The sequence below is a fragment of the Chitinophaga sp. sic0106 genome (genome assembly GCF_019219075.1).
Lineage (GTDB): Bacteria > Bacteroidota > Bacteroidia > Chitinophagales > Chitinophagaceae > Chitinophaga.
The window spans coordinates 1-57,671 of record NZ_JAHUWJ010000017.1 but is presented as its reverse complement, the minus strand read 5'-3'; the positions used below and the strand labels follow the sequence as shown (position 1 = coordinate 57,671).

The window sequence follows — 57,671 nt, the reverse complement described above, 5'->3', positions numbered from 1 at the left end:
TTCCGTTTCGGATACGTTGAAGTAAGCATATACTTCGCGGTTATCAGATACGGTGGTGAGCAGGGCGCCTTCGGTGATGAGGCTGCCACTCTTCAGCGGTATACGGTCAATGATACCGTCGAAAGGTGCGCGGATGCTGGTGAAGGAGAGGCGCATTTCAGCGTTGGAAACGGCGGATTGTGCTTCTTCAATTCTGGCTTTGGCGGCTGCTACTTTAGCGGTGGCTACTTCCAGTTCGGAGGCGGCGATTACTTTTTTATCTGTCAGTAATTTCACCCGTTCCAGTTCCAGGGCGGCGGATTTGGATTCGGCGGTGAGACTACTCAATGCGGCTTTAGCCCTGGAGAGTTCTGCTCTGTATTCTGCATCGTTGATACCAAATAATAGCTGACCTTTCTTTACTTCCTGGCCTTCATCTACATAAATTTTATCGAGGAACCCATTTACGCGGGCACGTATTTCCACGTTCTGAACTGCCTGGATATCGGCTACATAAGCGCGATGCAATACAGTGTCTTTGGCAATGAGCTTAGCTACCGGTAATGTTTTAAGATCTTCTTTCTTCTCAGCTTTAGTGGCGCAACCAGCCATAAAGAGTGCGATCAGCGATGTATAAATCCCTGTGTATTGACGCATAACAATAAAGTATTGTACCGCTGTGTGGCGGTAAAAGTTTTTAAATACAGCAAATAATAGTGCAGTACCGTTCATCACGGCGTGCAGATGTGGAAAATATAAAGGTTAAACGAGGAGTGTTGCTGTACTCAAAATGGAGTAAATCTGAAAAGAAAGGAGTAGTATGCTGGCCTGAAAGGCTTGCCTAGTAGGTATCTGCCGGTTTTTACCGGGGAGATGTAAATGCTTTCCTGCTCACCTGCCGTGTCAATATAAGTGATGCGGTTAGCAACACTGAATTGCTGGGAAGTAGCCGTGAGGTAATACTTTGTTCTGCGCCTGTTTTTGGTGGCTTGTATGGATTCAGGCACATCTTCAGCCAGATCTGTATGCAGCTGCATGTTGGCAAACAGGTCCTCGAAATATTCTTCGCGGGCTTCTGCCAGGTCAATTTTCTGAAACAGTGTTAGCTGGTGGTGTTTCTGGCTGGCATAGCTGCGCATACCAATACACACCTGCATGCTCAGCAGGAGTATGGTAAACAGTATATAGCGAACCTTCAACATGGTTGTAAAAATAATAAGTTATGCTTAATTTTTTGGTGCTAATGTGGTGAGCGGCAAGTGGATGTATAATTATTAGTACCCTAAGACGCTGAGCTGTGGCAGTTTTTGAATTAAAATATAAATTATTATAAACGATAAATTAACATCTCCCTAAAAACACAAAAACCGCTTCATACGATGTATGAAACGGTTTTACCCACTCTGCACAGGATTGAATTGTTAACTATTTAATCGCCTGCATGGCTGACTTAGCGGCTGCAATGGTAGCATCCAGGTCTTCGGTGGTCAATGCATTACACATAAACCAGCTTTCGAAGGCGCTAGGAGGCAGGTATACACCGCGTTCCAGCATGGCGTGGAAGAATCGTTTAAAGAGTTCATTATTGGCAGCAGAAGCGGATGCAAAATCAACAATTGGATACTCGGCAAAATGTGCGCTGAGCATAGACCCGATCTGATTAATATGATGCACTACACCGGCACCGCCAAATGCTTCGCGTAAACCATTTACCAGGTAAGCAGCTTTTTCAGCCAGCTGCTGGTAAATAACCGGATTATCATTGAGTGTTTTAAGAAGGGTGTAACCCGCGATCATAGCGATAGGGTTACCACTCAGGGTACCTGCCTGGTATACTTTACCGGCTGGTGCCAGATTTTCCATGATTTCCTTTGGTCCTGCTACAGCACCTACCGGCATACCGCCGCCGATAATTTTACCAAAGGTAACAAGATCTGCCCGGATTCCCAGTAATTCCTGCGCGCCACCACGTGCAAGGCGGAAGCCTGTCATCACCTCATCAAATATCAGCAGGATGTTATGCTGGTCGCAAAGCTGGCGTAAGCCTTCCAGGAAGCCCGCCTGTGGCAGGATACAGCCCATGTTACCTGCAATAGGTTCTACAATGATGGCTGCGATTTCGTCCGGATTTTCTGCAATCAGCTGTTCAACAGCAGGCAGGTTGTTGTAAGGTACCGTGAGCGTATCCTGCGCCACTGTGGCCGTTACACCAGGAATAGACTGGATACCTAATGTAGCCACGCCGCTACCTGCACTTACAAGAAATGCATCTGCGTGACCATGATAGCAGCCTTCAAATTTGATGAATTTGTTTTTGCCGGTATAGCCTCTGGCAAGGCGTATAGCCGTCATACAGGCTTCTGTACCCGAGTTCACCATGCGCACCATATCAATATTAGGCACCATGCCTGTGATCAGCTCTGCAATGGTTATTTCCAGTTCCGTAGGCGCACCAAAGGAAGTGGAGCGGGTAGCATAGTCCTGAATGGCCTTTATAACCGGTTCGTATGCATGACCCAGGATCATCGGACCCCAGGAGTTGATATAATCAATGTATTTGTTACCGTCTACATCGTACATATAAGCGCCCTGTGCACGCTCCATAAAGATAGGAGTGCCACCTACGCTCTTAAACGCCCGCACGGGAGAGTTTACTCCACCAGGGATCACTTTTTTCGCCTGCTCAAAAAGATTTTCGCTTCTGCTATACATGCGGTGAATATTTTGATATGGAAAATTAAAATGCAAGTTAATTAAAAATAATATGTCTGCCTTATCGTTGCAGCAGTTTAACGGCATCTTTTGCAAAGTAGGTAGCGATTAAGTCTGCACCGGCGCGTTTGAGGCTGGTTAAACTTTCGATGATTGCTTTTTCTTCGTTGATCCAGCCATTCTGTGCAGCAGCCTTAATCATGGCGTATTCCCCGCTTACGTGGTAAGCACTCACCGGAACGGTAGAGCGGTCTTTAATAAGGCGGATAATGTCCATATAAGCCATGGCTGGTTTTACCATCACGATATCGGCGCCCTCTTCGATATCCATGAGCGTTTCACGGATGGCTTCGCGGGAGTTGGCGTAATCCATCTGGTAGGTTTTTTTATCGCCAAAGCCTGGTGCTGAGTCCAGCGCATCACGGAACGGACCGTAAAAGCAGGACGCATATTTAGCACTGTAGGCCATAATACCTACTTTATCGAAACCATTTGCTTCTAGGATGTTGCGGATCGCGAGGATGCGACCGTCCATCATATCGCTGGGTGCTACGAAGTCGGCACCGGCTTGCGCATGGCTGAGACTCATACGTGCCAGCACCTCTACGGTAGCATCATTTACAATTTCCGTACCTTCTACAATGCCATCATGGCCGTAGGAGGAGTAAGGGTCGAGTGCTACGTCGGTCATCACCACCATTTCAGGGATGGCATTTTTGATGCCGCGGATAGCACGTTGCATTAATCCATTTGGATTAACGGCTTCTGTGCCTTTATTATCTTTTACGCTGTCGTCAGCTTTTACAAACAGCAATACGCTTTTTATACCTAAGCTCCAGAGTTCTTTTGCTTCGTTGATGGTGAGGTCGAGGGAATAGCGGAAATAACCTGGCATTGAACTGATCTCTTCCTTCACATTTTCTCCTTCGGTTACAAATAACGGAGCGATGAAGTCGCTCGGTGTCAGGATTGTTTCCGCAACCATTGCGCGAATGGCGGGAGAAGTTCTCAAAATTCTGTTTCTACGGATCATCTTATAATATTTTAAAATTGTCCAAAGTTATTTTACCCACTCTCTCGGCTTCAGGTACTCTACCAGCTGGGCTTCCGGGCTTCCTGGCTGCGGGTGGAAATCATATTCCCAACGCGCTACCGGCGGCAGGCTCATCAGGATAGATTCGGTGCGGCCATTTGTTTTCAACCCAAAGAGAGTACCTCTGTCGTGTATAAGGTTGAATTCCACATAACGGCCACGCCTATACGCCTGCCAGCTGCGGTGCGCATCTGTATACGGCAGGTGCATGGTTTTTTCCACGATAGGCAGGTAGGCTTTCAGGAAGGCTTCACCGTTAGCTTTGGAGAAAGCGAACAGTGCTTCAGCGGATTTCTCTGCGTTAGGGCGGAGATAATCGTAGAAGATACCGCCGATACCGCGAGCTTCGTTATTGCGATGTTTGTTGATAAAGTATTCGTCGCAATGCTTTTTATATTTAGGATAAAGCTCGGTGCCAAAAGGATCACAGGCATTTTTGAATGCCTGGTGAAAATGTGCGCCGTCTTTTTCTTCGAGGTAGTAGGGAGTGAGGTCGGCACCACCGCCAAACCAGCTGTCTTTCAGGGTTCCGTCCTGGTCATACAGTTCAAAATACCTGAAGTTAGCGTGTACGGTAGGTACAAACGGGTTGGTGGGATGGATTACGAGGGAGATACCGCAGGCCATGAAATTGCTGTTGGTAACGCCGAACTGTTGTGCCATTGCTTCCGGTAATTCGCCATGCACGATGGAGGTACTTACACCGCCTTTTTCAAACACGTTACCATCGGCAATCACGCGTGATTTGCCGCCGCCGCCGCCGGGGCGTTCCCAGCGGTCTTCGCGGAACTTCGCTTTGCCATCGATTTGTTCGAAGGCCTGGCAGATATCGTCCTGCAGCTGGTGTATGAAGGTGATGAAATCGTTTTTGATGCTCATGATGAATTAGCCGTGTGCTTTTACTGTTTCAACAAATGCTTTTGCGTGATCTACGGGCACGTTCGGAAGAATGCCATGGCCGAGGTTAGCGATGTAACGTTGTCTGCCAAAGCCTTTGAGCATTTCCTTCACTGCCTTTTCGATTTCAGGAATCGGCGACAGCAGTTTTGCCGGATCAAAGTTACCCTGGAGTGTTACGTTGTCTCCTGCAAACCGGCGTGCCAGTTCCGGCTTGATGGCCCAGTCAATTCCGAGGCCATGAGCACCGGTGGCCGCCATGTCTTCCAAAGCAAACCAGGCACCTTTTGCAAACACGATGGTAGGACATACGTCTTTCATGGCAGCCACGATCTGACGGATGTAGGTGAGGGAGAATGCTTCGAAATCGGCAGGGCTGAGCAGTCCGCCCCATGAGTCGAATACCTGTACCAGGTCGGCGCCGGCAGCTACCTGTGCTTTGAGGTAGGCGATGGTAGTATCGGTGATCATTTGCAGCAGCTGGTGGGCTACGGCAGGTTGTTGGTAGCAGAAGGCTTTAGCTTCGTCAAAAGTTTTGGAGCCTTTACCCTGCACCATATAGCAGAGGAGTGTCCATGGTGCACCGGCGAAACCGATGAGTGGCACACGTCCTGCGAGTGTTTGTTTGGTAAGTTTGAGCGCATCCATCACGTAATGGAGTCTTTCGTGTACATCAGGCACTACGAGGCGGGAGAGGTCAGCAGCAGTTTTGATGGGCTGTGGTAACAGCGGGCCAACTTTTTCTACCAGCTGTACTTCCATACCCATGGCTTGTGGTACTACGAGGATGTCGGAGAAGATGATAGCTGCATCAACGCCTACCTGGTCCACAGGCATTACAGTGATTTCGGTGGCCAGCTCCGGGTTTTCGCAGCGTTCAAAAAAGGAATATTTATCACGCAGCTTGATATAATCAGGCAGGTAACGGCCGGCCTGACGCATCATCCATACCGGGGTGCGGGAAACGGTTTCACCTTTGAGGGCTTTCAGCAGTAAGTCATTCTTCAATGCGCTCATTCTAAGAATTATTGTTGTTAAAGTAAGTTATAGATGCTTGCACCATACTGTTGGCGTCAACGTTGGTGCTGATGATAATTTTGTTGTTGGTTGCTATTTTCAGGGCAGCGGCGGTAGTGGTACCGATGGCGAAGCATACGGTGTCTGCGGCAATGCTGTTGGCTGAAAAGTAGCTGCTTACAGCGCTGGGGCTGAAGAAAAAGATACCGTGATAATGGCCGGTAACTTTTTCGGGCAGGGGATCATTGCGGTAAATTACGAATTCATTCACACGGATGCCGGCGCTGGTTAGGGCTTCCGGCAGTTCTTTGCGGTGTATGTTGCCGCAAAAGAAATTCACTGCTTTGATGTCACCACGCTGGATGATGGCATGTGCCAGTTCGATACCATATGGTGCGGCGGCGATGATGTTCGACAGAGGAAATGCTTGTTCCGCGGCTGTTCTGGTGTTTCCTGAAATGCTGCAAATGGGAAAATTAATGATCGTGGTGCCCATCATTTCTTTGAGAATATTCACTGCATGTGCGCTGGTAAACACCATCGGTATGTTTTCGCTGATCACGTGCTGCTGTAATTCCGGAATGTGGATGGGAGAAATCTGAATGAATTCCTTTACCTGTATATCAATACCATGGCCTGCTGCATCAGTGATGAGTGATGCAGGGATTGGTCTGGTGCATAATATGCGGTAATGATCATTTGGCATTTCTTATCTGTGCTACAATTTCGGCGCCTCCTTTGGCCAGGATTTCCTCAGCTGCATCTTTGCCTATGCCGGTGGCATTGCCAATGGCTGACTGGCGGGAGGTGCTGTAGCAACTGGTTCCATCGAGACTACAAATTTCGCCTTCGAAGAAAACGGTATCGTTTTGTATATAAGCGTAGGCACTGATAGGGGTAGTACAACCGCCCATGAGTGTACGTAAAAATTCTCTTTCTATTTGTGTGGAGATGGCGGTGTGCGCGTGATTAAAGGCAGCACATGCCTGGAGGCAGTAATCATCTTCTTCACGGCAAACGGTCACTACGGCGCCTTGTGCGGGAGCGGGCAGCATCCAGTCCAGCTCTGTGGAAGTAGCAGGACGTACGTTGATGCGTTCCAGTCCGGCGGCGGCGAAGATGGCACCATCCCAGCTTTCAGCGGCCAGCTTCTGGAGGCGGGTATTTACATTGCCACGCAAGTTGTGGAGCTGATGATTAGGATATTTGCGCAGCCATTGTGCTTTGCGGCGTACGCTGCTGGTAGCAATACTGGCGATATATTCCGGCTGATTCAAAAAATCAGTATTGGTTTTATATACCAGCAAATCCTTTACAGGTCCTCTTTCGAGGATAGCGGCGGTAACGATGCCTTGTGGTAATTGGGTGGGTACATCTTTGAAAGAGTGTACCGCGATGTCGATGCGACCATTGAGGAGCGCGATGTCGAGGCTTTTGGTGAAGATGCCCTGTACACCAATTTCGTACAGGGGTGTAACCAGGTCAATATCGCCTTCACTCTTAATGGGCACCAGCTCAGTTCTGTATCCCTGTGCGGTCAGCAGATCATTTACCTGGTGCGCCTGCCATAGTGCCAGCTGGCTTTCTCTTGTGCCTATCCTGATAACTTTTTCCATTGTGTTATTCCTGGTTAACTCCTGTCTCGAAAATATCATTGATCATGGAGATGTAAAGGTCGCTCTTGTCAGTTTCCTTGCGCACTTTACCTGCCATGAGGTTGATCATTTTTTGAATGATGCGGCCTGATACCTGTTCAATATCTTCCAGGTTATAGGCGGCACCGTTTTTCTGTTGCTGGATTTCGCGCATATGTATTTCATGCAGTTTTTCTTTTACTGCTTTGAGTACAACGGCGTGCTTACGCATTTTGTACCAGTAGAGAAACTCTTCCATGTACTCCGCGATGATGGCGATCGCCTTTGGTACTTCCGTCAGCCTGTTTTGCAGGGTTTCGTCCTGTACCTTGGAGAGTTCATCAACGTTTACCAGCGAAATATGCTTTAATGCTGCTACTGCAGGGTCTACGTTAAATGGTATAGAGAGATCTACCACCAGCTTTGGCGTAGTGTTTTGTAAATGCTCAGCCAGCAGTGTGGGATGTGGAGCGTTGGACGCCACCAGAATCACATCTGCCTCCTGGATTACCGGCAGCATATTTTCGTATGGTGCGTATTTGAGTCCGTGTTGACTGGCAAATTCTTCGGCCACAAGGAGTGTACGGTTGATGAGTGTTACTTCTTTCACTCCCAGGTACTCGATCATATTTTTGGTGGTGTTGCGGCCTATTTTGCCTACGCCCAGCAATACGATCTTTTTATCCTTGATATCAGGAACCATGCGTTCCAGCATGCGTACGGTTGCAAAGGCAACGGACACGGTGCCGGCGCTGAGGCCTGTTTCTGTTTTAATAAGTTTGGAAACCTGCAATACACTGTTTACTAATCGTTCTAGAAAACCTCCCAGTGCTTTTTCATTTTTTGCAAATTTCGCTGCATTCCTTATCTGGCCAATGATTTCATAGTCGCCAAGGATCTGGCTGTCCAGCCCTGTTCCTACCTGGTACAAGTGTTTGATCGCTTCTTCACCGGATTTGGTATAGGCCATTTCCAGTAGCTGATCCCTGTCGCCGTTGGTTTGTGAACACAGCAAGTCTATGAATTGCCCCGGGCTTGCGGCAAAACCGTAAATTTCCGTTCTATTACAAGTGGAGAGTACAAAGAGATCGTCTAATTGCACAGTCCTGGCATGCTCCAGGAGTTGTTGGTACTGGGCCGGATTGATGGCGTATAGTCCCCTGATAGCAGCGTCTGTTTTCTTATAGTTGATCCCAACGATATGAAAATTTGCTATTTCTTTTGAATGACTGACCTGCATGTTCGTGTATAAGCTTCCGGCTGCAAAAATACTGGCATACGCTGCAAACAATTGGTTTAGGCTGTCATTAGTGTGTCATTTCTACTACTGGTAATCAATACGATGAAAAAATGATTTTTATCAGGTTTTGCTCAGGCGCCATATGCCAGGGTGTTAGAAAACGACTGCCTTTGGAAATATTTAGATTTCGGTGATATAATCATTACAAACAGATGACATTACCTAGTCCTATCAGTTTCCTCTATACAAAGGTCAGTACTTTCTATCAAAGTGCCTGGACTGTTTATGCCGGAAACAAGCTAAATTTGCCGCAATCTTAAAGAATAGCATGGTCAATAAATCTGAAGTAGGAATAGTTTTGATGAATCTGGGCTCTCCGGATTCAACGGCAGTACCTGATGTGAAGAGGTATTTGATGGAGTTCCTGATGGACAAGCGTGTGATCGATTATCCCTGGTTGTTCCGCAAACTGCTGGTAGGCGGAGTAATAGTACCAAATCGTGCGCCGAAGTCAGCCGAGGCTTACCAGTCCATCTGGTGGGAAGAAGGCTCCCCGTTGATTGTGCTCACTAAACAGTTACAAAAGGCGGTGCAAAACGATATGGAGATCCCTGTGGAGATCATGATGCGTTACGGCAATCCTTCGCCTGAAGCGGCTTACAACAAGTTACTGGCAGATAATCCTTCGCTGAAAGAAGTGATCCTGCTGCCTTTATATCCGCATTACGCCATGTCCTCTTACGAAACCGCGGCGGAATATGCCAAGGAAATCTACCGTAAGCAGAAATATAAATTCAAACTGAGTGTAATTCCTCCGTTTTACGATGAACCCGATTATATCAATGCGGTAGCGGAAAGTATGCGTCCGTATCTGCAGGAGGACTACGACTATGTGCTGTTCAGCTATCATGGTGTGCCGGTAAGGCATATCCATAAGGGCGACATCACAGGCAAACATTGCATGAAGGTGGGAGATTGCTGTCATGTAAAATCCCCTGCCCATGAGTTTTGCTACAGGCACCAGGTAACTATTACCTCAGAGCTGGTGGCGGAAAAATTAGGGTTGTCTAAAGAGAAGTGGGGGATGTCGTTTCAATCGCGCCTCGGCAGGGAAGAGTGGTTACAGCCATACACCGCAGCACGTTTTGAAGAACTGCCTAAGGAAGGAAAAAAGAAGATATTGGTCGTATGTCCGGCCTTTGTATCTGATTGTCTGGAAACACTGGAGGAGATTGCCGTTGAAGGAAAACATTCTTTTATGAGCAATGGTGGTGACAGTTTCACCATGATTCCATGCCTGAACGTACATCCGTTATGGGTGAACGCAATCGTAAAGTATTGCACACAGCTGATTGAAAATAATTAATTCCGATCCTCATGCCACAGCAACCCGTTTTAATTGTTGGCGCCGGTATTTCCGGGCTGAGTATTGCCTATGAGCTGCAACAGCTGCAAGTGCCGTATGTGATTATGGAGGCTGCTGACCGTAGTGGCGGTGTGCTGAAATCGTTACATATTGATGGCTTTGAGCTGGACGCCGGTCCTAACTCCATTGCTGCCTCTCCCGAGATGTTGCAATACCTGGAGCAGTTAGGTTTAGGTGATAAAATACTGGTGGCATCGGCAGCCAGTAAAAACAGGTTCCTGGTGAGGAACAAACAACTGCATGCGGTATCTCCCCATCCATTTAAAATCATCGGATCAAAATATTTAAGCGGCGCCAGCAAGTGGAAGCTCTTTACAGAGCGTTTCCGCAAGTCTGTTCCGCTGAAAGAGGAAGAAAGTGTAAGCGAATTTATCGGTCGCCGCTTTAACCAGGAAATTGCCGAGTATGTATTTGATCCGGTGCTTTCCGGTATTTACGCTGGCAATCCTGATAAGCTGAGTATAGCGGAAGTGTTGCCTATGCTGCCTAAATGGGAGCGTACCTATGGTAGTATTACGAAAGGATTGATGAAAGAGAAGGCTGCGCTCGGAGGCCGGAAGATAGTGAGTCTCGCCGGAGGCAATGCCACGCTCACCAGTGCGCTAGCTGCCCGTTTAGCCGTTCCCGTGCGACTCAATTGTGCCGTGCGCAGTATTACATCTGCCGAAGGCCGGTATAAAATTACTTACATCGAAAACGGCCAGCAGGGCGAAATGGAGGCGGCACAGGTGATACTTACCACCCCTTCCTATGCCACCGCCTCTATGCTGAAAGGCCTGGATAATAAGCTGGCAGAGCGTTTACAACAACTTGAATATCCGGAGATGGGCGTGCTGCATGTGGGTTATAATGCCGCTGCCGTGGCTAATCCTGTGGATGGCTTTGGCTTCCTGGTGCCTAATGCAGAACATTTACATTTCCTGGGCGCTATCTGTAACGCGGCCATTTTCCCTACCAAAGCGCCACAAGGTAAGTTGCTGCTGACGGTGTTTACCGGCGGCGCGCGCCTGCAGCACCTCCTGCGTGATACCAGTCATGCCGTGTTGCAACAAAATATCCTGGGAGAGCTCAGTACCATACTGGGTATCAGCGAGGCTCCTGTGATGCAGCATTTTGAGGTATGGCAGCAGGCTATTCCCCAGCTGAATGTAGGTCATGCGGGGCTACGCGAGCTGGTAAAACAGTTTGAAGCTACCCATGCCGGCCTTCATATTGCCGGTAATTATCTCCATGGGGTGGCGGTACCTGCGCTGGTGCAGTATGCGGCTACGTTGGCGGGTACTATTGCAAAAAATTAATCATAGAAAATTTATTGAGTTGTAGCTTTTTTTCTTTAAATTTCCTTATAAACTTCCACCAGATGATTGTAGGAATTTTGAAAGAAAAAAACAGGGAAACCCGTGTGTCACTAGTCCCCGAAATAGTGAAACAATTGCAGCAGATGTCGGTAACCGTGTGGGTGGAGCAAGGTGCAGGCGATAAAGCGTTTTATGACGACTCCCTATATATCGCTGCCGGGGCCCAGGTTACAACTTTATCACAAATACTTGAGCAGGCAGATATCATCTGCTGCGTAAATCCTCCGGACGCTGAAACGCTGGCTGGCATTAAGCCAGGGAAGATCCTGGCAGGTGCCTTGCAACCGCTTTACAATTTACAGGCGGTGGAACAATGGGCCGTCAGGAATATCAGCACCTTCAGTCTGGATGCAATTCCACGTACTACGCGCGCGCAGAGCATGGATGTGCTGAGTTCGCAAGCCAATATTGCGGGCTACAAGGCTGTTCTGCTGGCTGCGTATACCTATAGCCGTTATTTCCCGATGTTTATGACTGCTGCCGGCAGTATTGCACCTGCAAAAGTTTTGGTGCTGGGTGCCGGTGTAGCGGGCTTACAGGCCATAGCTACCGCACGCCGCCTTGGGGCGGTGGTGGAGGTATTTGATACCAGGCCTGCTGTGAAGGAGGAAGTGATGAGCCTGGGGGCTAAGTTTGTGGAGGTGGAAGGTGCCGCGGATGCTTCCGCAGCCGGTGGTTATGCCGTAGAGCAATCGGCCGATTATCAGCAGAAGCAGCAACAGCGTATAGGTGAAAGTATTGCCAAGGCAGATATCGTGATTTCTACCGCGCAGATTCCCGGTAAGAAAGCGCCCGTGCTGGTGACGAATGAGATGCTGGATCAGATGCGTGCCGGAGCGGTGATCATTGACCTGGCAGCGGCCACCGGTGGAAATACGGAGGTGACTAAGAACAATGAAACCGTTACCTACAAAGGTGTAACGATCATCGGTAATTCTAATCTGGCAGCGGATATGCCGTCAGATGCGAGTAAGCTATACGCCAAGAATCTCTTTAATTTCCTGAAGTTAATACTGACAAAAGAGGGTGCCGTGTCGCTCAATTTTGAAGATGATATTGTGGCAGGCGCCTGTATTACCTATAACGGGGAGATACAGAACCAGCGGGTGAAAAGTTTCCTGCAGCCTGCGTAAGTCGCCGTTAACCTGATTACTGTATTATAATTCCACCGGAACAACTAAAAAACAACAGCCATGGAACAGCTATCCGTATTCATTCAGCAGCATATAGAAATGATATATGTTGTAATCCTGTCTATTTTTCTGGGTATAGAAGTGATTTCCCGCGTGCCTTCTGTATTGCATACACCACTGATGAGTGGTGCCAATGCCATACACGGGGTGGTAATTATCGGTGCAATCATAGTGATGGGCAAGGCGGAGGCGGGCAACTACCTGGCTTTGGTGCTTGGTTTTTTAGCGGTAATACTGGGCACGGTGAATGTGGTAGGAGGCTTTGTGGTAACGGATCGCATGCTGGAGATGTTCAAAAACAAAAAGGATAAAAAATAAAACCTGTACCATATGTCCAGCATACTTTCAATAATCTATCTGATAGGCTCTGTTACATTCATATTGGGATTAAAGATGTTGAGTAAACCGGATACTGCCCGTAAAGGCAATCTGGTAGCGGCTGCAGGGATGGGGCTGGCGATTATAGGCACCATCTTTTTGTATGAATCGGAAGGGGCGAAGCTGCATAATTACGGTTGGATTTTCGGGGGGCTGCTTATTGGCTCGGTGATAGGTGTGATGGCCGCGAAGAAAGTGAAGATGACGGCCATGCCAGAGATGGTAAGCATGTTTAACGGGATGGGAGGCGCCTGTGCGGCGTTGATATCGATCATTGAGTTCGGTCACCTGGCAGGTAACAGTGGATCGGAGGGGGCTGCGGCCATGATTAAAATGCACCAGGTAGGCGATATGATAGACCAGCTGGGGACCGGCAGCAAAGCGTTTATGGAGCAGCGGGATCTGTTGCAGGCGATGTTTACAATGGATTATCGCGGTACGCTGCTGATAATATTACTTGGGCTGATCATAGGCTCTGTATCCTTTGCCGGTAGTGTGATTGCCTGGGGTAAGCTGAATGGGCGTGTAAAAGATTTTGCTTTTCCTGCACAGCATATTGTGAATATGATTGTGCTGGGGGTGATTGTGCTGCTGGCGGCGGCATTGCTGATACACGTAAATGACGTGTATCCGTTGTGGGCGCATGGCGGTGGTACGGCCACTGGTTTTAATTTATTGTTTTACGGATTACTGATTGTGTCACTGATTTATGGAATCCTGTTTGTATTGCCGATTGGTGGGGCAGACATGCCGGTGGTAATTTCGTTGCTGAACTCTTTTACCGGTGTGGCAGCGGCTTTTGGCGGATTTCTGTACGATAATCCGGTGATGCTCACCGGTGGTATCCTGGTGGGATCGGCCGGTACGATTTTGACGATATTGATGTGTAAGGCGATGAACCGTTCGCTGAAGAATGTGTTGATAGGTTCATTCGGGGGGAACAAAACTGGTGCAGTGGCTGGCAAAGAGCAGGGGGCGTATAAGGAGATTTCCTTATCGGATGCTGCGGTGGTGCTGGCTTACGCCAACAAGGTGATGATCGTGCCTGGTTATGGTTTGGCGGTGGCCCAGGCGCAGCATGTGTGCCATGAACTGGAGAAGTTGCTGGAGGAGAAAGGGGTGGATGTGAAGTATGCCATTCATCCGGTAGCGGGACGCATGCCGGGGCATATGAATGTGTTGCTGGCAGAAGCAGATGTTTCGTATGACAAGCTGCTGGAGATGGAAGAAGCGAACGCTGAGTTGCCCACTACCGACGCCGTGCTGGTATTAGGTGCTAATGACGTGGTAAATCCGGCGGCTAAAACGGATGCTACCAGTCCTATTTACGGTATGCCTATTCTGGAGGTAGAAAATGCCAAAGTGGTTATTGTGAATAAACGCAGTATGAAGCCGGGATATGCCGGTATTGAAAACGACCTCTTTTTTCAGCCTAAAACCTCCATGCTGTTTGGTGATGCGAAGAAGGTATTACAGCAGCTGGTAGCGGAAATAAAGCAGGTTTAAATGTCATGGCGCCAATGTTTTAGTTACATTTGCGAAAAACATTTCGTTGTCTAATACTTTACCATCTGAACTTATAAATTCGCTGGAGGGATTGCCTGGTTTCAACCGGGAATCTTTTCTGCGTGTACATGCCGCTGCTGATAAAATTACTTCGGTGCGGCTCAATCCTCACAAGTTGAATGCGGCTAAGGCGGAGCAGGTGCTGGCGGCGTTGTCGCCCGGCGGCGTTACCCGTGTGCCTTGGAACTCGCAGGGGTATTACCTTCCGCAGCGTCCTTCCTTTACCTTTGATCCATTTTTTCATGCCGGCGCTTATTATGTGCAGGAGGCATCGTCGATGTTTGTAGAGCAGGCAATGCGTGCTACGGTAGACCTTCAGCAGGACCTGCGGGTGCTTGATTTGTGTGCTGCGCCGGGAGGGAAGTCGACGCTATTGCAATCGCTGATCAGCGAAGATAGTGTGCTGGTAGCGAACGAGGTGATTAAGCCGCGTGCCGCTGTGCTGGCGGATAACCTCACTAAGTGGGGCGGTGCTAATGTGGTAGTGACGAACAATGATCCGAGAGATTTTTCGCGTATACCGGGATATTTTGATGTGATGGTGATTGATGCGCCATGTTCTGGTTCGGGATTATTCAGGCGGGAGCCGGAGTTGATTCCGGAGTGGTCGCCGGAAAATGTGGTGTTGTGTAGTCAACGCCAGCAGCGTATACTGGCTGATGTGCTGCCAGCGTTGAAGGAAGGCGGCATTTTGATTTACTCTACCTGTTCATTTTCCAGGGAGGAAGATGAGCAGATCATGGACTGGCTGCTGGGGCATTTTGAACTGGAGAATATACGGGTGCCGGTGCAGGAGAGCTGGCATATAGTGCCTGCATTTTCTGTGGAGCATAACAGTGCCGGCTATAGGTTTTATCCGGATCACCTGCAGGGCGAAGGCTTTTTCATTGCCTGTTTCCGAAAGAAGAGCGGCGAAGCGGGAAGGAAGCTCAAAGAGCAGAAGAACACTTTTCTCTCTGCAAAAGAAACGGGGAAATTAGCTAACTGGATAGCCGATCCGGAGAAGTATGAATATCTGCTTCACCAGGAGGAGGTGCTGGTGTTGCCAAAAAATTTAGCAAAAGATATTTCATTGTTGCAGCAACAGTTGTATATTCGCAAGGCAGGTGTGAAAGCGGGACAGTTAGGACAGAAAGAATTGATACCTGATCACCAGCTGGCGGCCAGCACATTGGTATCGGCCAACATACCAGGCGTTAACCTGAGTTTGCAGGAAGCATTGCATTATCTGCGCAAGGAAGATCCGGGAATAGCCACGGATGTGAAGGGATGGGCGCTGATGCGTTACGAGGATATGAATCTTGGCTGGGCGAAGTTATTGCCTAACAGGATGAATAATTACTACCCAAAAGAACTCCGGATATTAAAGGAAATCAGCGGCATGTAGTCATACTACGGGCTGTGGAAATTTCGTTTTTATCAGGTGAATTACCAGGAATTAAGTATTTTATTGCCCGAAAAAGTATAAACAGAGTTGTATGTTAAAATCGATTTTTTCAATTGCCATCTTAGGATTGTGTGCAGGAACGGTGAAGGCACAAGACATGCTGCAGGCGCTGGGCCACAGTCCTGACCTGTATATTAACCATACCGTTAAGAAAGGCGAAAACTTTTATAGTCTTGGTCGTACCTACGGGGTAACGCCAAAACAAATAGCATCTGCCAACAATACAACATTGGAGAAAGGTTTGCAACTGGGCAACGAACTGCATATTCCGCTAACGTCGGCTAACTTTTCCCAGAAAGCAGGAGCTTCCGGAACACCGGTATACCATAAGGTAGCGGAAAAAGAAACGTTGTATCGTGTGAGTGTAAGCTTCAATAAAGTACCACTGGATAACATCCGTCAATGGAATAATTTCAGTGGCGATGGTTTGAAAAAAGATAGTTATCTGATCGTAGGCTACCTGACTTCCGGTGGTGGTGGCGCAGTGGCTGCGGCAACGCCAGCGCCGAAGAAGCCCGCACCTGCACCCGCTGCAGAAGAGCCAGCTGCAGAACCAGTAGCAGAGCAACCAGCATTGCCTGCTCCAACAAAAGAAGGCGCTAAGAAAGCGGAGCCTCGCCCTGTGCAGGAACAACCTGAACAGATTGCAGAAGCTCCTATCACCACCGCACCTGCTACCACCAGACCTGCACCCGTAGCAACCGGTGATAACTTTGAAGAAGTATACAATCAACAAACCAGTAACGGTAAAAAAGCGGCTAATGAAAAAGGTCCTGGTACCTGGTTTAAAAGTAACGCTGTAGGTAAATATTATGCGCTGCATAATACTGCCCCACGTGGTACCATCATCAAAGTAACCAACCCACTTAATGGTAAAGCCATCTATGCGAAAGTACTGGATGTAATTCCTCAGATGAAAGCTAATGCCGGCCTGATTGTGAAACTGAGCGATGGTGCACAGCAAGCACTGGGTAGTGAGGAAACGAAGTTTTATTGTGAGCTGAGTTATGAGAAGTAAGTGAGTAATTACAAATATTTGGAAGGACTGTCTTTTTAAGGCAGTCCTTTTTTTATGCAGGATGATGAGTTGGTGGTGTAAATGTTTGTGTTTGTGGTTTCTATGGCTGCGTTTTCAGGTGGGTTGATGCGTATTAATTTTGTAAGAGAGCCTGGATTAAATTTATCAACCTATTTGAGTTAGTTATCCCTATAGTAAAGCTGAGAGCGAATTTTGATAGATGTAAAACTCACCTGATGCCAATGTATATCTTAACCAGATATCGCGTCATTATTGTTGACGGAATAGCCTTGCTATTAATTACACTTTTTACCTATGCAGCCTTCAGTAAGCTGGCTGATTATCAGAAATTTCTTTCCCAGCTGGGGCAGTCGGAGATTCTATCTGCCTACAGCAAGGAGATATCAATTGCAATTCCTGCTGTGGAGTTGTTGATATGCTGCATGCTGTTTTTAAATCGTACTAAGCTGCTGGGGCTTTACAGCAGCTTCGGTTTGATGTTGCTGTTCACCTTTTACATTGGAAGTATGTTATTGTTTACGGAAGATGTGCCATGTTCCTGCGGTGGAATATTGGAACACCTTTCATGGGAAGCGCATGTCTGGTTTAATGTAGGGGTGGTGGTACTCACAGTGGTTGCGGTGTTGTGGCATAGAAGGGAAAATTCTTAATCTTAAAATCATTTGTTATGAAAAGGTTTAAAATTTTTGCAGTGATGATTGTGTTGGCGGTGGTGGCTGGAACTGGAGTAGCGAAGAGTGGGGGAGGAGGTGACGTTTATATTGGTTGGTATAAGCCTGACCCATCAATGTTTGATTGTAGCTCAAATTTTTATGATAATTGGTACCCCTGTGACCGTTATTCATATGGTCCGATTTGTACAATATGGGGACAAATAGCCTATGACGATGTGATTTGGTGTAATCTGGATGCTTACGATTACGCAGCAAAACGCCTGTATTAATCAATTAAATATGCAGAGTATGAAGCGAAAAATGGCAGTTATTGTATTTATATCTTTGGTGATTATGAGTACATACTCTGTATATTTTTATTATTCAGAGTTTACAAAAAAGAAACAAGGCGCCTTTGTTAGAATATTTAGCAATCATCATCCAGGATTATTTAAGGAAATTGCTTTAGCCCCTGGATACTATTATTTTTCCGGAAAGGATTCTGGTAGAATATGGCTTGGAAACGAGAAGTTACCAGGCTATTTATTGTCCGTTGTTACTAATGGAAGGTTTGATACAAGTGGTATTGTACTGCCTGGAAGTGCAGATATTAAGGCTGAAAAAGGCCAATTGGGTTATATTCAATATCCATATTTTTTACTGGTTAATGGTGCAAAGCGAAATATTAAGTTTGGGAATGTGGACCTTTTTACCTCAAATGGAGTTGATACAACACGATTCAGTTTCGATATTGCGAATCCTGCAGGAGATTCGACCTTTTTGCTTAGAATAAACACATTTGATGGATTACAATTGGCTTATTATACAATTGGAGAAACTCTTAAGTTGACGAATGTTCTAACCACACGAGGCCTGTCGCAGCTAAGTAGAGACGGGATTTTATTGTTTGATGAGCAACGGAAAATTTCTTCATATGTATACTTCTATCGAAACTTATTTGTTGTATTTGATAAACATAAAATTGACTCCATAAATACTTTGGATACAGTTTCATTTGCATTAGCCGATGTTGGTAATGCCGATTCAGAAGGTAAACGCAGGAAGAATACACCTACAGTGTCTTACAATTACCGCGCGGATATCAGTAATGGAAACATATACATCCTTTCCAAGGCTAGAACATCTTTGCAATCCAACATTGATAGAGATTCAGTTGTAATTGATATTTATTCTATAAACAAAAAGAAATATACTTCCAGTATGGTAATCCCAAAAATGTACGGAAATGAACCTATACAGGATTTTAGAGTTATATATCCATTTATGTTTTTACTCCTTGAAGGTAAATTGATAGTTTTGATAATTTAAATAACACATTGATAATCAAATAATTATTTGTTTCATTAAAAAAAATGAACTTTTTTTGGATCGTTATGTTTTGCAATAAAATTGAAAGTTTTCCCCTTTTAATATTGCATGCTTATTGTTCATGGAAATTGTTCTTTTTATCATGAAATTTATAATAGCAATTGTAGGATGTATATTCCCTCATTTAATCTTTGCTCAAGGTCAGCACGCTGATCCTGGCCTGAAAGTTTATACTGATAAAATTATCTATTCTGCATCGGACCGAATATGGTTTAGTGCGATTCTTACAAAGGCAACAATAGCGGATACTTCTATGCCTTATCATACAATGTATTTAGCTTTGATAGATCCAGCAACACAGACTGTGGTACAATCTTCTAGGTTCCTTCTGTTTAATGGTTGTTCAGCCGGGGCAATGGAAATTCCGGACACTGCAGTGGGAAAGGAGCTTGTTTTATTGGGATACACAAATAACCTGACACGAAACTCTGCTGAATTTCCCTTTATTAAGGCAATAGCTGTAAATAAGGTTCTGCGGCATCTTCCTAAAGAACAATTTAAAAAGAGAAGGCTCACTTCGATTCAAAATTCGATTATTGCACATACAACTTGTGATTCATTGGTTTATGGTAATCGTACCAAAGTAAGATGTAAAATATCCTTACGGGACTCTATGAACCGACCTTTAAAAGGGTTATTTTCATTTGCTTGTACAACTAATGGAAGTGTGCCAGAGGTTGTAGATAAATTGAATGAAAACTCAGCGCTGAGTATTTCAGATGAATATAGAGAAAAGCTAAATAATGGCACTAATGGCTTATGGAATATTACTCGAGGAAGAGTATTGATGGTTAATAAGCCTTTTCACAAAAAAATGAACGTGATTTGCTATAACTCAGGAAAATCTCAAATTGTTCAAACAGACCCAGATGGTGAGTTCTGCTTGAACATGAGCATGTTGTATAAGCAAGATACTGGAAATGTCTATTTTGCGCCTGTCGGTCATACTCGTTATGGGGTGATATCCGTTGCACTACCCACGGATGAAGATAGAGTTAATAAATTAATTTCCCAATTACCGGAGCTAAAGCTTGAGCCGGTTCTGATAGAACGAAGCAATGAAATGATTCAGGAGGTTACTAAGATTCAACAGGCAACACAACTAAAAGAAATAGAAGTAGTAGAAAATTGGATTTATCATGACGACCCTTTTAGACTTGAACCATATCAGGATATAGATTCTACCTGTGATGCATGGGTGTGTGAAAACGATGTTCTTAAATGTACAAATGATCCACTTGTGAAACCGGCAGTTATGGGTCATATTTATAGACAATACAAACCCGGAGCCAGAAGAGTTAGTTATGTGAAATATATAGGCTGTCGAGCCATGAAGTATTCATTAACTGTAAGTAAAGTTCGTGCAATTAACCTACCGGAAGAATTTCCTACGCTAAAGGATAGTAATTTATCTAATACGGAACCTTATACATCTTCCACCCTTTATTGGTCTCCGCTTATCGTTACGGACGACAATGGCGAAGCGGAAATCAACTTCTACACCAATGACCTCCCCGGTAATTTTATTTGTACCGTCCGAGGGTTAAGCACCTTAGGAGAGTTCAAAGCACAAACAAGTTTCATGGTAAAAATGGAGTAGCAACTCATTTCGAGATGCTTTCCTGATACACCAAGGGTGTACCATCCGCAAACATCCCGATTATATTCACCGTAAATGGGCTGGCAGGTGTTATAAATTTGTATTGATGGGCAGTTACATAAGGATTCCAATGTAAGGTCGTCTCATCTGGCGTACTCCATTGTAGTGCCTTGTTATAGCCTACAATTCTAAGTTTATGCATGAAAGATGGCAGGTATTTCATGTCTTCTCCTTTTTTGGTATAAATGAGAACGGCAACACATGGATATAAATCCTTAAATACTTTGGCATAGGCAAAGTCCTGTAATGGCATCATACGCACAATACCTTCACTTACCAATTTCTCATCTACATAATATTCAATCGGCGCCGAGCAGCCGGTAGGTGTATTAATGCTATTCTTATACCAGCCAGGCGGTAACTGTTGTCTTAAATACTCAAGTACATAATAGATACGGCCTGGGTTTATTGGATCACGTAAATCAAATGAGAATTGTTCGATGGCTGCAAAGCGCTGGTCCATAACATATCGTTTATTCAGGGCCAAATGCCTGTCATTCCAACGCGCTTTTACAATTACCGTTTTCAAAGTTTTACTTTTTCCTAAAGTGAGAATCTTTCTAATTTCATCCGCCGCCAAATCTTTGTGATGGAAAGTGTCTACAATAAATCGGGAGAGCGCCGGTGGTGTGAAAGGAGGGAACGTATCGGGAATGCTTTTTAAAATAATATTATTAACCTTCTTGTTCGCTTCACTATATTGGATGTACGCAGTATCAAAGAATAGCAAATTACTGAATACCACTTTTCCGCTTTCGTTCGTATTTAATACCTGCGGCTGTCCCAGGATGCTGTCTTTTTCAAATACTGTGACAATAGGCCGGTTTTTTAAAGAAGCATTAGCTGCAATTGTTATTAGTGACGTGTCATATGCAGTCACAAAGTTTTGGGCCACAGGGAAGGAAAGCATTGCACTGGATTCTGATTTACTCACAGATATTGAATAGTTTAACAGTTGGCCACTATCTATGTTGATGATACAGGTATCATCCAACATACTTACCGTTACTGCTCCAGTTTGAGCGAGCGGTTTGTTCGGGACTTTAGACCGTAATAGTGTGAAGTCAATTAAACTATCCGGCCTCACTGTGATACTCTCAATCGCTTCAGATTTGGCATTGCGAGTATATGCCCTTAACCAGTAATTGCCGGATGCAGCAGGCATTACCATCTGCCCTTGACTAAAACCTTCAATAATCGGATATTGCTGACGGATCATTATTTGATTGTCCATGTCATACAACTCCACATAGAACGTGGAGCTTTCTTTTACTCCCATGCTGTCAGAAGTGATTGACCCTTTATACCAGATCGTGTCACCTGGAAAACATAGTTTTTTGTCGATATGAAGAAAGCTATGTTCGCTTTGGGCGCTGGAAAACTCATAGAGGGATATGAGCCAGCATAACAGCAGCATTCGATACATTATTAACAGGTTTGTGTAAAAACAATAACTGTCAAAAATTAGTTCGAAAAATGCTTATCGAAAAAAACGATGATAATCCGATTATCATCAGGCGGAGACAAAAAATGCTGATGCCTCCAACAGCATCAGCATTCCTTCTCTCTAAAAAATATTTTAAAACCTATACCCCCTCAAAAACTCAACCACCCCCATTCTCTTCTTTCCTTCCAGCTGAATCTCCTCCAGCACCAGCCAGCCATCAGCAGCAGCAATTTTTAAATAGGTTTTCTGATCAGTTTCAAACTCACCAGATGCAACTGTTGGTTGCGACAGCTCCTTGTGCGCTTTATAGATTTTTAAAGTTTTGGATTGAAAGGTGGTCCATGCAGCAGGGTAAGGGCTTAGTCCACGCATCAGGTTGTACACCTGGCCAATAGGCTTGGTCCAGTCGAGCTTGCAGGTTTCCTTGAATATCTTAGGAGCATGTTGAATATCAGCCAGTGCCACATCTTTCTGGGGCGTGCCTTTGGCAGTGCCGGCAGCGATGGATGCCACTGTTTTCAACAGCAGCTCCGCGCCTGTTTGCATCAGTGCGTCGTGCAGTTCGCCGGCAGTTTCATCTTCGCGGATAGGTACTTCCTGACTGTAGAGGATATCCCCGGTATCGATTTCATGTTGCAATTTGAAGGTGGTGACGCCACTCGCTTTTTCACCATTGATGATGGCCCAGTTGATAGGCGCCGCACCGCGGTACTGTGGTAACAGGGACGCATGTACGTTGATGGTACCTTCCGGTGGCATGTCCCATACCAGTTCTGGTAGCATACGAAAGGCTACCACTACTTGCAGGTCCGCCTGGAGCGCACGTAGCTCTTCGATGAAGGCAGGATTTTTCAGCTTTTCAGGCTGTAAGACCTTTAAATTATTTGCTACCGCGTATTTCTTTACGGCACTCTCCTGTAGCTGCAAGCCACGGCCTGCGGGTTTATCGGGTGCCGTAATGACTCCCACAATGTTATATCCGTTCTTTACCAGTATATCCAGCGACGCCACGGCAAAGTCGGGCGTGCCCATGAAAATTATTCTCAGATCTTTAGCCATGGTGCAAAAGTAATCTATTCTACGTACAGCATGTATTTAGCGCGGGTAGCACGGAATTTTACCAGACCCGGCTCCCAGGTTTTGCGGATCTCCGCTTCCGTCATGCCCGACCTGATCTGCTTTACCAAAATATTGTTACCAGCCAGCTTATTAAAGAAAGAGGTGAAGAATTTATTCTTGTCCGGCGCCTCATTATAAGCTTTGATCACCCATTTCAGCTCTATCCTGCGACCCGGCGCAGGCACCGTTTCCGGTACATTGGAAAGGTCTTCGCCATAACACAGGGTGTCTTTCAACGGAGGGTTTTTAGCGCCCTGGGTGCTGCGGGGAGTAAAGGAAAAGCCCGTCTTAGGCTGATTTGGACCGCCATAAATCTGGAAAGGCTTGTCGGTGCCGCGTCCCAGGCTCAATACAGCGCCCTCAAAAAAGCATACGGAAGGGTAGAGGTTCACCGCTTTCATATTGGGTAGATTGGGAGATGGGGCGACTGGCAGGGAATAATACGTCTTATGGGTATAACGCTTGCAGGTGATCACTTCGATATCAGCCTGTACGCGACCTTTCAATAGCTTTTCCCCATTCAGGAACCGGGCATATTCGCCGATAGTCATGCCGTGAACGACGGGAATAGACTGCATCCCTATAAAAGAACGGTAAGCCGTGTCGAGGATGGGACCATCCACATAGTCGCCATTTGGATTGGGGCGATCGAGGATCAGCAGCTTCTTATTGTTCTCCGCCACGGATTCCATGATTTCCTGGAGGGAAGATATATAGGTATAGAACCTGGCCCCCACATCCTGAATGTCAAAAATCACGATATCCACATCTGCCAGGTCCGCTTTGGTAGCCTTCCGGTGCGCGCCGTAAAGCGACACTATCTGCAGTCCCGTAGCAGCGTCCCTGGCGTTGGCTATCTTCTCCCCGGCATCAGCAGTACCCCGGAAGCCATGTTCCGGACTGAAAATTTTCTGAATTTTAACTTTTAGCTTCAACAAGCTGTCCACCAAATGTGTATTACCTATGGTAGCGGTCTGGTTCACAAGCAGTGCCACCCGCTTCCCTTTCAGTGAGGGCACCCATTCCATGATACGGTCTGCTCCGGTAGTAACCTCACTGTACTGCGCCTGTGCAGCCGGAATCAGTGCCATGGCTAGTAAAGCAATAAAAATGATCCTTTTCATAACCGGAATATAGCATAAAAAACTGGTGATTCCGGATGCTTTGCTTACCTTGCGATATAATTATTAACACTAAACAATTATTTATTATGCAAGCTGTTAAAAACGGGGATACAATTAGAGTGCACTACCACGGCCGTTTAACTAACGGTACTACCTTCGATTCTTCTGAAGGAAGAGCCCCATTGGAGTTCAAGGTAGGCTCTGGTATGGTTATCAAAGGTTTTGACAATGGTGTGTTGGATATGAAAGTGGGCGACAAGAAAACCATAGAAATCCCTGTTGATCAGGCTTATGGTCAGAAATCTCCAGAGTTCATCATCGATTTCCCTAAAGCTAACATCCCTGCTGACCTGAACCCAGAAGTAGGTATGCAGCTGCAGATGAGCGGCCCTGAAGGTCAGGTGATTCCAGTACGCGTAGTTGCTGTTGCGGCAGAAACTATCACCCTGGATGGTAACCACCCGCTGGCTGGCGAAGACCTGATCTTCGATCTGGAACTGGTTGAAATCGTATAATCAGCATATCACAATTGATTCAATCGGCTGTCTTTTAAAAGGCAGCCGATTTTTTTTATCTCCATTCATCGCTTTTTTTTACACACGAATATTTTTTTCGTGTATCTTAGCCACCGCAATGAAACTACTGGTCAGGCTTTTTGTATTACTGGTTTTTTTCCTGCTGAGCGGATACGGTTATCTATATACAAACTCATCTCCTCGGCAGGGTAATTTCATGTATAAAATTTCTGCCAGCAGGCCCGGAGAATCTGGCTCGGCCTATGTCTACAACACGCTTACTTCTTCCTTCCGGAACACCGGCATCTCCCCAAAAAAGAAAAAAATTGTTTGTATTAATGAAGAAGAAAGTGACAACGAATCACTCCGACTCTGCTTCTTCCGAAAGAAAACTTCTCTCAGCAATTACTTCAATATCTGCTTCGGTCAACTTACTGCATGCCTGACTGAAAGCACGCCATCTATCAATTCTTTCCGTGACCATTTCTTCCTGCTATCTTCCAGCAAACAAAGTCTGCTGCAGGTAATCAGGATCTGATACCACTCCCATAACAGATCATCATCTGTGCTACCTACGCTAATCGATGCTGTCGCATACGGTATGGGAAAGACGTGCCCGTCTTTTACCGCCTTCCTGTGACTGGCTTAATACCTAATAAATATTAATTGCTACATGAAAAGAACGCTCCTACTGGCGGGCTTGTGTGCCGTATTGTGCTATACAAGCTGCAAAACCCAGGAAAAAAAAGAGGAAACCGAAGCCAAACTACTGGTGACCAACCCGCTTAAAACCGACACTTCTATTATCAAGGATTATGTATGCCAGATCCGCTCCATCCGGCATATAGAGCTGAGAGCCCAGGAAAAAGGATACCTGGAAGAAAGCTTCGCTGACGAAGGCCGCTTTGTAAAAAAGGGACAACCCCTGTTTCAGATCATGCCAAAACTCTACGGCGCTGAACTTGAAAAAGCCCAGGCAGAAGTGAACTTCGCAGAAATCGAATACCAGAACACGAAAAAGCTGGCAGACAGCAATATCGTGGCGCCCAATGAACTAGCCATGGCTAAAGCGCGACTGGACAAGGCAAAGGCGGAAATGTCGCTCAGCAAAGTGCACCTCCAGTTTACCAGCATCACCGCACCTTTCGATGGTATTATCGACCGCCTGCAGGTAAGAACAGGCAGCCTCGTGGCCGAAGGTGACCTCCTCACCACCCTCGCCGATAACAGCAACATGTGGGTGTACTTCAATGTGCCGGAAGCAGAATACCTCAACTACACCACCAAGAAAAATAAAGAAGCTGCAAAAGTAAACCTCATGATGGCCAACCATCAGGTGTTTAAATACCCTGGTGTGGTAGAAACTATCGAAGCTGATTTTGATAATGAAACCGGTAACATCCCTTTCAGAGCCACCTTTCCTAATCCTGACGGTACATTACGACATGGGGAAACCGGTAATATCCAGATGGAAGTGCCGCTGAAAGATGCACTGCTCATCCCGCAGAAAGCCACCTTCGAAGTGCTGGATAAAAAGTATGTGTACGTGGTGGATAAAGACAACCGGGTGAAATCAAGAGAGATCACCATCGAGGCAGAAATGAATGACCTCTACGCCGTGAAAGAAGGCTTGTCTGCCGATGATAAAATACTGCTGGAAGGCTTGCGTAAAGTGAAGGAAAACGATAAGATCTCCTACGATTACGAAAATGCAAGAAAAGCCGTATCCGAATTGAAGTTACCAGCAGAATAATTCAGCATCTAAAAAACGGAACCAATGTTCAATAAATTTATTCAGCGACCGGTACTGGCTATCGTATTATCGCTGGTGATCATTTTCATGGGACTGCTCGCCATCAATACCCTCCCCGTTTCGCAGTTCCCATCTATCGCACCGCCCATGGTAGTGGTAAACGTGGCCTACCCCGGTGCAAGCGCCAAAGTACTGGTAGAATCCGTACTGGTGCCCATGGAAAAAGCTATCAACGGTGCCCCGGGCATGAAGTACATGACCTCCGACGCTACAAGCGCCGGCGAAGCCACCATCCAGGTAGTATTTGACCTGGGCACCGACCCAAACCAGGCAGTGGTAAACGTTAAAAACAGGATCGAACAGGTGACTAACCGCCTGCCGGAACTGGTACAGCGTGAAGGCCTGGTGGTTAGCTATACATCGCCTAACATGCTGATGTATGTGAACCTTTACAGTAAAGACCCTAAGGCGGATGAAAATTTCCTCTACAACTTCGCAGGGGTGAATATTATCAATGAATTGAGTCGCCTCAAAGGGGTAGGTAGTGCCAAAATCCTTGGTAGCCGCCAGTTTGCCATGCGTGTATGGCTCAAACCTGACCGCATGCGCGCCTATAATGTATCCACAGACGAAGTGATGGAAGCACTGGCCCAGCAAAGCATCATAGGGTCGCCGGGAAGGATAGGACAGGCCACCGGTAAGCGTTCCCAGTCACTGGAATATGTGCTCACTTACCCGGGCCGCTATAACAAACCGGAACAGTACCGCGATGTGATTGTAAAAGCCAATGCCAACGGAGAAATATTATACCTGAAAGACATCGCTGATGTAGAACTGGGTAGTGAGTTTTATGATATTTACTCCAACATGGACGGCCATCCATCTGCGGCCATCACCCTCAAGCAAACCTACGGCAGTAACGCCTCGGATGTTATCAAGGAAGTAAAAGCCAAGCTGGAACAGATCAAAGCCAGTTCCTTCCCACCAGGTATGGACTATAAAATCAGCTACGACGTATCCAGTTTCCTGGATGCCTCCATGGAAAAAGTAGTACACACGCTCATCGAAGCCTTTATACTCGTGGCCATAGTGGTGTTCCTCTTCCTGGGCGACTGGCGCTCCACGCTCATTCCAACGCTCGCTGTGCCGGTATCGCTCATCGGGGCATTTATGTTTATGCAGCTCTTAGGTCTCACCATCAACCTCATCACGTTATTTGCACTCGTACTGGCAATCGGTATCGTGGTGGATAATGCGATCGTGGTAGTGGAAGCCGTGCATACCACCATGGCAGAAGAACACCTGTCGCCCTATAAAGCAGTAAAGAAGGTGTTGAAAGAAATCAGTGGCGCCATCATCGCCATCACCTTCCTGATGACAGCCGTATTTATTCCGGTAGCGTTCATGACAGGTCCGGTGGGTATCTTCTACCGGCAGTTTTCCATTACCATGGCCACCTCCATCGTAATTTCCGGCGTGGTGGCACTAACGTTAACGCCTGTACTCTGCGCCATGATTCTGAAAAATAATCATGGTCAGCCAAGGAAGAAAACACCTGTCAACCGCCTGATCGATGGCTTTAACAGCTGGTTTGAAAAGGTGACGGAGAAGTACACCGGTTTACTGCGACTGATCGTAAACAAACGCGTGATCACCTTCGGACTGTTGCTCGCCTTCTGTTTCGGTATCTGGGCGATATCTTCCCTGCTGCCTACGGGCTTCATCCCGAATGAAGACCAGGGGATGATTTATGCCATCATTCAAACGCCGCCGGGATCTACGCTGGAACGTACCAACCATATTGCCGGCCAGCTGCAGAAGATTGCAGAAAAAGTGGAAGGAGTGGAATCCGTGTCCGCACTCGCAGGCTATGAAGTGTTGACAGAAGGTAGGGGCTCCAACGCTGGTACCTGTTTGATCAACCTGAAAAACTGGTCGGACCGCAAACACTCTGCTGTAGAGATCATCGAAGAGCTGGAAGACAAAGCCAAAGTGATTCCGGGTGCTACCATCGAGTTTTTCCAGCCACCAGCCGTGCCTGGGTATGGTGCTGCCGGCGGGTTCTCGCTCAGACTCCTGGATAAAACCAATTCAGATGACTATGACGCCTTCGGAAAAGTAAATGAGGAGTTCATGGCGGCCCTGCGCAAACGCAAGGAACTCACCGGGCTGTTCACGTTTTTCGCCGCCAACTATCCACAGTATGAACTGGAAATTGACAACAAGGCTGCCATGCAGAAAGGCGTGTCCATTGGCAAGGCGATGGATAACCTGTCGATCCTCATTGGTAGTACCTACGAGCAGGGCTTTATCCGCTTCGGTACTTTCTATAAGGTGTATGTGCAGTCGTCCCCTGAATACAGGGCGCTGCCGGATGATGTACTGAAGCTGTACATCAAAAATAACAGGGATGAAATGGTGCCTTATTCTGCTTTTATGAAGATAAAAAAGAATCAGGGGCTCAATGAAATCACACGATTCAACATGTACCTGGCCTCCGCCATCAATGGTGCACCTGCTGCCGGTTATAGCAGCGGCGAGGCCATCAAAGCCATTCAGGAAGTGGCCAAAGCTACGTTGCCCAGAGGCTACGATATTGACTGGCTGGGACTTTCCAAAGATGAAGCGGAGCGCGGTAATGAAGCGCTGATCATCTTCTTCATCGTGTTGATATTCGTATACTTCGTACTTGCCGCGCAGTATGAAAGTTTCATTATCCCGCTTTCGGTAATACTTTCCTTGCCGGTAGGTGTTTTCGGGGCATTTGCATTATTGAAGATGATGGGGCTGTCGAACGACATTTACGCGCAGGTAGGCCTGGTGATGCTGGTAGGCTTGCTGGGTAAAAATGCGGTGTTGATTGTGGAGTTTGCCGTGCAAAAACACCAACAGGGCGCAACCATTCTGGAGGCTGCCATTGAAGGTGCCAAAGTGCGCTTCCGTCCGATCCTGATGACGTCTTTTGCGTTTATTGCGGGCCTTATTCCGCTGTTGTTTGCTACAGGGCCGGGTGCGCTGGGTAACCGTACCATTGGGGCTTCCTCAGCAGGTGGTATGTTGCTGGGTACCGTTTTCGGAGTGATTGTAGTACCGGGATTGTACTACATATTCGGATCAATGGCTGAAGGTCGCCACCTGATACGTGATGAGGATGAAGTGCCGCTAACCGATGACCTGGTGATGAAGAAAAAGAAGAAGAAAAAGTATAAAATTTTCTAATTATGACGATAAGAACCAGCTATAAATTATTAGGGATACCGTTGCTGTTACTCGCTTACAGCGCCTGTAAAATTCCGGCGGTTACCACCCGTTCTGAAAGTAAGGAGCTGCCGGCAACTTTCAGCAACAATACCGCAGATTCTGCCAACACGGCCAGGGTGGCCTGGAAGGATTTTTTTACAGATCCATATCTGAAAACCCTGATAGATACTGCATTGCAGCATAACCAGGAGTTGAATATTACTTTACAGGAGATAGCCATTGCCCGTAATGAAATACGTGCCCGTAAAGGGGAGTACCTGCCGTTTGTACAGTTGAAAGCAGGGGCAGGATTGGACAAGGTAGGGAGATATACCAACATCGGAGCGATGGAGGAATCCACAGAAATTAAACCAGGCAAGGAAATGCCGGACCCGCTGCCTGACTACCTCATAGCAGCACAGGCCACCTGGGAAGCTGATATCTGGCATAAGCTGCATAATGCAAAAAAGGCGGCAGTGGCCAGATATGTATCCAGCGTAGAAGGGCGGAACTTTGTGCTCACCAACCTGATCGCGGAAATCGCCAACTCCTATTACGAGCTGCTGGCATTGGATAAGCAGCTGGAGATTGTGCAGAAAAATGTGGAGATCCAAACCAACGTCCTACGGGTGGTGCGATTGCAGAAAGAAGCTACCAGGGTAACGGAGCTGGCTGTACGTAGATTTGAAGCACAGCTGGCAAAAACGAAAAGCCTGCAATACAACCTCCAGCAGCAGATCGCCGAAACAGAATACAATATCAATTTCCTGCTGGGGCGTTATCCGCAGCAGGTGCAAAGGAGCAGTATGCCGGCAGCAAATGCGGTGCCTGCCCTGGTGCAAACGGGTATTCCTTCCCAGTTGCTGGCCAACAGGCCTGACATACGGAAAGCGGAACAGGAGCTGGCTGCGGCTAAGCTGGATGTGAAGGTGGCCAGGGCCAGGTTTTATCCATCGGTAGGCATCAGTGCCGCTATTGGCTATAATGCTTTCAATCCTTCGTACCTGCTGACTACACCGGCCTCCCTGATCTATTCACTGGCAGGAGAGTTGTCTGCTCCGTTGGTGAACCGTAACGCCATCAAGGCTGAATATCTGAACGCCAGTTCCCGGCAGCTGCAGGCGGTGTATAACTACGAGCGTACCGTATTGCATGCCTATGTGGAAGTAGCGAAGCAGGTGAAAAAGATTGATAACCTGCAAAAAAGTTATGATTTGCAGGCGGAGCAGGTGCAGCAACTATCCAGTTCTGTAGATATCTCTGATAAGCTCTTCAAGGCTGCGGAGGCGGATTACATGGAAGTGCTGATGACCCAGCACGATGCGCTGGAAGCGAAGTTTGAGCTGGTGGAAACACAAAAGCAACGGTTATGTGCCGTGGTGAATATCTATGAAGCCCTCGGGGGCGGATGGCAATAATTAGGGGTAATTAAGGCCAGAAAAACCGGAAATGAAGGGCGTATCCATATAAAGTAGTAAAATATTTTAGTGAGATGAGCCCGCTCATTCCCCGGTCAGCGCCTGCCTGCGCTCCGTTTTCAATGCTTCCAGGCATTGGTTACAGAGGCAGTCGGTATAGCGTTCTCCGATATACTGGCGGTCGTCCCCATCCAGCCGAACCTGCGTACACCAGCACTGGTGTATGTTTTCCGGCTCACATACCAGTGGCTTCCCGCAACGGGGGCAAATGCTGCTATTTTTTTCTGCACCGCTCATACCCAAATATAGCGAATCCCAAAATTACACTGGCGGCATAAGGGTATGACCGATTTTTCCTTACGTTTGCAATATGTTTACAAACTATAACTACACCGTAGATGAACGCTTTCTGCGTTACGTACAGATAGATACACAGTCAGATCCGTTGAGCAGCAGCTTTCCCACCACGGAGAAACAGAAGGATCTGAGCCGCCTGCTGGTAGACGAATTAAAGGCAATGGGGATCAGTGATGCCGGGCTGGATGAACATGGTTATGTATTCGCCACCATTCCCGCCAATACGGATAAAAAAGTGCCGGTGATCTGCTTCTGCAGCCACGTGGATACATCTCCCGATAGCAGTGGTACCAATGTTAAGCCAATCATACACGTCAGCTACGACGGAAAAGATATTCAGCTGCCAGACGATCCTGCTGTGATCATCCGTGCCAGCGAACACCCTTACCTGGCCAGCAAGAAAGGCGATGATATCATTACCGCCAGCGGTCTTACCCTCCTCGGTGCCGATGATAAAGCCGGTGTTGCGGAAATTATGGATGCCGCGCATTTCCTCATGACCCATCCGGATGTGAAGCATGGCGCTATCCGCATTCTATTCACTCCGGACGAGGAAGTGGGCCGTGGTGTGGAAAAACTGGATATGAAGAAACTGGCTGCCGATTTCGGCTACACCATGGATGGTGGCGAGCTGGGATCTTTGGAAGATGAGAACTTCTCGGCTGACGGTGCCAAAATCGTGGTAGATGGTATCAGCGCCCACCCGGGAGCTGCTAAGGATAAACTGGTGAGTGCCATTAAAATCGTCAGCGAAATCGTTGATGCGTTGCCGAAAGACAGCCTTTCACCTGAAACAACGGACGACAGGGATGGCTTTATTCACCCGGTTCGTATAAGCGGCACCGTAGAACAAGCCGAAATCGACTTCATTATCAGGGACTTCGAAACCAACGCACTCGAACTGCACGAAGCATACCTGCGCCGCATCATGGAAAGGGTAGTTGCAAAATATCCCGGCGCAAAAGGCGTTTTAAGGGTGAAAGAACAATACCGTAACATGAAGGAAGTGCTGGTTCATCATCCTGAAGTGACCGCCTATGCTGCAGAAGCTATCCGCCGGGCAGGCGTACAGCCGGTGAAAATGAGCATCCGCGGAGGTACTGATGGTGCCCGCTTATCCTTTATGGGACTGCCTTGCCCGAATATTTTCACCGGGGAAATGGCCCTGCACAGCAAACATGAGTATGTAAGTATCCAGGATATGCAAAAAGCCGTACAGACAATTGTATATCTGGCACAGCTTTGGGAGGAGAAGGCATAATTTTGTAATTATTTACTATTTTAACCGTTATTAGTTTAAAATCGAAACATGTTGTTAGGACTTATCACGTTATTACAGGATTCTTTATTGCTTCCCAAAGCAGATACAGTAGCGCAGGGCGTTAATGCAGCTGCACAGGCAGCAGATAAACATATTAGCCTGCTGGAATTGCTGAAGAATGGTGGTGTGTTGATGATTCCCCTGGGCCTGCTGTCGCTGATCGCGGTTTTTGTATTTGTGGAAAGATGGCTTACCATCTCCAAAGCCGGTAAGATCGAAGACAATTTCATGCCTATGATCCGTGATCAGATCATGAATGGCAACGTTCAGGCAGCCCGCTCCCTGGCGAAAAATACCAACAGTCCTATCGCACGCATGATTGATAAAGGAATCCAGCGTATCGGTAAGCCTATCGAAAATATTGAACGATCCATGGAAAATGTCGGAAAACTCGAAGTTTACCGCATGGAAAAGAACCTGGTGATATTGTCTATCATCGCCGGTATCGCTCCCATGTTCGGTTTCCTCGGTACTATTGCCGGTATGATCCAGACGTTTTTCAATATCTCCATTACTTCAGATATTACCCTGGGAACCATCGCCGGAGGTATCTATGTAAAAATGATCACTTCCGCTACGGGCCTGATCATCGGGATCATATCCTTCATAGGTTATAGCTTCCTCAATGCCCAGATAGATAAAGTTGTAAACAAAATGGAGACCGCTTCCTCAGAGTTTATCGATATTCTGCAGGAACCTACCCGCTAAAATAACGGAAATGAATCTACGCAGTCGCAACCGGAAACATGTGGAAATGGACAAGTCAGCACTGAACGATATCCTGTTCATCCTGCTGCTGTTCTTCCTGATCGTTTCCACACTGGCAAATCCGAACGTCATTAAACTGGCGCTGCCCAAAGCTACCAGCAATACCAAGGCGAAGCAAACGGTGGTGGTGAGCATCAACAGCAATCATGAGTTTTTCATAGGTACCAATAAAGTACCTTTCGAAGCCTTGCAGCAAACGTTGGTGCCCGCGCTCTCGCACGAGTCAGTAGATCCTACGGTGGTAATCAATGCCGAAAAAACCGTTCCGATCGAAGATGTAGTAAGTGTGATGGAAATTGCCCGTTCAGTAGGAGCAAAAGTAGTACTGGCAACCGCCAAAAAATAAATGAGTCAGGGGTCGCGGCTATACCGCGATCCCTGCTTTTATCATACGGTCTTTCCCGAAAAAGTCCTGTTTGAGCTCGACTCCTTCAAATCCAAGGCCCTGTAGTAACACCACTACCTCTTTCCCAAAGGCCTCATTGATCTCAAAATATAAAAATCCGCCCCTGTTAAGCTTTTCCAATGCAGTAATAGCAATATGCCTGTAAAACAACAAGGCGTCGTTATCCGGTACAAACAAGGCCAGTGAAGGCTCAAAGCCCCATACCTGCTGCTGCATTTCTGCCTGCTCCTTTTGTGTGATATATGGCGGGTTGCTGATAATGATATCATAACTGTCCAAAGCCTGCATCTGCTGCGGATTTAAGGCATCCAGCGCAAAGAAGTTTACTTCCAGCTTCAGCTGCTCACTATTGCTGCGTGCCACTTCCAGGGCGGCCTCGCTTACATCTGCACCGCTTACGTGGGCTCCCGGCAGGGCCGACTTCACCGCTATCGGTATGCATCCGCTGCCTGTGCCAATATCCAGGATGCGCAGCTCCGTTTTGCCGGCTGCATCCTGCACCACCCACTCCACCAGCTCCTCCGTTTCCGGGCGGGGAATGAGCACCGCAGGGGTTACCTTAAACTCCAGCCCGTAAAACCAGGCCGATCCGGTGATGTATTGAATGGGTTCCAGTCGCTGCAGCGCTGCTATAGCCTGCTTCAGCGCATCGTGCTGCTCCGGGGTTAACTGCCGCTCCTTATGGACTATCCTGTCCAGCTTACCCAGTCCGGTGAGGTGTTCCAGCACCATATGCGCGATGCTGGCGGCCTCCCGCGCATCATAAATATCGCCCAGGGCGCCGGTAATAAATGTGAAAGCCGATTGTATAGTCAATGCTAAAAACAATATTTTTGCAAACATACTTATAACGCTGGGGATTATGGATAGCACTTTCAATGAATTTTTTATGCGGCGATGCCTGGAGCTGGCGGCAATGGGAGCAGGTCATGCTGCGCCAAACCCAATGGTCGGCGCAGTACTGGTGCACCAGCAGCGCATCATAGGGGAAGGATACCATCAGCAATATGGGGAGGCTCATGCGGAGGTTAACTGTATTAACAGCGTAGCCCCGGACGACCAAAGCCTCATCGCCAGGGCCACCATGTACGTAAGCCTGGAACCCTGCGCCCACCACGGTAAAACACCTCCCTGCGCCGATCTGATCGTGGCCAGCCATATTCCCAAAGTAGTCATAGGTTGTCAGGATACCTTTTCGAAAGTGGCCGGCAAAGGAATCGAAAAACTCCGCAAAGCCGGTATAGAAGTGACTACCGGCGTGCTCGAGCAGGAGTGTCGCTACCTCAACCGCCGGTTCTTCAACTTCCATGAAAAGAAAAAGCCTTACGTGATTCTTAAATGGGCCCAAACCCGCAATGCCCTCATGGCCGCGGACGACGGTAAGCCGGTGCGCATCTCCAACACCTATACGGACCGACTCGTACACCGCTGGCGCAGCGAAGAAATGAGTATCCTCGTAGGCACAGGTACGGCCATCCACGATAATCCCAAGCTTAATACCCGCCTCTGGCCCGGAAAAGATCCGGTAAGGCTGGTGATCGATAAAGCACTCAAAGTGCCGCACGAATATCATGTATGGGACGGCAGCGTGCCCACCATCTTTATCTCCGGCCGCACCGGCGATACGGAAGGCCGCTCCGAAATAATGCAGCTGGATTTCTTCGACGACCTGCTGCCACAACTCCTGGAACAGCTCTATCATAAAAATATTACCAGCGTGCTGGTAGAAGGTGGCCCACATGTCCTGGAACAGTTCATTGAAATGGACCTCTGGGACGAATGCCGTATTATCACCGGCACAGGCACACTGAAAGGCGGCAAGGCCGCTCCCGTATTGACCAATGCACTGCTGGCAGGTTCCAGTACATTGGGTACCGACCGGGTAGATATTTACCATCGCCACGCCAGCGGGATGTAATTAGTTTTTTTGGTTTTTCTAAATTTTATTGATGGAGGTTTATTTTACTATAGATAAGAGTGCAGTAGCAGAATTTAAAGACAGGGGAAGCAAGTTTCTCGCCTTCGCCTACCCGGTGAAAACAACGGATGATGTTAAAAATTGCCTGAACGAAATAAAAAAGGAACACCCCAAAGCCACCCACCATTGCTATGCTTACCGCCTCGGTACAGATGGATTGCAATACCGCGCCAACGATGACGGGGAGCCTTCCGGCAGCGCCGGTAAACCCATCCTCGGCCAGATCGATTCCAAACAGCTCACGGACGTACTCGTTATAGTAGTGCGCTATTTCGGTGGCACCCTGCTGGGTGTTCCCGGCCTGATCAATGCCTACAAAATGAGCACCGCCATGGTGTTACAGCTGGTGCCCGTGATCCAGAAAAATGTGGAGAAACGCTACCACCTCAGCTTCGACTATACGATTATGAACGAGGTAATGACAGTAGTAAAGCAACACAACGTTACCGTGCTGTCCCAGGAAATGCAACTCTTCTGCACCATGGATATCGGTATACCCAAAAGCACAGAAGAGCTTTGTTTATTGAGATTACAGGACATTCGGGGTCTGGAGCTCAGGCCCGTAAAGTAATTTATTCGGAGCGCAAACTTTTTACCGGATTCATTAACGCGGCTTTTATGGCCTGGTAGCTGATCGTAAACAGCGTTACCAGCAGAGCGCCTACCGCAGCTATAACGAATACGGATACACTGATATCTACCCGATAGTCAAATTGCTGTAACCAGCGGTTCACAAAGTAAAATGCAAGCGGCGACGCCAGCAATGCACTTGCCAATACCAGCACCACAAAGTCTTTCGACAGCATGGCCCATATCTGTGTCACAGAAGCGCCCAGCGCTTTACGTATCCCTATTTCCTTGGTACGTTGCTCTGCAGTGAAGGCCGCCAGCCCCAGTAATCCCAGGCAGGAGATAAAAATAGCAAAGCAGGTAAAGATGGCGGATAAGCGACCAATCAGCACTTCCTGCCGGAACTTATAGTTATATTCATCATCGGTGAACTGGTAGGTAAAGGCACTCTCAGGGCTATACGCTGTAAATGCTTTTTCTATTTCGGCTATGGCGGTGTGGGGATTTACTTTGCTGGCTAAACGAATAATGCCCCAACTTTTATCTGCCACATTAGGAACAAACATCCCGGGGTCGGCCTGGGCATAAGGGGAGAGCATCAGTGCGTCTTTTACGACACCGGCAATGGTGAGCCGGCGGCCACCCCAGGTGATCGTTTGGTTTACCGGGTCTTTCAGGCGCAGGCGCTTTACGGCGGCCTCGTTTAGTATAACCGACTGACTGTCGGCACTGGCTTCCCGAAAGTCGCGACCAGCCACGATCTTCATACCCACCGTCTGAAAGTAATGATTATAAACGGAGAAGGTGCCCATTTCTACTGTTTCGCCCGGCAGCTTACCGGGAAAGTCATCCAGGTCGTTATGGCTATAAACTTCTGTTACGGGAGATGAGGAGGCTGTGACGTTAGTGACCACGCCGGTTTGCAGCAGTTGATTGCGGAACGCGTCAAAGTGGGTGGCTACTTCATTGGGGATATGTGCTTGCATGAGCAGGTCCTTATCGTAACCTACAGGGCGGTTGCGGGCATAGTCCACCTGGCTGTGAATCACTATGGTAGCTATGATCAGTGCAATAGAGCAGGTGAACTGTGTGATCACCAGTATTCTCCGTGAGGTGCTGCTGGTTTTGCCCACCCGCATGCCCTTCAGGATTTTAACCGGTCTGAAGGAGGAAAGGATGAATGCTGGCCTTGCCCCGGCGATCACGCTTACTACGATAACGGCCAGTAGTAATAGGATATATAACCAGGGAGATGTATAAGGAATCAGCACTGTGGTGGCCGTCATCCGGTTAAACAGCGGCAGGGCCAGGGCTACCAGTATGCAGGCGATCACTGCTGCGAGGAAAGTGATGATGAACGATTCTACAAGGAACTGGAAGATGAGGAATTTGCGTTCCGCACCCACCGCCTTGCGTATGCCTACTTCCTTTGCACGTTTGGAAGATCTGGCAGTGGAGAGGTTGATGAAGTTGATACAGGCGATCAGCAGCACCAGAAAGCCTACAATGCTGGCCGTGCGGATATTATCTACCAGTCCGGCCACATCTTTACCATTTTCATATTTGCCGTACAGATGCCAGCGTGCCATGGGTTGCAGCACTACCTCTGAATTCATGGCGTTTTCGGAGGTGGTTTCTACTTTTTCAATGTCTTTTATTTTGGCGGCAAACTGCTTCATATTCACGTCAGGCTTCAGTTTCACGAATTCCTGGAAGCCATTGTTACCATACCCGCTCTTTCTGCCTTCCTTTACAAATTCGTAGGCCTGCTCCATGCGGCGCATGGTCATAAGGTATTTAAAACGGAAGGTGGAGTTTTCAGGGAGGTCCTTTAGTATACCCGTAACCGTTAGGTTGTCGGTATTGTCTATGCGAACTGTTTTGCCGATAGGGTCAGCGTTGCCGAACAGCGCTTTGGCGGCGGATTCCGTAAGCACAATCGCATAGGGATCGTCAAATATGGAATTGATATTTCCTTGTAACAGGGGATATTGGAAGATGCGGAGGAAATCGTCGCCAACGTGGGCACCGTCCAGTGCTACTTTCGTTTCGCCGGCTTTGAGGTTATGGTAGCCCATCCAGTCGGTTTCTGCGAGGTACTCGATTTCCGGCATGGTTGTTTTGAGCGTAGCTGCCAGCTTGAGGGATACGGTGGAGAAGTTGAGGATTTCACCGTTGCTGTTGAAGTTTCTTCTGACCTGGAACACCCGTTCTCTTTCCGGTACCTGTGCATCGTAGGAGGCTTCGTGGTAGGCCCACAACCCGATGATCAGTGCTACGGCCAGGCCTGTTGCCAGTCCCAGGATATTGATTGCGCTAAACCCTTTGTTATTGCGCATATTCCGGTATGCTACTTTTATATAGTTGTTGATCATATGCCAAGAGTTGGATGTAACCCGGGCTACTAACGGGATGCCAGAGTTAAGGGGTGCTGATAATCAACTTAATAGAATAAAAAAGCGAACGGAAACTGTCCGTTTTTGGTACAGCCGCCGTTCGCTTTCGAATATAGTAAAATTAGCGGGAGAATCGCTCGCTCACTACCAGGTCTTTACTGCCTGGTGTGTATTTGTAAAAGCCTTCGCCGCTTTTAGCGCCGAGGTAGCCGGCGGTCACCATGTTTACCAGCAGCGGGCATGGGGCATATTTCGGATTACCAAAGCCATCATGTAACACGTTCAGGATGGAGAGGCATACATCCAGGCCTATGAAGTCGGCCAGTTGTAAAGGTCCCATAGGATGAGCCATACCCAGTTTCATCACCGTATCAATTTCGTTTACGCCTGCTACCCCTTCAAACAGGGAATAGATGGCTTCATTGATCATGGGCATAAGGATGCGGTTGGCGATAAAGCCCGGGTAATCGTTCACTACGCAGGGCACTTTACCTAATTTTTCCGTCAGTGTAACGATGGCGGTGGTGACCTCTTTTTCCGTGGCGTAGCCATTGATGATTTCCACCAGTTTCATTACCGGTACAGGGTTCATGAAGTGCATGCCTATCACTTTGCCGGGGCGTTTGGTGGCTGCGGCAATTTTGGTAATGGAAATGGAGGAGGTGTTGGTGGCCAGGATGGCGCCTGCGGGCGCAAACTGATCCAGCTCCTGGAAGATCTTTAATTTCAGGTTTACATTTTCAGTGGCGGCTTCTACTACCAGTTCGGCATTTTGTACGCCTTGTTCAATGGAAGTGAAGGTAGTGATGTTGGAGAGGGTGGCTGCTTTCTGTTCTTCGGTGACAGTACCTTTGGAGACTTGCCGGTCCAGGTTTTTGCTGATAGTCTGCAAGGCTTTTTGCAGGGCGGCATCTGCCACGTCAATCAGATTAACTTTAAAACCGTTTTGGGCAAATACGTGCGCAATACCATTTCCCATAGTACCGGCGCCTATGACTGCGATTTTTTGCATGGCGTATAAAACGTTTATTCGTTTATTTGATGAAATGCAATATCAACAAATAAACGAATAAAGCGGCTATTAATCTTCTTTCCTTTTGAAATCCCCACGCTTCCAGGCCTGGATGAACTGGGCCCACGACAGCGGGTTAAAGATATTTTGCGGAGGTGGCTGACCGGCGTAGTAGAGCGATTGTGCCTGGCGGCGCATAAACATATTGGTAGCTTCACGGCCGTCTACAGGGGTGATACGTGCGAGGGCACGCAGCTGATGTGCTTCGGTATTTTTTCGTGCTCTTTCGTATGCGTCATCAGGGATGTCCATCGTAGCAAAGGCACGCTCAAATTCTTCTTTGGTAAGGTATGGCCGGATAATGGTGGCCGGCAGGTACATGGTGTCTTCCACCATGAGCTGGATCATGGAATAGGCGTTGCCGGGCAGGGTGGCAGGCACCTTATAATCCTGTTTCTTAAAACCAATGGCAGAAAAGCTCAGGGTATCACCTTTAAATACCACGATGGAAAACACCCCTTGTTTGTTGGAGATGGTTCCACGGTACTGGCCGCGCACCATAATGCTCACAGCAGGGATAGCCTTGAGGCTGTCCGCAGTCATCGTAATACCTGAAATTTGTATGATGCTGTCTTTAAATTCCGTGATCTGTGCACGTAGGAGTACAGGAGATAAAAGGAAAATAATTAAAAGTGACAGTATGTAGGATCTTTTCTGCTCCATTGTCGCTCTAAGATATAGAAATTATTTTAAGTGTTATAATCATACTTCCTGCGAGTTACGGAGAAGTAAATCAGAGTTGTAAATTAAGCCCCAATTGGGTTAACTTTGCCCCCTGGAATCTAATTTAACAACAATTTATGATGACTAAAGAGCAGATTTTACAAGCCCTGAGCAACGTAGAAGAACCGGATCTGGGAAAAGACCTGGTGACGTTGAATATGGTGAAAGATATAGAGATAGACGGGAATAAGGTGAAATTTACTGTTGTGCTGACGACTCCGGCCTGTCCGCTGAAGGACCTGATCCGCAGCGCATGTGTGAACGCGATTCACATGCTGGTAAGTAAAGAAGCAGAAGTTGAAGTGGTGATGACTGCTAACGTGAGCAGCAAACGCAGTGGAAACGGTGCGCTTCCCGGCGTAAAAAATATCATTGTAGTAGCGTCTGGTAAAGGTGGGGTAGGTAAATCTACCGTTGCTGCCAACCTGGCGCTGGCACTGGGCCTCGACGGTGCGAAAGTGGGACTGATGGATGCCGATATTTACGGCCCTTCCGTACCTATCATGTTTGGCGCCCGTGGCGAACGCCCGATGATGGTGAGCGTAGATGGTAAAGGTATGATTGAACCGATGGAAAAATACGGTATCAAATTCATGTCTATCGGCCTGCTGATCGAAGAAAGAGAAGCGGTGATCTGGCGCGGACCTATGGCCAGCAGTGCCTTACGTCAGTTTGTAACAGATGTACACTGGGGCGAACTGGACTACCTGGTAATCGATATGCCACCTGGTACCGGAGATATTCACCTGACACTGGTACAAACGGTACCTATCACCGGTGCGGTTATCGTTACAACACCGCAGGATGTAGCCCTCGCCGATGCTAAAAAAGGGATGGCGATGTTTATGGGTAAGCAGATCAACGTGCCTATCCTCGGTCTGGTAGAAAACATGGCTTATTTCACCCCTGCTGAACTGCCTGAAAATAAATACTACATCTTCGGTAAAGATGGCGGCCGCCGCCTCGCTGATGAAATGGATGTGCCATTCCTCGGCCAGATTCCGCTGGTACAGAGTATCCGTGAAGGTGGTGACTATGGTACGCCTATCATGGCTTCTGACGATAAAGTTACCCGTAAGGCGTTCCTGGATATTGCCGGCGCTACCGCCCGCAGCATCGCCATGCGTAATGCGAATATCGCACCTACGAAGATTGTGGACATTGTAGTATAATTATAACATTTATATGGATACAAATCGGGAGGCCTTTGGCCTCCCGATTTGCGTTTGAGCCCTTTTGCACCGCCGGCACAGCTGGGTACTAACAGGAATAGTTGTTAAGCATTTTTTTCGTATTTTACTTGCCAATCCCAACTTTATGCTCACCGCCAAATTAAATAAGGAAACCGACTGGAGTAAGATCGAAGCTTTTATGCGCGAATTCAGTTTTGCGCTGGTCATAGATACAGATGAAAACAATGTGCCGCAGGCCACACATTTGCCACTGGTACTCAAACAAAAGCCCAATGGGCAGTATGTGCTGCAAGGACATCTCGCTAAAGCAAACACGCAATGGCATTACTTCGGTAAGCAGGATACGCTCGTGATATTTTCCGCGCCCCATGCGTATATCTCCTCTTCCTGGTATGAAAAAGAAAGAATACCTACCTGGAACTATATGGCCGTACATGTGCATGGTAAAACCAGGATTTTGACAGATGAGGAACTACACCAAAACCTGGATGAATTGGTAACACATTATGAAGCAGCATCTAAATGTCCTGTAACCATAGCAGATATAGATGAAAAATCTTACGCTAATAATTTTAAAGCCATTGTAGGTTTTGAAATTGAAGTGAGAGATATTAACGCTAATTATAAATTGAGTGCCAATAAAAAGGATAAGGATTACTTTAATGTGATTGCAAATCTCCAGGAAAAAGGCGACGAAAATAGTGTGCGTATAGCGGCTGAAATGCAATGCAGACGGCCTCATACAGAAGAGTAGGGAATCCCGTTAAAATGAAATATCTTTAATTGGGCCACTTTTGCTTACCTTTGCGCCCCAAATTATACCGACTATGAATCGACAGGAATTGGTGAATCTGATCAAGGAAAGACAATCTTATCTGTGTGTAGGTCTTGACACAGACTTGCAAAAGATTCCAAAACACCTGCTCTCTCATGCAGATCCGGTGTTCGCTTTTAACAAGGCAATCATTGATGCTACCAAAGATCTTTGTGTAGCTTACAAGATCAACACTGCTTTCTACGAAAGCATGGGTATCCGCGGCTGGGAAAGCCTGCAGCGTACTATTGAATATATTCCTTCCGGCATCTTTACTATTGCAGATGCGAAAAGAGGAGATATAGGCAATACTTCTACCCAGTATGCGAAAACTTTTTTCGATACTTATAAGTTCGACTCTGTAACCGTTGCTCCTTACATGGGCCGCGACAGTGTAGAACCATTCCTGCAGTTCCCTGAAAAATGGGCGATCATGCTGGGGCTCACTTCCAACGAAGGCAGCCAGGATTTTCAGCTGCAAAAGTTTGATGAGGAATACCTGTTTGAAAAAGTACTGAAAGCAGGTATGCAGTGGGGCACGCCGGATAACCTGATGTTTGTGGTGGGTGCTACGCAGTCCTCACAACTGGGTCATATCCGCAAAATGGTACCGGATCATTTCTTCCTGGTGCCAGGTGTAGGCGCGCAGGGCGGTAGCCTTGAGGAAATTTCCCGTCAGGCCATGAATAAGGATTGCGGCCTGCTGGTCAATGCCAGCCGCGCAATTATTTATGCAGGTAACGGGGAAGATTTTGCAGAAGATGCAAGAAAAGTAGCTAAGCAATATCAACTGGAAATGGCTTCATACCTGAGTCAGGTCGCAGTAGGTACGTTGTAAAATTATTTTTTCAGAGAGATAAGAGAGCAGTGTTGCAAAGTGTAAACTTCCTGCAACATTGCTTTTTTTATTTGAACACACAGTTTTTAGCCGTCCACCAGGGCTTAATGTCGAAGGTGAGCCGCCCGGCAACTACTGCCGGATCAGTTTTTACCAGGGAAACCGCTTCCAGACTGTCTTTGCAGTCCATAATAAAAATCCCCCGCAGCTCCCCATTGTCGCCAAAAGGACCGGCTACCACAATTTTTCCCGCCTCGGCGAGTTTAGTAATGTTGTCAAGATGTTTGCGCTGAATATCTGCTGCTGCAGCTTCGCTCTGCGTTCTATTGGAACCGGTTTTCAGGAATACCATCCAATAGCGTTTCATTTCGTATTCAGGTGCAGGTTTAGCTTTGCCTGGCAGGGCAGTTAAAGCAATGGATCGTAAAGTGGTTGGTCGAAACGATAACATTACAATGACTAAAAATCCCAACAACAACAGCGCAGGAATCACTTTGCTTGCCATAGCTCTCGAATTTGTACCGAATGTACTAACTTCTTATAGATTAGCGCGTTAATATTTAAAAAAATACTGTTCTCATCAATTCGTTATATCTCGTATCTTGCTGTAAACCAAAACTAAGGCAGTTATGAAACAAGACCTCTTTCAATCGCCCGATTACTTTAACCTGGACGCCCTGCTCACAGAAGAACATCTCCTGATACGTGATGCAGTTAGGCAATGGGTAAAAAAGGAAATCTCCCCGATTATTGAGGACAGCTGCCAGCAGGCCAGGTTCCCGTCGCACATTATTCCCGGACTCGGCAGTATTGGTTGTTTCGGCCCCACCATTCCTACGGAATACGGAGGTGCGGGGCTGGACTATATTTCCTACGGACTCATGATGCAGGAGCTGGAGCGTGGCGATAGTGGTATCCGCTCTACCGCCAGCGTGCAGGGCTCGCTCGTGATGTACCCGATCCATGCCTTCGGCAGTGAAGCGCAAAAGCAATGGTATCTCCCTAAATTAGCTACAGGAGAATTCATGGGCTGCTTTGGACTCACAGAGCCGGACCATGGTTCCAATCCTTCCGGCATGACTACCAACTTCCGTGAAGATGGCGATCACGTAATACTCAATGGTGCCAAACTCTGGATTTCCAATGCTCCCTTTGCGGACATCGCGGTGGTGTGGGCTAAAAATGAAGAAGGAGTGATACACGGATTGATTGTAGAGCGTGGTATGCCTGGTTTTTCCACCCCTGAAATAAAGGATAAATGGAGCCTGCGCGCCAGCGCCACCGGGGAGCTGGTATTTGACAATATACGGGTGCCAAAAGATAATATTTTGCCAGGCGTGAAAGGCCTGAAAGGGCCGTTGAGCTGCCTTTCCTCTGCCCGCTACGGCATTGCCTGGGGCGCTATTGGTGCCGCTATGGATTGCTATGATACTGCTTTACGCTATGCAAAGGAAAGAGTGCAGTTTGGCAGGCCAATTGCAGGTTTTCAGCTGATTCAGAAAAAGCTCGCGGAAATGGTTACCGAAATAACCAAAGCGCAGCTGATGAACTGGCGCCTCGGTGTACTGAAAAACGAAGGCAAAGCCACCCCTTCACAAATCAGCATGGCAAAACGAAATGCCTGCGAAGTGGCCACCAACATTGTACGTGATGCCCGCCAGATCCTTGGCGGGATGGGCATTACCGGCGAATATTCCGTGATGCGCCATATGATGAACCTGGAAAGCGTAATTACCTACGAAGGAACCCATGAAATACATCTGCTGATCACAGGCATGGATATTACCGGCCTGGATGCATTTAAATAGTGAACATGCTGAAATTTATGACCGGAGCAGCCGCATGGCTGCTATGCTGTGCCAATGCTTTTGCCGGACCGCGTATAGCCAACAACGTTAGTGATTCCACGGACCTGAAATTGATTACCTGCCAGGGGAAAGCCCAGGGTACTTACTTTGTAGTTAAATACCGTTCCACGGATACTACGTCTTTGCAAACTTCCATCGACTCTGTGTTTGCTGTGATTGATCAGTCACTTTCCCTGTATAAACCAGGCTCACTCATCAACCAGTTTAACGCCACCGGCCAGGTAACCATGGACGCACATATGAAAGCCGTGGTAGAAAAGGCGATCAGCACCTGTCAAATAACCGGAGGCCTGTTTGATATTACGGTGCAACCGTTGGTATACCTCTGGGGATTCGGTGTGCAAAAGCCAACCTTTAAAGGTATTCCACCAGCGGATAGTATTAACGCGGCTTTACAGACCACGGGCAGTTCTTATCTCTCTATAAAAGAAAATCAACTACAGGCTACCAAAAAAGGCGTAAAAATAGATTGTAATGGTATCGGGCAAGGCTATACGGTGGATGTGATTGGCCACTTCCTGGAGCAGCGCGGTATTAAAAATTACCTGGTAGATGTAGGAGGAGAGCTGTATGCCAAAGGATATAACCAGCAGGAAAAACGCTGGGGGGTAGGGATTGAACGACCCGCACCTGGCGACACCACCTATGAACCGGTAAGTGGTATGGTACGACTCGCAGAAGAGGGTATTGCTACCAGTGGCAACTACCGCCGCTTTTTTGACCAGGGAAAAACACGCTACGCGCATACGATCAACCCGCGAACCGGGCAGGCTTTACATAATCACATCATCAGTGTAACAGTATTGGCGCCGGATTGCTTTACCGCAGATGCTTTTGATAACCCGCTGATATTAATGGGGGTGGAAGACGGGATTGCCTGGCTGGAAAAGCATCCGGAACTGAAGCTGGAAGCCCTGTATGTGTACCGCGCCAGCGATGGTACTATACGTGAAGCCTATACGAAAGGCTTTGGGGTACGTTTGAACTAAAAAAATCCCGCAGCGCTAAACCAGCTGCGGGACGCCATTCTCACAATTGCCCTTCATTGAATATGGATAAAATGCTTAGTTGAGGTGAAACTTGAATCCCACGCTATACTGCACGGAATTGAAGTTGGTAATTTCGCCCATTTTATACGGGCTGTAATTATATCTTACGTTCGCGTTAAACAGCACGGGTGAGGCCTGTCCGAAAGGTATGTTCACCCCCACTTCCGGACTTACCATAAACTGCCAGCTGTTATCGGATTCTACAAACTGTCCCCAGTATTTTTTATAGTCCATATTGGCTGCACCTACGCCCACGGCTGCATATGGGATCACTGGTTTGTCCGGCTTGGTGAAGGCCCATCCGACAGTAGCCTGGATAGGAATTACCTGCAAGGTGCGTGTTTGCACGGCGGATACATCTCCTAACTTATCCGGATATACGGCGCGTGGTAATTTCTCGTTGAAGTCCTGAAAACCAGTACGGAGTCCTACTGATAATTGGTTGTTGAGCATATATTGTAATCCTGCGGTCCAGCCTCTGAAGCTGGTTTTTCCGGAGTAGTCCTTCAGGGAACCCAGCGGCGAAGCCACAGAATAATTAACGTCTATTGATAAAGGTGGGCGCACCTGTGCTGATACTGCCTGTGCGGCAAATATGCCGGCGAAAATCATCATCCAGTTTAATATCTTTTTCATCTTCCGATCAATTTAAAGTTCACGATACTATTGATTATTTGTTGGTCAGGTAGGTCGACTGATCAAAGGAAGCCTGCACCATGCTGGCAACGTTATCAGTGTTCCATACGCCGGAGCCTCTCCATAATGCATTCCATACGGATACGTACTTGTTGTCTGCAGTAGGATTTTTGAGGTCAAACACATCAATAGCCGTTTGTTTTTCGTTCACCTGGTATACTACGTAGTAGCTGGGCCAGTACCATCCGCCACCGGGATATCCCCAATAGCCGGGGCCCCATGCACCGCCCCACCAGCCTGGGTTCCAGGCTACGTTGGTAAAGGAGTTGTCGATACGTGTAAGCGCTACCGCGAGGTCTGGTTTGGCAGCTTTATCCACGAGGGTATAACCGCGTGACTGCATGGCTGCGGAAACAGAAGAGATGAGTTGTTTATCGTAATCGGTGAGTGCTTTTTTAGCAGTATCTGTACGATTGGTAAGTACGGCAACGGAGTCCACGATACTGAAGGTAGCGTAAGATTTAAAATTGGCCTGGCTGTCGTGGTTGGTAATGTAAATCCTGGATTCCTCAGGCGTCATATCTTTAAGAGGGTCCTTGCCACAACCGCTGAAAGATATCAATGCTGCGAGGGCAACAATGCTGCTGAGTAAATAAACTGTTCTTTTCATATTCCTGGCGTATTAATTTCTAATTATGGTTTCCTTCGAACTAAACGAAACGGGTCAACGGAAATTTCACGTTTTATCTATTGTTCAACGTGTTAGATGGCGCAAAGTTACAGCAGGTTTAGCCGGCAACTGTTAATGGAATCATAAAATAAAAGAGGGTTAACAGTGGTAGTTATTTACATATTAAACAGAAAATTTAATTCAGGATTTTCTTATGCATTAATTCATTTTTGAGTTGGATGGCGCTGGTAAAATGTATGCTATCGATTCCTATATTTCTGGCAGCATTTACATTTCGCAAATTATCATCGATAAACAATGATCGTTCAGGACTTTCCTGATAGCGCTCGAGGAGGAGTTTGAAAATAGACGGAGAGGGTTTTCGTTGTTTTTCTCTACCGGAGACTACGATGCCGTCGAACCATTGCAGAAACTGGTATTGTACAAGTGCGAGCGGAAAGGTTTCGTTGGACCAATTGGTGAGTGCGTAAAGTTTATATTTTCCGCTTTCTTTTAATTCTTTTAACAAGGCTACGCTGTCGGCCATCTCACCGCCCAGCATTTCCTTCCAGCGGCCATAATAAGCCCGGATTTCGGCCTCAAATTGCGGATGTTGACGGATGAGTAGTTCGGTAGCATCGAGCAGGCTCCTGCCGGCATCTTGTTCCTCGTTCCAGTCGAATGTACAGATTTGTTGCAGAAAGTAGTCTACCTCTGCTTCTGATGTAAATATTTTTCTATATAGATAGCGTGGATTCCAGTCTATAAGTACGGCGCCCAGGTCAAAAATTATGGCTTGGTACGCTTGCTCCGGATTTTGCATAGGTCACTTAAAATGAATAATAATCATCTAAATTAATAATTATTTACACATTAGAATAAAATTAATGGATTAATCCAGCAGATCATCTGCGGCGTCTTCCAGTAATTTCATGTCTACGCTGTCGCTGCCGGCAATACCTTCAATGGAGCCGTGGATATGTGCGGCGTTGAGCAATACTTTTTCCAGTTGTTTTTCTCTGGCCTTCCATATTTTCTCCATGGCATCTCTTTCCTTTTGTATGGATAGTTTGAGAGACATAAATCCTTCTCTGATGGCCTTCCATTGTTCGGCAAACTCTCCGCTGGTGAGGTAGGCGTAGAGCATATGCATTTTATCCCCTTTATTTTCCTGGGTGCTGATGGCGCCGAAAACTTTGATGATACCGTCTCTGAGCACGTGTGCCAGGGCTTTCACCTCTGCAAAGGTGCAGATCCATACCCCGTCTTTTTCACCGAATTTATCCATGCCGCGGGGCATGGTCTGGGTAACGAGTATGGCTACCTCAATGCCTTGTACCCGCATGTCTGCTTTCAGTTTTTCAATCCAATCAGGACCGAATTCTTTGGTGCGTTTACTTTCGTAGATGATGCGGCCGCAATCCTGTCCAAAGCGGTTTCTGACAAGCTGGATGCAGTCGGCCCCGCGCACTCCTTTTCCTACCGGCGCTACCTCATCGAACGGGAAGCTATGGCGCAGCATTTCTTCCAGCACGAGCTCCTGTACTTCTCCTTGCAGCTGCATGGAGCCTTGTTCGGCGCGGCGTTTCATTTCTTCTGCCAGTTTGCGCTGGTCTTCCAGTTGCTTTTCCAGTTCGCGGAGGCGCAGCTGGTGTTCTGTATCGCGGAGGGCAGTGCGTTCGGCTTCTTCCTTGCGGATGGCTTCCTGCAGCTGGGCCCTGGACTCCATCAGTTTCCTTTCTGTGGCCAGTTCCATTTCTGCCTCGCGGTTTTTGAGTTCCTGCTCTTTACGGAGGAAGTCCAGTTCTTTTTGCCGTGCTTCGCTCAGTTTGGCTTCCTGCTCCTGGTTGGCCTGTTGCAGTATTTTCACCTGGTTGTCGAAATCAGCCATGATGCTTTTGCGCAGGTCCTGGGCAATGGTTTCCTGCAGTTGTTGCTTTTCTGCCAGTACCCGTTTTTTTATTTCTTCTTCCTGTTGTTGGCGCAGCGATTCCATCTGCTGGCGCTCGGCAGCAATTTTATTTTTTTCTGATAAGAGGGCGTTTTTTTCAGACTGAAGTTCATCCAGCTTTTTGCGCCATTCAGTAGCCATTTTACCGCGCATTTCCCTTTCAATATCCGCTGCGAAGGCGTCTTCCATTACAAACTGGTGTTTGCAATTCGGACATGTGATTGATGTACCCATAATTGTCTTGCAAAATTACGTAAAGATACGGTTTACCACCTTTGCAGTACCGGATGCGGATAAATTGTGCTAAACCTTTATTCGTATATTTGTATGAATTGTAACCCCGGACTGTTTAACTCCAAAACCCCTGAAAATGAAAAATGCTTATCCTGAGAAGCCAATGCTTCCATTTCGTCGTACTGTTGTGAGTATGGACGTGGTAATCGACACTATTCGCCACATGGGCTATCCGCCTGAGGTGAAGCGCGCCTGCTACATGATTTTCCGTAAAGAAAGCGGCAATGGTCGCAGTGGTATTAATGAAAACTATTCCGGCTTTCAGGCCGACTCCGGCCGCTGGCCTGCCGTGTACGATCCGCTGATTGCAGGGGTAGTGCTGAAAAATGAAAATGGTACCAATAAACCAAGGCTGTTTCTCGCATTTCAGCACGCCTCCGGCTGTTTAACCATGCTGCTGGACCGTATCCACCAACGCGGCCTCTATATCGGAGGGCATACCAGCAAAATTGTACAGATGGACGTGAAAAACGTAACCGATTTTGCCAGGGCCTATAAGAAGGAATGGGCTGCCGGCAGCGTGCTGGCCGAGCCCAGCGCAGACGATTTCAAAGGCTTTGCCAGCATGTACCGGCAGGCAACCGGGTTTTTTGTTTAGGCATTTCCGGATCAGCACATATTTTGGTAACTTAAAGCAAGTCATCAAACAACCTTGTTATGATCCGGAAATTACTGATCCTTTGCATACCCGTTTTCCTGCTGCTCTCCGCTCTGCCTGCCCCTTCCGCGCACGACCTGCTGCTGCAAAATGTGAATTTCATTGATGGAAAAGGCGGCCCGGCCATTCCAAATACGGATATCCTTATCCGTAACGGAAAAGTGGTGAAAACCGGGAAAGGATTGTCTGCCGCAGGTGCACGGGTGATTAACCTAAGCGGTAAAACAGTGATGCCGGCACTAATATGCGCACATATGCATATCGGTATGCTGAAAGGCACTACCACTAGTGGCGACAACTACACCCGCGAAAATATCATCCGCCAGTTAACCCGCTACCAGGACTATGGGGTGTTGAATGTGCTCTCTCTGGGTACTGACCGGCCATCGTTATACGAAAATCATCTGTATGATTCCCTGAAGAGCGGCTTGCTGCCCGGGGCGCGACTCTTCTCTGCCGCCTATGGTTTTGGCGTGCCGGGTGGAGCACCGCCGGTGGAAATGGGCATGAACAAAACGTATCGCCCTATGAGTAACGAAAAGGTGGCCAGTGAAATGGATAGCCTGGTAAAATTGCAGCCGGTAGCTATTAAGCTCTGGCTGGATGATTTTGGCGGTTCATTTAAGAAGATGGATAGCAGCACTTATCAGGCTATTATCAGGGAGGCACATCGCCACGGCTGGAAAGTGGCTGCGCATGTTTATTATTTGTCGGATGCCCGTAAACTGGTGCGGAGCGGGGTGGATATCCTGGCGCACAGTATACGCGACAGTGTGATCAACGATGCACTGGTACAGGAAATGAAGCGCCGCCAGGTAATCTACATTCCTACTTTGTCGCTGGACGAATATGCATATGCCTATGCGGGCACTCCATCCTGGCTATCTGATCCGTTTTTCCTGCATGCGGTGGAACCTGGCGTGGTGGCTATGGTGAGCGATCCTGCTTACCAGGATAAAATTAAAAATTCTCCTTCGTATAACCGTAACCGTATGGCCGTGGAAAACGCTGCAAAAAACGTGAAAAAATTGCAGGATGCAGGTGTGGTGATTGCAATGGGGACCGACTCAGGGGCGCAACCTGTTCGTGTGCAGGGCTTTTCAGAGCATTTGGAACTGCAGCTGCTGGTACGCGCCGGACTTACGCCTGCTGCCGCTTTGCGGGCCGCCACTTTGGGCTCGGCAAAGGTGCTGGGAGTTACGGATAAATACGGCACGCTGGAAGCAGGTAAAATGGCGGATCTGGTGGTATTGTCGGCCAACCCGCTCATGGATATCACCAACACCCACCAGATCGAGGCTGTATACAAAGCCGGAACGGCGGTGTATACCCGTTAATCCAGTTTAATAAACATCTGATCGAAGTTGATCGTCATTTTCCCGAATTGTTTGATCACATCCTGACCGATATTTCCGTAGCCGGTTTCGTTGCTGATATTGTCACGCAGCAGGCTGATGTTGTTTATTGGTACGCTTTTACCATTGATGGTAAAGGAGTGGCTGATTTTGAATCCTGGGAGTACGGTATGGCCACCCGCACCTCCGAGACTAACTTTTGTGAGTTTGTAGGTTTTGTCGATGCGTGCTTTATTTTGCCGGTAGAAGGCTCCGTACAGGATGGTATGGTCTGCGCCGGTGTCAAATGTGAAGTTCATATCGTCGATATAAATCAGTGGTGTGAGTCCATCGATAGCCAGGTTGGAAGTGCCAGGCATGGCGGTTTCTTTTAACGGGATGATCAGATAATCATCTATCGTCAGCTGTACTTCTTTTAGCGCCTCTATCACAGGGTATCCCAATATTCCATGTATCTGGTAGCTGATTTGTGGAAAAGAGAGTTCCTTATCTCTCAATACCAAAAAAACTGCATTTTCGATATCAATATTTCCCAGCCTGAATTTTTTACATACTGCCAGATTAGCCGCTACGGTATTGCCGGTGATGGTGGATACTTCAATGGCAGCGGGAATAATGGTCATCTGCATCCTTTTGGCGGTGGATTCCGTGATGGTTGAAATATTGGCGCCGGTATCAAAAATAAAGGGCAGGGTATCGTTGCCGGTGGTGACAGGGAGGTTCTTTAGTCCTGCTTTGTCTTTCTGCATTTTCAGTTCATTGTACCCCCCGATGGTCACTTTCTGCTTCGGCTGATCTTTGAGCGCCTCCCATATTTTCAAGCTGTTTTGCATGTCCTTTACTTCCTCTTTCGTGAGCTGGTTTTTAAAGTCTGCAAGTACGGTGTTGAGTGTCGTGTAGGCGGTAGCGTAGTCGTACTGCTTGATGGCATTGTCTTCTTTTATGCGGAAGAGTTTGAGCCGGAGACTGTCTGGTAGCGCGTAATTGCCGGTGATCAGTATATCGATTTTTTTATCAGAAGCTGCCGGCTTGTTAAATGCGTTTTGTAAAACTGCGTCTGTAAAGCAGCGGTAGGGGGTAGTGAGTTGCGCGGAATCTTTATTGAAAACTTCCCTGGCCTTGAAAAAATTTTTCTCTTTTATAAGGCTGTAAATTTTTTGGAATTGGGGAGATGTAGATTGCGCGGAGGTCTGTAAGGCCGTGGCAGGCAACAGGATGAGCAAGGCGACGTAGGGTATCAGTCTGTGTATCATTTAAGGTTTTCTTTTTTGAATAAATTCCGGATATGAATTTAAGGAATAGGATGATAGGGAAATGTTAAGGTGGAAATTTGTGATGCGGATGTTAATCTGAGTTGGGGAATACCTATAATGAAATAATTTTGAAAGGGCAGGAATAGAATAGTAATTACTATGAAAAAGATTGTTTTTGTTCAGGAGAAAACGGCAACAGGTTATTCAGCGTACGCAGTAAACTTTAAGAAGTATCCAATAGGTACAACGGCTAAAAGTGTGAAAGAGTTAAAGAAATATTTGTTGGATGCCACCAATTTGTATCTGAATGTAAATGGTAAGACTTTCACCTGCTCGGTGGAGTTGTTAGAGAGATGATAAGCTATTAATCATCTGGGGGCGTGGCTTTAAAAGATACATTTTTTTGCATTTTGCAATTTGCAAAATGCAAAAAAATGGGCTATATTTATGTTTATGAGACGTAAACATAATGGAATGAGGCCGCAGGATATTGCAGTTTTGTTAAAAGTCATTATCCTGGGGGATAAAAAATGGCAGTTAAAAGACTTGGCAAATGCTCTGTTCATCAGTATTTCGGAGATATCTGAATCTTTGGAAAGAAGTCAGTTTGCTCAGCTTATTGACCATACAAAGCGGAAGGTACATCGGCAAAACCTGATGGATTTCCTTCTGTATGGGCTAAAGTATGTTTTTCCACTGCAACCCGGCGTATTGACCAGAGGTATTCCAACGGCACATTCCCATCCCTTTATGAAGCAATTTATTTCGAGTGAAGCCATGTTTGTATGGCCTTCTGTAGATGGAGAAGTAATTGGTCAGGCAATAGAGCCATTGTATCCAAATCAGATACAAGCTATCGGCCAGGATGATGAATTATACAAGTTGCTCGCCCTTGTGGATGTGATTCGTGTTGGCAAGCGACGAGAGGTAGAGGTCGCTGCCGAAGAATTAAAAACTAATTTAAAGGTCGCGGCTGGATCAAAACTTAACTTTTAGAATCAATATTTTTGTAAACGAGATATACCACTTCAAATCGAAGAATAGTTATGATAACTACTCACCATTTCTTACTTTATCTTTTCCCAATCAATTTTCATTTTGTATTTATCTAGAATTGATAAAAATCGTTCATCATCGAAGAAAGATCGATAAAGTTTATCTTCTTCTAAAATAGTTTGAAGGAAATCATTTGTTAACCCAAGAGATAAAGCTAAATCAAAATTTTTGTAGAATTCTCTCAAATTGCCTATTGATGCATTTAGTTCTGCTAAAGTGGCTGTAGCCTCCCTATGCTGAGGTGCGAGATCCAACGCGTTATAAGCTGCTTCAAATCCTTCGGGATATTTTCCTGCAAGTCGTAAGGTATTAGCATATGCATTCCAACCTTCAGGATTTTGAGGGTTTATTTCTAATGCTAACTTATAGTACATTTGTGCCTCATCAAATTTCTCAATTTTTGAGGAAAATGAACCAAGTAATAAATAAGTGGAGTCTTGTTCTGAATCTTTATTAAGATTAGCCTTTAAGATAGCTATTGCCTTGTCATATGAATCTTGTTTAGAAAGAATTGTTGCCTTGTAAAGTGTGATGGTATCATTAAATTGTGAAGTAATTCTCATTGTACTTTCAAAGCTCTCCAGGGCTTTCTCATATTGTTCCAGACGAAAATAACATATCCCCAAATAATAATGTGCCTGATGATAATTGGGATATAATTTGGTAGCTTCGGCTAGTTGTCTGATTTTGTCTACGATTTCTACCGTATTGAGTGCCTTTTCGAAATGAACCACGGCCTTGCGTAGGCTATCGAGTTCTGTAGCTTCTTCTCCCTGCATCGTATCAATTGTCAACGCTTCAAATAATTCAATATAATCTGAGGTAATTGGTACATTGGTGCTATTAAATAGTTTTTTACTTGTAAGGTTTATTTTAAAACACTCTTGCATTTCCAATTCAGAATCTGAATGGATTACAAACAGTTTGTCAACTTTGTAATTATCAATATGTCTACTTTCGAGGATTTTATTTAAACTCCTCATTGCAGCATTTTTAATGTTATTTTCCTGTGGTTTATCTTTTGGATCAGAAAAAAAAGGAATTCGGGATAGAACGACTTTTATTTTCGGAGGTGTATTGTTAATCCTGTTCTCAGGGATTAATAAGGCCGACAGTACTTGTCCAATTCCATCCAGGTTTTCTTTATTGTTTGCAGCAAACAGGGCCACCTCGTCCGCTAGGATTGACATTGTAATCCCTGCAATATCTGTAATGCCGGTTCGTGAATCTATTAATAGAAAGTCAGGTATTAATTGCTTTTCAATTTGGGCTTTCAAGTTATAAAAGAAATCAACACCTAAACTATCCTCTTCATAAAAAAGCTTATTCCAATTTAATTGTGAGAGCTTTTCCCAATAAGTTTTATTTGTAGTGTCACCGGCGGTGATGAGATCAACTTGTTTATGAGGATCATTTAGAATGTTGACTTTGGTTACATAATCTATAATAGATTCAGGAACATTGAAGTTAGTTATAAATTCAAAAATATAATCTACGATCCCGCCTTTTTCGGACTTCTTTTCAATACTTTCTCCAAACTTAATATGTAGACCAGGAGCCTCCAGGTCGAAATCAAGAATACAAACTTTCTTGCCAAATTCAGCTAGCTTGTTTGCGATGTTAGCCAAGGCAAGAGAGCGTCCAACGCCACCTTTATATGAATAGAATGTTATTGTTTTCATGTTTTGTTTAGCATGCGCTCATTAACATGCCGTTAGTTCTTACGCGATCTTTAAATGCTTTTGTGTGAGATGTGTCAGCAAAATGAAATAGATTTAAAACTGAAGCCTTCTTTCGAAGAACTATTTTCTTTTTTAGGTGTGTCATTGTATCCAACTCATAAGGCGTATTCAGGATATCTTGATCGATATTAAGAAGTTCTGAAAATGTCCTAATCATATTCTTGGACAATCCTCTTTTTTTGTTTAATACTTGGGAAACGACACCGCTACTGCCAACTTGTGGTACAAGATCTTTTTGCTTTAGGCCCATATACTCCATTTTTAATAAAATAATTTCAATGGGATGACCTAGTGTAATTGGCGCGTGCTCTTCTTCATATATCTGAATTAGCTTGGTAAGAAGTTCGAATTGAGTGATTAAATCCTGATTTTCTTCAAAGCCTTCCTGATCTCCAATCGTTTCTAAATTGTAGATCGCTTCATTATAATCTTCCTCAGTTTTTAGTAGTTTAAAATTCATAGTATTTTAGTTAAACATTTCAACCTCGTATTGACCATTTATAGCGGCAAAGCTTGTCATACTCAGCATGTGTGCCAATCCATTTTATATATATTCTGGCTTGTTTAAGCCTATTGTGAAATTGATATTTTACTATTACTCGAATGTGATTTCCCTTGATGTCAATCACGGCCCTCTGTGGTACGATGTTTTTCCAAGCAGGGAGAATATCAACTGCCTTTGCTCCAAAGGTTTCCACAATATCTTGGGGCTTTTGCCATTGCGAACTTTTTATGATACTTAGCCAAGCCCAAAGTGCCTTACCAGAGTTTTGGTTCTTCTCAACATAATCATTAATTGATTTAGTTTTAATAACGTGAATCATGTAACAATTTCTTCTTTCTGATAGGCTAAAACTTAATTATGAACTAATAGACAAATATAATGAAAAAACTCTCAAAATGAGAGTTTTTTATAATTATGCTTTCAATTACTTAATTATGAATTATTTACGAAATATTTCTGTAAATAATATGTCATGAGAATTTTTCTATTAATGACAATGAATCAAAGTTGATGGATTATATACAGTACGGCATATTCTATAAAAAAAAATCAAAATTTATTTTGGCGAATCTGATTTTTTAGAAAAGTAAAAGAGGAAATTTTCCAAATAAGAGAAGAGAAAAATAGTTGATAAATGTCTATCAAGATTTATCCCCAAAGGATTAATTCTCGTTATTAAATGGTTGAAATTAATGAGGATTAAATTAACGCTGATATGTTTATTTCTTGCAAGTCTCCTGTCTTATATGTCAACTTTTTCCAGGACTGGTAATGCAATCGAGTAGGAAGTGAGGGATTATTTCCCTCACTGTCCTCTCACACCACCGTACATGCGGTTCCGCATACGGCGGTTTGTTAGAATAAGTTCATTTGGTGGGTTGTTTTCCAATAGTAGTAGTTC

56 protein-coding genes (1 of these 56 running past the window's edge) are annotated in these 57,671 nt (G+C 46.5%); 30 read left to right on the top strand and 26 right to left on the bottom strand.

Translation table 11 applies throughout. The features are described from left to right. From KW844_RS21965 to hemA, 9 genes are all read right to left on the bottom strand, one after another. Positions 1–636, bottom strand: partial view of an efflux RND transporter periplasmic adaptor subunit gene (locus KW844_RS21965; protein ID WP_218378938.1) — the 5' portion only. Its footprint begins 477 nt before the window's first position; the window shows 636 of its 1,113 coding nt (coding positions 1–636); its start codon is at positions 634–636; the stop codon falls past the left edge of the window. A 128-nt stretch (positions 637–764) separates the two neighbouring features. Further along, entirely contained in the window at positions 765–1,181 is a 417-nt protein-coding gene (locus KW844_RS21960) for a hypothetical protein (RefSeq protein WP_218378937.1), read from the bottom strand. Between the two features lie 223 nt (positions 1,182–1,404). After that, positions 1,405–2,691: a glutamate-1-semialdehyde 2,1-aminomutase gene (hemL, locus tag KW844_RS21955; RefSeq protein ID WP_218378936.1), complete on the bottom strand. Its 1,287-nt coding sequence runs from the start codon at positions 2,689–2,691 to the stop codon at positions 1,405–1,407. Between the two features lie 61 nt (positions 2,692–2,752). After that, positions 2,753–3,724: a porphobilinogen synthase gene (hemB, locus tag KW844_RS21950; RefSeq protein ID WP_218378935.1), complete on the bottom strand. Its 972-nt coding sequence runs from the start codon at positions 3,722–3,724 to the stop codon at positions 2,753–2,755. Between the two features lie 27 nt (positions 3,725–3,751). Then, positions 3,752–4,663 (bottom strand): oxygen-dependent coproporphyrinogen oxidase, encoded by a 912-nt coding sequence (gene hemF / locus KW844_RS21945; protein ID WP_218378934.1) that lies wholly within the window; start codon positions 4,661–4,663, stop codon positions 3,752–3,754. 6 nt (positions 4,664–4,669) lie between these two features. Then, positions 4,670–5,698: a uroporphyrinogen decarboxylase gene (hemE, locus tag KW844_RS21940; RefSeq protein WP_218378933.1), complete on the bottom strand. Its 1,029-nt coding sequence runs from the start codon at positions 5,696–5,698 to the stop codon at positions 4,670–4,672. Between the two features lies 1 nt (position 5,699). Next, a complete protein-coding gene (locus KW844_RS21935) occupies positions 5,700–6,404 on the bottom strand; it encodes a uroporphyrinogen-III synthase (protein WP_218378932.1) in 705 nt (234 codons plus the stop codon). Continuing rightward, positions 6,394–7,314, bottom strand: a complete 921-nt coding sequence (gene hemC, locus KW844_RS21930; protein ID WP_218378931.1) for a hydroxymethylbilane synthase — start codon at positions 7,312–7,314, stop codon at positions 6,394–6,396. Before hemC ends, KW844_RS21935 begins: the two co-directional genes overlap by 11 nt. Positions 7,315–7,318: 4 nt before the next feature. Beyond that, complete coding sequence (gene hemA / locus KW844_RS21925; protein ID WP_218378930.1) at positions 7,319–8,572, bottom strand: glutamyl-tRNA reductase; 1,254 nt, start codon at positions 8,570–8,572, stop codon at positions 7,319–7,321. Between the two features lie 328 nt (positions 8,573–8,900). On the opposite strand from hemA, the gene hemH reads away from it, so the two are divergent. From hemH to KW844_RS21870, 11 genes are all read left to right on the top strand, one after another. Next, positions 8,901–9,938 (top strand): ferrochelatase, encoded by a 1,038-nt coding sequence (gene hemH / locus KW844_RS21920; protein ID WP_218378929.1) that lies wholly within the window; start codon positions 8,901–8,903, stop codon positions 9,936–9,938. A gap of 11 nt (positions 9,939–9,949) precedes the next feature. Beyond that, positions 9,950–11,296 (top strand): protoporphyrinogen oxidase, encoded by a 1,347-nt coding sequence (gene hemG / locus KW844_RS21915; RefSeq protein ID WP_218378928.1) that lies wholly within the window; start codon positions 9,950–9,952, stop codon positions 11,294–11,296. A gap of 62 nt (positions 11,297–11,358) precedes the next feature. Then, a complete protein-coding gene (locus KW844_RS21910; RefSeq protein ID WP_218378927.1) occupies positions 11,359–12,489 on the top strand; it encodes a Re/Si-specific NAD(P)(+) transhydrogenase subunit alpha in 1,131 nt (376 codons plus the stop codon). 60 nt (positions 12,490–12,549) lie between these two features. Continuing rightward, positions 12,550–12,867 (top strand): NAD(P) transhydrogenase subunit alpha, encoded by a 318-nt coding sequence (locus KW844_RS21905; RefSeq protein WP_218378926.1) that lies wholly within the window; start codon positions 12,550–12,552, stop codon positions 12,865–12,867. A 12-nt stretch (positions 12,868–12,879) separates the two neighbouring features. Further along, the gene (locus KW844_RS21900) at positions 12,880–14,433 is read left to right on the top strand and encodes an NAD(P)(+) transhydrogenase (Re/Si-specific) subunit beta (protein ID WP_218378925.1); all 1,554 of its coding nucleotides are present in this window, start codon (positions 12,880–12,882) and stop codon (positions 14,431–14,433) included. A gap of 46 nt (positions 14,434–14,479) precedes the next feature. Then, positions 14,480–15,880, top strand: a complete 1,401-nt coding sequence (locus KW844_RS21895) for an RsmB/NOP family class I SAM-dependent RNA methyltransferase (protein ID WP_218378924.1) — start codon at positions 14,480–14,482, stop codon at positions 15,878–15,880. Between the two features lie 91 nt (positions 15,881–15,971). Then, complete coding sequence (locus tag KW844_RS21890) at positions 15,972–16,958, top strand: LysM peptidoglycan-binding domain-containing protein (RefSeq protein ID WP_218378923.1); 987 nt, start codon at positions 15,972–15,974, stop codon at positions 16,956–16,958. 236 nt (positions 16,959–17,194) lie between these two features. Continuing rightward, positions 17,195–17,629, top strand: coding sequence for a MauE/DoxX family redox-associated membrane protein (locus KW844_RS21885; protein WP_218378922.1), 435 nt, complete (start codon positions 17,195–17,197; stop codon positions 17,627–17,629). A 17-nt stretch (positions 17,630–17,646) separates the two neighbouring features. Next, on the top strand, positions 17,647–17,922 hold the full coding sequence (locus tag KW844_RS21880; protein ID WP_218378921.1) for a hypothetical protein: 276 nt from the start codon (positions 17,647–17,649) through the stop codon (positions 17,920–17,922). Between the two features lie 19 nt (positions 17,923–17,941). Beyond that, on the top strand, positions 17,942–18,961 hold the full coding sequence (locus tag KW844_RS21875; RefSeq protein ID WP_218378920.1) for a hypothetical protein: 1,020 nt from the start codon (positions 17,942–17,944) through the stop codon (positions 18,959–18,961). 142 nt (positions 18,962–19,103) lie between these two features. Next, positions 19,104–20,621 carry a hypothetical protein gene (locus KW844_RS21870; RefSeq protein ID WP_218378919.1) on the top strand — a complete coding sequence of 506 codons (1,518 nt, stop codon included), beginning with the start codon at positions 19,104–19,106 and terminating at the stop codon, positions 20,619–20,621. Between the two features lie 4 nt (positions 20,622–20,625). On the opposite strand, the gene KW844_RS21865 is transcribed toward KW844_RS21870, so the two are convergent. The 3 genes from KW844_RS21865 to KW844_RS21855 form a co-directional block, all read right to left on the bottom strand. Continuing rightward, positions 20,626–22,107, bottom strand: coding sequence for a hypothetical protein (locus tag KW844_RS21865; RefSeq protein ID WP_218378918.1), 1,482 nt, complete (start codon positions 22,105–22,107; stop codon positions 20,626–20,628). Between the two features lie 153 nt (positions 22,108–22,260). Beyond that, positions 22,261–23,187, bottom strand: a complete 927-nt coding sequence (gene fmt / locus KW844_RS21860) for a methionyl-tRNA formyltransferase (protein WP_255578576.1) — start codon at positions 23,185–23,187, stop codon at positions 22,261–22,263. Positions 23,188–23,201: 14 nt separating this feature from the next. Next, a complete protein-coding gene (locus tag KW844_RS21855; protein ID WP_218378917.1) occupies positions 23,202–24,371 on the bottom strand; it encodes an exo-beta-N-acetylmuramidase NamZ domain-containing protein in 1,170 nt (389 codons plus the stop codon). Between the two features lie 86 nt (positions 24,372–24,457). Between KW844_RS21855 and KW844_RS21850 the strand changes: the two genes are divergently transcribed. The 5 genes from KW844_RS21850 to KW844_RS21830 all read left to right on the top strand — a co-directional run bounded on the left by KW844_RS21850 (position 24,458) and on the right by KW844_RS21830 (position 31,297). After that, entirely contained in the window at positions 24,458–24,886 is a 429-nt protein-coding gene (locus KW844_RS21850; protein WP_218378916.1) for a peptidylprolyl isomerase, read from the top strand. 217 nt (positions 24,887–25,103) lie between these two features. Further along, complete coding sequence (locus KW844_RS21845; protein WP_218378915.1) at positions 25,104–25,424, top strand: hypothetical protein; 321 nt, start codon at positions 25,104–25,106, stop codon at positions 25,422–25,424. A gap of 135 nt (positions 25,425–25,559) precedes the next feature. Continuing rightward, positions 25,560–26,639, top strand: coding sequence for an efflux RND transporter periplasmic adaptor subunit (locus tag KW844_RS21840; protein ID WP_218378914.1), 1,080 nt, complete (start codon positions 25,560–25,562; stop codon positions 26,637–26,639). 24 nt (positions 26,640–26,663) lie between these two features. Beyond that, the gene (locus tag KW844_RS21835) at positions 26,664–29,858 is read left to right on the top strand and encodes an efflux RND transporter permease subunit (protein WP_218378913.1); all 3,195 of its coding nucleotides are present in this window, start codon (positions 26,664–26,666) and stop codon (positions 29,856–29,858) included. 2 nt (positions 29,859–29,860) lie between these two features. Next, on the top strand, positions 29,861–31,297 hold the full coding sequence (locus KW844_RS21830) for a TolC family protein (RefSeq protein ID WP_218378912.1): 1,437 nt from the start codon (positions 29,861–29,863) through the stop codon (positions 31,295–31,297). Between the two features lie 84 nt (positions 31,298–31,381). On the opposite strand, the gene KW844_RS21825 is transcribed toward KW844_RS21830, so the two are convergent. Next, complete coding sequence (locus KW844_RS21825; protein WP_218378911.1) at positions 31,382–31,594, bottom strand: cysteine-rich CWC family protein; 213 nt, start codon at positions 31,592–31,594, stop codon at positions 31,382–31,384. Between the two features lie 73 nt (positions 31,595–31,667). Here KW844_RS21825 and pepT point away from each other — a divergent pair, with 73 nt between their 5' ends. The 3 genes from pepT to KW844_RS21810 are packed head-to-tail and all read left to right on the top strand — an operon-like array spanning position 31,668 to position 34,089. Then, the gene (gene pepT / locus KW844_RS21820) at positions 31,668–32,915 is read left to right on the top strand and encodes a peptidase T (RefSeq protein ID WP_218378910.1); all 1,248 of its coding nucleotides are present in this window, start codon (positions 31,668–31,670) and stop codon (positions 32,913–32,915) included. 48 nt (positions 32,916–32,963) lie between these two features. Then, a complete protein-coding gene (locus KW844_RS21815) occupies positions 32,964–33,683 on the top strand; it encodes a MotA/TolQ/ExbB proton channel family protein (protein ID WP_218378909.1) in 720 nt (239 codons plus the stop codon). Positions 33,684–33,693: 10 nt separating this feature from the next. Then, a complete protein-coding gene (locus KW844_RS21810) occupies positions 33,694–34,089 on the top strand; it encodes a biopolymer transporter ExbD (RefSeq protein ID WP_218378908.1) in 396 nt (131 codons plus the stop codon). 18 nt (positions 34,090–34,107) lie between these two features. On the opposite strand, the gene prmC is transcribed toward KW844_RS21810, so the two are convergent. Then, a complete protein-coding gene (gene prmC / locus KW844_RS21805; protein ID WP_218378907.1) occupies positions 34,108–34,965 on the bottom strand; it encodes a peptide chain release factor N(5)-glutamine methyltransferase in 858 nt (285 codons plus the stop codon). A 46-nt stretch (positions 34,966–35,011) separates the two neighbouring features. Between prmC and ribD the strand changes: the two genes are divergently transcribed. Together ribD and KW844_RS21795 are read left to right on the top strand one after the other, a co-directional pair. Beyond that, the gene (ribD, locus tag KW844_RS21800) at positions 35,012–36,067 is read left to right on the top strand and encodes a bifunctional diaminohydroxyphosphoribosylaminopyrimidine deaminase/5-amino-6-(5-phosphoribosylamino)uracil reductase RibD (protein ID WP_218378906.1); all 1,056 of its coding nucleotides are present in this window, start codon (positions 35,012–35,014) and stop codon (positions 36,065–36,067) included. A gap of 31 nt (positions 36,068–36,098) precedes the next feature. Further along, the gene (locus KW844_RS21795; protein ID WP_218378905.1) at positions 36,099–36,698 is read left to right on the top strand and encodes a YigZ family protein; all 600 of its coding nucleotides are present in this window, start codon (positions 36,099–36,101) and stop codon (positions 36,696–36,698) included. A gap of 1 nt (position 36,699) precedes the next feature. On the opposite strand, the gene KW844_RS21790 is transcribed toward KW844_RS21795, so the two are convergent. The 3 genes from KW844_RS21790 to KW844_RS21780 all read right to left on the bottom strand — a co-directional run bounded on the left by KW844_RS21790 (position 36,700) and on the right by KW844_RS21780 (position 40,828). After that, on the bottom strand, positions 36,700–39,072 hold the full coding sequence (locus KW844_RS21790) for an ABC transporter permease (protein ID WP_218378904.1): 2,373 nt from the start codon (positions 39,070–39,072) through the stop codon (positions 36,700–36,702). 142 nt (positions 39,073–39,214) lie between these two features. Then, positions 39,215–40,105: a 3-hydroxybutyryl-CoA dehydrogenase gene (locus KW844_RS21785; protein ID WP_218378903.1), complete on the bottom strand. Its 891-nt coding sequence runs from the start codon at positions 40,103–40,105 to the stop codon at positions 39,215–39,217. A 69-nt stretch (positions 40,106–40,174) separates the two neighbouring features. Further along, positions 40,175–40,828, bottom strand: coding sequence for a carboxypeptidase-like regulatory domain-containing protein (locus KW844_RS21780; protein ID WP_218378902.1), 654 nt, complete (start codon positions 40,826–40,828; stop codon positions 40,175–40,177). Positions 40,829–40,965: 137 nt separating this feature from the next. On the opposite strand from KW844_RS21780, the gene KW844_RS21775 reads away from it, so the two are divergent. From KW844_RS21775 to pyrF, 3 genes are all read left to right on the top strand, one after another. Next, positions 40,966–42,060: an Mrp/NBP35 family ATP-binding protein gene (locus KW844_RS21775; protein WP_255578575.1), complete on the top strand. Its 1,095-nt coding sequence runs from the start codon at positions 40,966–40,968 to the stop codon at positions 42,058–42,060. 145 nt (positions 42,061–42,205) lie between these two features. Next, entirely contained in the window at positions 42,206–42,835 is a 630-nt protein-coding gene (locus tag KW844_RS21770) for an FMN-binding negative transcriptional regulator (protein WP_218378901.1), read from the top strand. 73 nt (positions 42,836–42,908) lie between these two features. After that, on the top strand, positions 42,909–43,733 hold the full coding sequence (gene pyrF, locus KW844_RS21765) for an orotidine-5'-phosphate decarboxylase (RefSeq protein ID WP_218378900.1): 825 nt from the start codon (positions 42,909–42,911) through the stop codon (positions 43,731–43,733). Between the two features lie 67 nt (positions 43,734–43,800). Here the strand turns inward: pyrF and KW844_RS21760 are convergent, their stop codons facing one another. After that, complete coding sequence (locus tag KW844_RS21760) at positions 43,801–44,238, bottom strand: YciI family protein (RefSeq protein WP_218378899.1); 438 nt, start codon at positions 44,236–44,238, stop codon at positions 43,801–43,803. Between the two features lie 124 nt (positions 44,239–44,362). Between KW844_RS21760 and KW844_RS21755 the strand changes: the two genes are divergently transcribed. Together KW844_RS21755 and KW844_RS21750 are read left to right on the top strand one after the other, a co-directional pair. Continuing rightward, positions 44,363–45,541 (top strand): acyl-CoA dehydrogenase family protein, encoded by a 1,179-nt coding sequence (locus KW844_RS21755; protein ID WP_218378898.1) that lies wholly within the window; start codon positions 44,363–44,365, stop codon positions 45,539–45,541. Positions 45,542–45,546: 5 nt separating this feature from the next. Further along, positions 45,547–46,590, top strand: coding sequence for an FAD:protein FMN transferase (locus KW844_RS21750; protein WP_218378897.1), 1,044 nt, complete (start codon positions 45,547–45,549; stop codon positions 46,588–46,590). Between the two features lie 75 nt (positions 46,591–46,665). Here KW844_RS21750 and KW844_RS21745 read toward each other — a convergent pair whose 3' ends face one another. From KW844_RS21745 to KW844_RS21730, 4 genes are all read right to left on the bottom strand, one after another. Beyond that, a complete protein-coding gene (locus tag KW844_RS21745; RefSeq protein ID WP_218378896.1) occupies positions 46,666–47,286 on the bottom strand; it encodes a porin family protein in 621 nt (206 codons plus the stop codon). Between the two features lie 34 nt (positions 47,287–47,320). Then, on the bottom strand, positions 47,321–47,956 hold the full coding sequence (locus tag KW844_RS21740; protein WP_218378895.1) for a DUF4136 domain-containing protein: 636 nt from the start codon (positions 47,954–47,956) through the stop codon (positions 47,321–47,323). A 196-nt stretch (positions 47,957–48,152) separates the two neighbouring features. Beyond that, the gene (locus KW844_RS21735) at positions 48,153–48,779 is read right to left on the bottom strand and encodes an HAD family phosphatase (RefSeq protein WP_218378894.1); all 627 of its coding nucleotides are present in this window, start codon (positions 48,777–48,779) and stop codon (positions 48,153–48,155) included. 69 nt (positions 48,780–48,848) lie between these two features. Further along, the gene (locus KW844_RS21730; RefSeq protein ID WP_255578574.1) at positions 48,849–50,096 is read right to left on the bottom strand and encodes a DUF2130 domain-containing protein; all 1,248 of its coding nucleotides are present in this window, start codon (positions 50,094–50,096) and stop codon (positions 48,849–48,851) included. A 181-nt stretch (positions 50,097–50,277) separates the two neighbouring features. Between KW844_RS21730 and KW844_RS21725 the strand changes: the two genes are divergently transcribed. Together KW844_RS21725 and KW844_RS21720 are read left to right on the top strand one after the other, a co-directional pair. Then, positions 50,278–50,799, top strand: a complete 522-nt coding sequence (locus KW844_RS21725; protein WP_218378892.1) for a hypothetical protein — start codon at positions 50,278–50,280, stop codon at positions 50,797–50,799. Positions 50,800–50,858: 59 nt separating this feature from the next. Beyond that, positions 50,859–52,196 (top strand): amidohydrolase family protein, encoded by a 1,338-nt coding sequence (locus tag KW844_RS21720; RefSeq protein WP_218378891.1) that lies wholly within the window; start codon positions 50,859–50,861, stop codon positions 52,194–52,196. Here the strand turns inward: KW844_RS21720 and KW844_RS21715 are convergent. Then, positions 52,193–53,467 (bottom strand): retropepsin-like aspartic protease, encoded by a 1,275-nt coding sequence (locus KW844_RS21715; RefSeq protein ID WP_218378890.1) that lies wholly within the window; start codon positions 53,465–53,467, stop codon positions 52,193–52,195. The genes KW844_RS21720 and KW844_RS21715 overlap by 4 nt on opposite strands. Before the next feature lie 159 nt (positions 53,468–53,626). Between KW844_RS21715 and KW844_RS21710 the strand changes: the two genes are divergently transcribed. Then, positions 53,627–53,824, top strand: a complete 198-nt coding sequence (locus tag KW844_RS21710; protein ID WP_218378889.1) for a hypothetical protein — start codon at positions 53,627–53,629, stop codon at positions 53,822–53,824. A gap of 96 nt (positions 53,825–53,920) precedes the next feature. Then, positions 53,921–54,463 (top strand): hypothetical protein, encoded by a 543-nt coding sequence (locus KW844_RS21705; RefSeq protein ID WP_218378888.1) that lies wholly within the window; start codon positions 53,921–53,923, stop codon positions 54,461–54,463. 71 nt (positions 54,464–54,534) lie between these two features. Here the strand turns inward: KW844_RS21705 and KW844_RS21700 are convergent, their stop codons facing one another. The 3 genes from KW844_RS21700 to KW844_RS21690 are packed head-to-tail and all read right to left on the bottom strand — an operon-like array spanning position 54,535 to position 57,089. After that, positions 54,535–56,205, bottom strand: a complete 1,671-nt coding sequence (locus KW844_RS21700; RefSeq protein WP_218378887.1) for a KGGVGR-motif variant AAA ATPase — start codon at positions 56,203–56,205, stop codon at positions 54,535–54,537. Positions 56,206–56,212: 7 nt separating this feature from the next. Then, positions 56,213–56,725: a type II toxin-antitoxin system HigA family antitoxin gene (locus KW844_RS21695; RefSeq protein WP_218378886.1), complete on the bottom strand. Its 513-nt coding sequence runs from the start codon at positions 56,723–56,725 to the stop codon at positions 56,213–56,215. A 19-nt stretch (positions 56,726–56,744) separates the two neighbouring features. Further along, the gene (locus KW844_RS21690; protein WP_218378885.1) at positions 56,745–57,089 is read right to left on the bottom strand and encodes a type II toxin-antitoxin system HigB family toxin; all 345 of its coding nucleotides are present in this window, start codon (positions 57,087–57,089) and stop codon (positions 56,745–56,747) included. Between the last annotated feature and the right edge of the window lie 582 nt (positions 57,090–57,671).

What these genes read in the sequence shown, in the direction of transcription:
- KW844_RS21695 (WP_218378886.1), bottom strand. Translation starts at nt 56,725, where the DNA reads ATGAATTTTAAACTACTAAAAACTGAGGAAGATTATAATGAAGCGATC.
- KW844_RS21710 (WP_218378889.1), top strand. Translation starts at nt 53,627, where the DNA reads ATGAAAAAGATTGTTTTTGTTCAGGAGAAAACGGCAACAGGTTATTCA.
- KW844_RS21780 (WP_218378902.1), bottom strand. Translation starts at nt 40,828, where the DNA reads ATGGAGCAGAAAAGATCCTACATACTGTCACTTTTAATTATTTTCCTT.
- KW844_RS21735 (WP_218378894.1), bottom strand. Translation starts at nt 48,779, where the DNA reads ATGCAAAATCCGGAGCAAGCGTACCAAGCCATAATTTTTGACCTGGGC.
- KW844_RS21750 (WP_218378897.1), top strand. Translation starts at nt 45,547, where the DNA reads ATGCTGAAATTTATGACCGGAGCAGCCGCATGGCTGCTATGCTGTGCC.
- KW844_RS21785 (WP_218378903.1), bottom strand. Translation starts at nt 40,105, where the DNA reads ATGCAAAAAATCGCAGTCATAGGCGCCGGTACTATGGGAAATGGTATT.
- KW844_RS21835 (WP_218378913.1), top strand. Translation starts at nt 26,664, where the DNA reads ATGTTCAATAAATTTATTCAGCGACCGGTACTGGCTATCGTATTATCG.
- KW844_RS21770 (WP_218378901.1), top strand. Translation starts at nt 42,206, where the DNA reads ATGCTCACCGCCAAATTAAATAAGGAAACCGACTGGAGTAAGATCGAA.
- KW844_RS21720 (WP_218378891.1), top strand. Translation starts at nt 50,859, where the DNA reads ATGATCCGGAAATTACTGATCCTTTGCATACCCGTTTTCCTGCTGCTC.
- KW844_RS21715 (WP_218378890.1), bottom strand. Translation starts at nt 53,467, where the DNA reads ATGATACACAGACTGATACCCTACGTCGCCTTGCTCATCCTGTTGCCT.
- KW844_RS21865 (WP_218378918.1), bottom strand. Translation starts at nt 22,107, where the DNA reads ATGTATCGAATGCTGCTGTTATGCTGGCTCATATCCCTCTATGAGTTT.
- pyrF (WP_218378900.1), top strand. Translation starts at nt 42,909, where the DNA reads ATGAATCGACAGGAATTGGTGAATCTGATCAAGGAAAGACAATCTTAT.
- KW844_RS21900 (WP_218378925.1), top strand. Translation starts at nt 12,880, where the DNA reads ATGTCCAGCATACTTTCAATAATCTATCTGATAGGCTCTGTTACATTC.
- KW844_RS21885 (WP_218378922.1), top strand. Translation starts at nt 17,195, where the DNA reads ATGCCAATGTATATCTTAACCAGATATCGCGTCATTATTGTTGACGGA.
- KW844_RS21845 (WP_218378915.1), top strand. Translation starts at nt 25,104, where the DNA reads ATGTATAAAATTTCTGCCAGCAGGCCCGGAGAATCTGGCTCGGCCTAT.
- hemH (WP_218378929.1), top strand. Translation starts at nt 8,901, where the DNA reads ATGGTCAATAAATCTGAAGTAGGAATAGTTTTGATGAATCTGGGCTCT.
- KW844_RS21875 (WP_218378920.1), top strand. Translation starts at nt 17,942, where the DNA reads ATGAAGCGAAAAATGGCAGTTATTGTATTTATATCTTTGGTGATTATG.
- hemB (WP_218378935.1), bottom strand. Translation starts at nt 3,724, where the DNA reads ATGATCCGTAGAAACAGAATTTTGAGAACTTCTCCCGCCATTCGCGCA.
- KW844_RS21935 (WP_218378932.1), bottom strand. Translation starts at nt 6,404, where the DNA reads ATGCCAAATGATCATTACCGCATATTATGCACCAGACCAATCCCTGCA.
- KW844_RS21745 (WP_218378896.1), bottom strand. Translation starts at nt 47,286, where the DNA reads ATGAAAAAGATATTAAACTGGATGATGATTTTCGCCGGCATATTTGCC.
- KW844_RS21850 (WP_218378916.1), top strand. Translation starts at nt 24,458, where the DNA reads ATGCAAGCTGTTAAAAACGGGGATACAATTAGAGTGCACTACCACGGC.
- KW844_RS21795 (WP_218378905.1), top strand. Translation starts at nt 36,099, where the DNA reads ATGGAGGTTTATTTTACTATAGATAAGAGTGCAGTAGCAGAATTTAAA.
- KW844_RS21830 (WP_218378912.1), top strand. Translation starts at nt 29,861, where the DNA reads ATGACGATAAGAACCAGCTATAAATTATTAGGGATACCGTTGCTGTTA.
- hemF (WP_218378934.1), bottom strand. Translation starts at nt 4,663, where the DNA reads ATGAGCATCAAAAACGATTTCATCACCTTCATACACCAGCTGCAGGAC.
- KW844_RS21730 (WP_255578574.1), bottom strand. Translation starts at nt 50,096, where the DNA reads ATGGAAGACGCCTTCGCAGCGGATATTGAAAGGGAAATGCGCGGTAAA.
- KW844_RS21840 (WP_218378914.1), top strand. Translation starts at nt 25,560, where the DNA reads ATGAAAAGAACGCTCCTACTGGCGGGCTTGTGTGCCGTATTGTGCTAT.
- KW844_RS21790 (WP_218378904.1), bottom strand. Translation starts at nt 39,072, where the DNA reads ATGATCAACAACTATATAAAAGTAGCATACCGGAATATGCGCAATAAC.
- KW844_RS21755 (WP_218378898.1), top strand. Translation starts at nt 44,363, where the DNA reads ATGAAACAAGACCTCTTTCAATCGCCCGATTACTTTAACCTGGACGCC.
- hemE (WP_218378933.1), bottom strand. Translation starts at nt 5,698, where the DNA reads ATGAGCGCATTGAAGAATGACTTACTGCTGAAAGCCCTCAAAGGTGAA.
- KW844_RS21910 (WP_218378927.1), top strand. Translation starts at nt 11,359, where the DNA reads ATGATTGTAGGAATTTTGAAAGAAAAAAACAGGGAAACCCGTGTGTCA.
- KW844_RS21855 (WP_218378917.1), bottom strand. Translation starts at nt 24,371, where the DNA reads ATGAAAAGGATCATTTTTATTGCTTTACTAGCCATGGCACTGATTCCG.
- KW844_RS21870 (WP_218378919.1), top strand. Translation starts at nt 19,104, where the DNA reads ATGAAATTTATAATAGCAATTGTAGGATGTATATTCCCTCATTTAATC.
- KW844_RS21960 (WP_218378937.1), bottom strand. Translation starts at nt 1,181, where the DNA reads ATGTTGAAGGTTCGCTATATACTGTTTACCATACTCCTGCTGAGCATG.
- KW844_RS21880 (WP_218378921.1), top strand. Translation starts at nt 17,647, where the DNA reads ATGAAAAGGTTTAAAATTTTTGCAGTGATGATTGTGTTGGCGGTGGTG.
- KW844_RS21725 (WP_218378892.1), top strand. Translation starts at nt 50,278, where the DNA reads ATGAAAAATGCTTATCCTGAGAAGCCAATGCTTCCATTTCGTCGTACT.
- fmt (WP_255578576.1), bottom strand. Translation starts at nt 23,187, where the DNA reads ATGGCTAAAGATCTGAGAATAATTTTCATGGGCACGCCCGACTTTGCC.
- ribD (WP_218378906.1), top strand. Translation starts at nt 35,012, where the DNA reads ATGGATAGCACTTTCAATGAATTTTTTATGCGGCGATGCCTGGAGCTG.
- KW844_RS21905 (WP_218378926.1), top strand. Translation starts at nt 12,550, where the DNA reads ATGGAACAGCTATCCGTATTCATTCAGCAGCATATAGAAATGATATAT.
- hemG (WP_218378928.1), top strand. Translation starts at nt 9,950, where the DNA reads ATGCCACAGCAACCCGTTTTAATTGTTGGCGCCGGTATTTCCGGGCTG.
- hemA (WP_218378930.1), bottom strand. Translation starts at nt 8,572, where the DNA reads ATGCAGGTCAGTCATTCAAAAGAAATAGCAAATTTTCATATCGTTGGG.
- hemC (WP_218378931.1), bottom strand. Translation starts at nt 7,314, where the DNA reads ATGGAAAAAGTTATCAGGATAGGCACAAGAGAAAGCCAGCTGGCACTA.
- KW844_RS21760 (WP_218378899.1), bottom strand. Translation starts at nt 44,238, where the DNA reads ATGGCAAGCAAAGTGATTCCTGCGCTGTTGTTGTTGGGATTTTTAGTC.
- KW844_RS21825 (WP_218378911.1), bottom strand. Translation starts at nt 31,594, where the DNA reads ATGAGCGGTGCAGAAAAAAATAGCAGCATTTGCCCCCGTTGCGGGAAG.
- KW844_RS21700 (WP_218378887.1), bottom strand. Translation starts at nt 56,205, where the DNA reads ATGAAAACAATAACATTCTATTCATATAAAGGTGGCGTTGGACGCTCT.
- KW844_RS21740 (WP_218378895.1), bottom strand. Translation starts at nt 47,956, where the DNA reads ATGAAAAGAACAGTTTATTTACTCAGCAGCATTGTTGCCCTCGCAGCA.
- KW844_RS21890 (WP_218378923.1), top strand. Translation starts at nt 15,972, where the DNA reads ATGTTAAAATCGATTTTTTCAATTGCCATCTTAGGATTGTGTGCAGGA.
- hemL (WP_218378936.1), bottom strand. Translation starts at nt 2,691, where the DNA reads ATGTATAGCAGAAGCGAAAATCTTTTTGAGCAGGCGAAAAAAGTGATC.
- KW844_RS21815 (WP_218378909.1), top strand. Translation starts at nt 32,964, where the DNA reads ATGTTGTTAGGACTTATCACGTTATTACAGGATTCTTTATTGCTTCCC.
- KW844_RS21690 (WP_218378885.1), bottom strand. Translation starts at nt 57,089, where the DNA reads ATGATTCACGTTATTAAAACTAAATCAATTAATGATTATGTTGAGAAG.
- pepT (WP_218378910.1), top strand. Translation starts at nt 31,668, where the DNA reads ATGTTTACAAACTATAACTACACCGTAGATGAACGCTTTCTGCGTTAC.
- KW844_RS21810 (WP_218378908.1), top strand. Translation starts at nt 33,694, where the DNA reads ATGAATCTACGCAGTCGCAACCGGAAACATGTGGAAATGGACAAGTCA.
- KW844_RS21705 (WP_218378888.1), top strand. Translation starts at nt 53,921, where the DNA reads ATGAGACGTAAACATAATGGAATGAGGCCGCAGGATATTGCAGTTTTG.
- KW844_RS21775 (WP_255578575.1), top strand. Translation starts at nt 40,966, where the DNA reads ATGATGACTAAAGAGCAGATTTTACAAGCCCTGAGCAACGTAGAAGAA.